Here is a 56559-nt window from a genome sequence, read left to right as displayed (position 1 = left end):
CCCATCGATCAGGAGCGTGCTGGTGGTGCGACGCAACGCCCCGGGCAAGGGCGGCGAGGTCGAGGCAGCAATGAAACAGGGGCGCGATCACTGGTGGCACGACCGCGTGGACTCCGCTGCCGCCGAATGCCCCGCCGAGGCGATGGACGCCGAGGACTTGCTCTTCATCCTCTATACGTCGGGCACCACCGGCAAGCCGAAGGGTATCGTACACACCACCGGAGGCTATCTCACGCAGGTCGCCGCCACCACCAAGTACGTTTTCGACCTGCATGACGACGACATCTTCTGGTGCACGGCCGACATCGGCTGGGTCACCGGACATTCGTACGTCGTCTACGGCCCGCTCGCGAATGGCGCCACAGTGCTGATGTACGAAGGCGCGCCCGATTGGCCCGAGCGCGACCGGTTCTGGGCCCTGGTCGAGCGCTACGGCGTCAGCGTGTTCTACACCGCACCGACGGCCATCCGCGCGTTCATGAAATGGGGCACCGACCACCCCGCGCGCCACGACCTGTCGACCCTCCGCCTTCTCGGCAGCGTCGGCGAGCCGATCAACCCCGAAGCCTGGATCTGGTACCACGAACAGATTGGCAAGGGGCGCTGCCCCATCGTGGACACCTGGTGGCAGACCGAGACCGGCGGCATCATGATCACGCCGCTGCCCGGCGTCACCACCACCAAGCCCGGGTCGGCGACGGTTCCCTTCCCCGGCGTTTGTGCCCAACTGGTCGACAACCGCGGCGTCGCGGTCGAGCGCGGTGGCGGATTCCTCACGCTCACCGAGCCGTGGCCCGGCATGCTCCGCACGATTTACGGCGACGACGAGCGCTACCGCCAGACGTACTGGAGTCGCTTCCCCGGCCGCTACTTTGCCGGTGACGGCGCCAAGGTCGACGACGAGGGCTACTGGTGGATCCTAGGCCGGGTGGACGACGTGCTCAACGTGGCCGGCCATCGCATCGGCACGATGGAAGTGGAGAGCGCGCTGGTGGATCACCCGGCCGTGGCTGAGGCCGCGGTGGTGGGCAAAGCGCACGACCTCAAGGGCCAGGCGCTCGCCGCGTTCGTGACCCTCAAGGAGGGCCACCCGGCGACCGCCAGTCTCAAGGACGACCTCAAGAACCACGTTGCGAACAAGATCGGCGCCATCGCGAGGCCGGACGACGTCATCTTCTCCGCCGACCTCCCAAAGACCCGGAGCGGCAAGATCATGCGCCGCCTGCTGCAGGACATCGCGGAAGGGCGGGCGCTGGGTGACACCACGACGCTGGCAGACCCGAACGTGGTGAACAGGCTGAAAGAGATGCATGAGGCGAAGGAATCGTGAGCGGGAGGGCGTAAGGCAGGCAGGACAAGCTTACAACTGTATCTGCGCTCCCAACTCTACAACCCTGTTCGGCGGCAGGCCGAAGAACGCGGTGGCCGGCTGCGCATTCCGCGTCATGATGATGAAGAGCTTCTTCCGCCACCGCGCCATGCGGTGGTTGCCGGTGGCGATGAGCGTCTCGCGTCCGAGATAGAACGTCGTCTGCATCAGGTTCACCGGCACCGCCGGGCCATCCTGCGCGGGGTCGGCCAGGGAACGCACGACTCTCGGCACGTCCGGCGTCTCCATGAAGCCGAAACGCGATATCACCTGGTAGAAGCCTTCGCCCAGCTCACGGCACCGCACCCGCTCGTCCTCCCGCACCTGGGGAAACTCCTCGGTCAGAATCGACAGCAGGATCACCCGCTCGTGCAGCACCTTGTTGTGCTTGAGGTGGTGGAGGAGAACGGGTGGCGCGCCGCGTGGATCGGAGGTGAGAAAGACGGCGACGCCGGGCACCCGCGGCGGCCGGCGCCGGCCGATGTCGGCGAGGAACACGTCCATCGGCAGCGCGTTCTCCCGCATGATCCCGGCGAGAATCGTGCGGCCCTGCTTCCACGTCATCATCAGCGTGAAGATCGCGACCGCCACCACCAGCGGAAACCAGCCGCCCTGCGTGACCTTCACCAGGTTTGCGCTGAAGAAGGCGAGGTCCACGGCGAGGAAGAGCCCCGCGAGACCGAACGCCTTCCACCGGGGCCAGTGCCAGAGACCGCGCGCCACGGCGCCGAAGAGGATGCTCGTAATGGCCATCGTGCCGGTCACCGCGATGCCGTACGCCGCGGCGAGGTTACTGGCCGAACGGAACCCGAGCACCAGGCCGACGCAGGCCACGGCAAGCGCCTGGTTCACCTGCGGGATGTAGATCTGTCCGGCTTCGGTGCTCGACGTATGCCAGATCGTGACCCGCGGGCTGTAGCCGAGCTGCATCGCCTGCCGCGTCAGGGAAAACGCCCCCGAGATGAGCGCCTGCGACGCGACGACCGCCGCGGCCGACGCGACGATCACCATGGGGATGAGCAGCGACGGCGGAACCAGGGAGTAGAACGGATTGGCCACCGCGGGTGCGTTCCGGAGGAGCAGCGCGCCCTGGCCGAAGTAGTTGAGCAGGAGCGCCGGCAGCACCAGCGTGAACCATGCCGCGCGGATCGGCCGCTTGCCGAAGTGGCCCATGTCTGCATAGAGCGCTTCGCCGCCGGTAAGCACGAGCACGACGGCGCCGAGAATGAAGAACGCCTGGGAGCCGTCGCGGATGAAGAAGTCCACCGCATACCACGGATTGAGCGCGCGCAGCACCGAGGGCTCGAGCAGGATGCCGCGCAGGCCGAGCGCCGCGATTGCGAGGAACCAGAGCAGCATGAGCGGCCCGAACACGGCGCCCACCCCTGCCGTGCCGCGCCGCTGGAACGCGAACAGCGCGATCAGGATCGCCACCGTGATCGGCACCACCAGGTGATCGAAGGCGGGGGTCGCCACGTTGAGCCCCTCCACCGCGCCCAGCACGGAGATCGCCGGCGTGATCACCCCGTCGCCGTAGAGCAGCGCCGCGCCGAAGATGCCGAGCGCGACCAGTGTCCGGCGTGCGTGGACCGACGCGCCTGAGCTCTTGGGCCGCACCAGCGCCATGAGGGCCAGAATGCCCCCTTCGCCGCGGTTGTCGGCCCGCATGACCTGCGAGATGTACTTGTAGGAGATGATGAAGTTGAGCGACCAGACGATCAGCGAGAGGATGCCGAGCACGTTGCTTACGGTGGGCGGAATGCCGTACTCGCCCCCGAAGCATTCCTTCACCGCGTACAGCGGGCTGGTGCCGATGTCCCCGTAGACGACGCCGAGCGCGGCCAGGGACAGCCCCGCGAGCGCCCGTCCTCGAGGCGGAGTGTGCGCCGCCTCCGACACGCTATGCCTTCACGCTACGCCGTGCACCGCGTCATCGCGCCGCCGTCCGGGGCGCGAGCGAATCGACCAGCCGCTCGATGGCGTCCGAATCCAGGCGCCCCTGATAGAGCCTGCCGCCAACGAGCAGCGTCGGGGTGCCGGTGACACCCACCCGCACCCCTTCATCATAGCTCGCCTGGATGCGGCCGGCGTACGTGCCGGAACGCATGCACGCGTCGTAGCGGTTGAGGTCGAGGCCGTTCTCTCTGGCATAATCCCGGAAGTATCTCCCCGCATCGCTCGACGCCGCCCACTGCGCCTGGCCTGCGTAGATGCGTTCGTGCTGCTCCCAGTACTTCCCTTGTTCGTCGGCGCACGCCGCCGAGTGCGCGGCGAGCCGGGAGAAGCTGTGCTGCGAGAGCGGGAAGTCCCGGTAGCGCCAGCGGAGCCGGCCGGTGTCGATGAGCTTCGTCTTGATCGTCGGAAACTGGAGTTGGTCGAACGTTTGGCAGAAGGGACACTGGTAGTCCGCGTACTCCGTGATCTCGACCGGCGCGCTCGGCGAGCCCATGAGATACCCGTGAAAGCCGGCCGTGTCCGATGGCTGGATCGCGACATTGGCCGGAATGCTCACCGTGGCCGGCCGGCTGACGAGCCAGCCAAGCACGCCGAGCCCGATCACCGCCACCAGGGCGAGCAGTGCGTAGAACCGCCTCACGCCGAGGGGCGCTTCCGCCATGGCTCGTCGTCCTCGGGCTCGTCCGGAAGCCCATTGCCGGCGCGCCGCGCCTCGTCCACGATCCGCCGGTGCTCGGCCACCTCAGGCGTGTCGTAGGTGCTGCGCACCTCGTAGTGGAACAGCTCGGCCCGAGCGTCGCCCATGCGGCGCAGCAGCTCGGGAACTCCGCTCCCGCTCAAGAGTTGGCCGCCGCGGTCGAGCTCCTGGATTCTGGCGGCAAGCTCCCGCAGTAGGGCCACGAGCCGGTCGGCCCGACCCTGATCGTATACCTCGTCGTGTTCTGCCATGACATCCTCGCGGGCCGGAGTCGGCCCCGCGCCGAGTTCCCCATTTCGCCCGGGATGAATCTAACGCGGCCCGCGCGAGGGCGAAGCCGCGGGTGAAGGCGTACGCCGGCGGCGAAGGCGTAGGCCGATCGCGGGCCTGCAACGCCACGCGCCGGCCGGTTATATTGCCCGCGGCGCAGAGGGCTGCGCCCGGTGAGATGAGACCATTACAAGGAAGGTAGATGAGCAAGACCAAACCCAGACGTGCCCCGGCAACCGCGTCCTCCTTCGACCAGGCCCGCGACGAACTGTTCAGCCACGTCCTGCGCTGCGGCGTCATCGAGGCCCTGCCCGAACATCAAGGCGAGTGGTTCGACGACACCATGCAATACCTCGCCGACCGGTATCCAGATCTGAGCGATGAGGCGCTGCGGGAGCTCCGTACTCTCGGCGAGCGCTACTGCCAGCCGGTGCACCGGCGGCCTGACGCGGCCGACCAGCCGAGCGCGGACTCGGTCGCAGTCTGAGCAAGTCTGACACGAAGCATCCGCCGCCCCGTGATCGATGTCACGGGGCGTTTTGTCATTTCCGCGGCCAACCAGCGGGAAACCGGCGCCATCGATAGCCCGCGGCGATCCTGATCCCGCCGCCCACGCCGAGTTCCAGTGCCCACCCGGCCGGCGCGCCTGGGCGCTGCTCCAGACCCGCCACCAGCACCAGAACAGCCCGATCTGCCGGGCCTACGACGCCGGCCAGGCCGCCGCCCACGTACACTCCCGCATGGCGCGCGACGGTGGGAGCAAGAAGAAAGTGCCCCAGCAACTCGGCCCGGCCCGCGACGTCGCCGCCAGTCCCCGCGCTGAGCGTCGGACCCGCCACGGCTGTGAGCGCGATGCGGGTGCGGAGCGAGGGACGAACGGCAGCATAGAGACCCGCCGCGGCAAGAACCGGATCGGCGGTGGTGACCACCGCCTGCGCGCCCAGCTCTCGCACGCCCTGCGCTGCCGCCACGCGAAGCGCCACCGAAACGGCCACCGTGGCGAGCAGCGCGGCCCGCGCCGCACCGGTCCGCCGCGCTGCGCCGCACCCGGCGGCCATCACGTCAACCGCAGCTCATATGCGATGGCGATGTCCGGCGCGAGCGAGTGCACCACCGAGCAATAACGGGTGAGCGAAAGGTCGATCGCCCGGCGCGCCTTTGCCTCGTCGAGGGCGGCGCCCTTGAGCTCGAACGTGAAGTGCACCGACGTGTAGCGGCGCGGCTCAATTTCGCGGCGCACGCCGGCCACCTCGATCCTGCATGCCTCGAGCTTTACCCGCATCTTGCCGAGTATCGAGACCACGTCCGCGCCGGAACACGCCGCGGCCGCGAGCAGCAGCGCGGCCATGGGCCCCGGCGCCTCGACGCCATCGGCATCGAGCAGCATCGTGGGCCCCCCGGATTCAGCGCCCTCGAAGCGAAGATCGCCCAACCACTCGAGGGCCACGCGCCTGGCTTCCGGCGCGCTGGGCGCCTCGGCCCCCCCGTTTGGCATCAGCTCGTGCCGCCGAGCGGGCGCCGCTCTCCGGCCGCGCGGCTGTAGTCCCCGATGGCATAGAGTGCGAGGGCCGCCGTCCCCCACGCGAGCGGGTGGAGCAGCGGAGAATCGAAGAGAAAGGCGAGGAGCGTGAGCAGTTGGGCCACCGTTACCGCCTTGCCGCTCGGGCGCGCCGGAATCGCGCGGGTTGCCCGCTTGGCCGCGGTCGCGAAGAACGCCACGCTCGCCACGATGTCCCGGAGCAGCACGCCCACGACCTCGTAGAGCGCGAGGCGCCCCGACGCGAGCACGACGCCGAATGCGGAGACCATGAACAGTTTGTCCGCGATCGGATCCAGCACCGCACCGAATGCCGAGCTGCCGTACCGCCGCGCGAGCCGCCCGTCGAGCAGGTCGCTCGCGGCAGCCAGCACGAGGATGAAGAACCGCGCACCAGTTCCGCTCGCGAGCGGAAATGCGACCGCGAGCGGGAGCCTGAGCGCCGTCAAGACATCGGCGGCGCTCCAGAGCGGTCGAGCTTGCTGGCCCATAGGGGCGGGACTACTTTCGGGCATCACCCTAACATACATCGCGCGCCCACGCCTGCCGCTCCTCCACCCGCCGCCACGCCGCCGATGGATGCAGCCTTCGATCACGCGCTGGCCGAGTTCACCGCCGCTCCCGGCGCGCGGCTCGACGCGGCGGCGCTCTCCGCGCTGGTCGTCGCGGCGGCGGGGGCGGTGGGCATGCCCTCGCATGGCCCGCCAGTCGCGCGGCCCGGCACGGGCACGCTTGGGGTGGCGCTCGTCTGCCGCGAGGGGCACATCGTGATTCACGTCGGGTTGGACGACGGGCTCTGCCTGGTGGACGTCGTGGCACGCCGCCCGGCGGAGGCTTCGCGCGGGATGGACGTGATTCGGCGTCGGCTCGGCGGCTGAACGCTTGACGCAGGTGCCGCGGGCGTGCGCCGCTCGGCGGCGTCCGCGCTCAGCGGCGTCCGCGCGTGCCTCGGACGACGCCCTCCGCCCGCCGCGCCGCATCGAGATAATGCGCCGCAACCGCGCGCACGGCGTCGGCGGTGACCGCGCGGTAGCGCGCCGCGGGATCGGCCAGCTCGCCCAGCCCATCCCCCACGAGCCACGCCTCGAGGATATCGCCGGCCACCGCCGCGCCGCTCTGCAAGCGCACCTGCACCTGGCCGGCGAGATAGCTCACCGCCTGGCGCAGCTCCTCCTCGCTTGCCGGCTCGCGCACGAACCGCTCCAGCTCAGCCAGCATCGCCGAGCGCGCTTCCTCCTCGCGATCGGGTGACGTCGCGATGTAGGTAACGAGCGCCCCGGCACGCCCCTTCTGCCAGGATGAGGCGACGACCGTGTACGCCAGCGAGCGGCGGTCGCGCAGCGCCTCGAAGAGCCGGCCGCCGAGCCCGCTTGCGATCGCCGCCCAGACATCGCCGGCCCAGCGATCGGGGGCGCGGCGGTCGGGTCCCTGGAACACCATCGCGAGCGCGCTCTGGGCCTTCTCGCGCTCCACCGCGCGCACAAGTGGCCGGGAGTCGAGCGCCCAGGCCACCGGCGCCGTGACCATCGCGCGCGCGCGCTGCGGGTACGCGCCGAACACGCCCGCAAGCTGCTCCGCCGCTCGCTCGGGCTCCACGTCGCCCACGGCCACCACGACCGGCCGCACGCCCAATAACGCGCGCTCGTGCCAGCGGCGCGCATCGCCCGCAGTGAGTCCAGCGAGCGTCTCCGCCAGGCCGCCGATCGGCCGGCCGTAGGTGAGATCGCCGAAGGCCGCGCCGAAGGCGAGTTGGAACGGGTAGCGGAACATATCGTCCGCCACCTGCGTGGCCTCGACGATCATGAGATCCCGCTCCGCCGCGATCTCCGCCTCGCCGAAGCGCGGCGCCGTGTACACGAGATCGAGCAACGCGCCGGCTTCCGGCAGCCGTTCGGCGAGAACGGCGGTGCCGACGCCGAGCCAATCCACCGTGCTGCTCGCCCCGAGCGTGCCCCCGAGCCGCTCGACCGCGAACGCGAGACCGGCGGCGTCGAGCGCGCCCGCGCCGCGGAGCGCGCCGCGCACGGTGAGCGCGCCGATCCCCGCCTCGCCGGGCGGATCGAACTCCAGCCGAGGCACGTAGATGCCGAGCGCCACCATGGGCACGCCGATCTTGCGGCGCACGAGCACGTCCACACCGGGCAATGCAAGCTGCCACACGCCGGCATCCCGCTCGCGCGCCTGCGCTGCTCTCGGACCCGCCGCGCGCGGCGCGGACCCGGCCGGGCTCGCGAGCGGCCGCAGCGCCGTGACCGCAAAGGCGCGCGCCAGCATCTCGACGGTGAGATCGGCGCCGCGCCCGCGCGGGAGATACGCCACGCCCGAGACATTGTCCGGCGCCAGGTATCGCGCGGCAACGGCGCGCACGTCGTCCGCCGTTGCCGTCTGGAGCGCGTCGTACTCGCGGTCCAGAATCTCGACGCCACCGAGCGCTTCCGCCGCCGCGAGCGCCGAGGCGCGGCCCTCCATCGACTCGAGGCGCCGCGCCCAGCGCGCAAGCACGAGCGTGCGGGCCCGCGTGAGATCGGGTTCGGACGGCCCGAGCATGCCAAGGCGCGCGGTCGCCTCGGCGATGCCCTCGACGGCCGCCGGAAGGCGCTCGGGCTCGAGGTCGGCGCTCACGGCAAACACGCCGAGCTCGGTCGGCGCGTAGTTCCAGGAGGCGATTCCCGAGACGATGCCGGGCTCGCGCAGCGCCCGGTAAAGCCAGCTCCCGCGGCCGGCGCTCAGCACCGCCGCCGCGAGGTCGAGCGCGGGCGAGTCGGGATGCAGCGGCGGCACCGTGGGCCAGCCGATCACGAGCTGGGCCTGCGCCACATCGCCGCGGAGCGTCCGCGCCCGCACGCCACGGTGCGGGGGCTCCTCGGGCGAGCGGTCGAGCGCACCCGGGCGCGGCGGCCACCCGCCGTAGGCCTCGCGGGCGAGCGCGAGCGCGGCCTCGGGGTCGACGTCGCCCACGATCGCCACGATCGTGCGTTCGGGGACGTAGCGTGACTCGTAGTATCCCCGCACGTCGTCCCGCGTGAAGCGCGCGAGATCCTCCTCGCGGCCGATGCGCCAGCGCCGGATCCGGTGCCGGTCGAACATGACTTCGTGCAGGGTCTCGGCGGCCACCGCCTCCGGGCTGTCCAGCTTGCGCTTGGCTTCCTGGATGATCACTTGGAGCTCGCGTGCGAGCTCGCCCCCATCGAGCGCCGCGTTCCGGAGCGCGTCGGCCTGAATCTCGAGCGCGGACGCCAGGCCCTCGCGTGGCAGCACGACGAAGTAGTTGGTCTGGTCGTACCCGGTGCTGGCGTTGAGGTAGCCGCCGGCCGCCTTGGTCTCGCGCGCCACCGCGCCCACGCCCCGGCGCGCCGTCCCCTTGAAGAACATGTGCTCCAGCACGTGCGAGATGCCGCCCCAGCGGTCCGGCTCATCGAAAAAGCCGGCCTTGACATGCGTCACCACCGCGACCACCGGGGCGGACGCGTCGCGCTGCACCAGAACCGTGAGCCCGTTCGGCAATACCTCGCGCCGCACACCGCCCGACCAGCGGCCCGGCCCCTGCTCGTCCGTCATCCGCGCGCGCCGGTAGAGAGAGGGCGCCAGCGCAGCACCGCCAGCGCCGCGGCGGCGAGCGCCACGCCGTAGAGCGCCACGTAGAGCAGCGCGCCCCCGGTGGGCAGCGGCCGCTGCACACCCACCAGGTGAAACGGCGGGAGCAGAGCGTACACCGTTTCCGTGAGCGGGTGCGAGGCGAAGCCCGTGGTCTCGGCGAAGCCGAGCGTGGCCTGCAGAAGCAGCAGCAGGACGGCGACCAGCCAATCACGACGGAGAAATGTCGACAGCAGAAACACCAGCCCACCCAGCAGGAAGTACATGAGCGACGCGCGAACGAGGAGCCCACCCGCCGCGGCGATCGAGCCATCGAGCCGAATCGCCACCGCGAGCGCCATCGGCGCGGCGCAGACGAGCACCGCAACGCCGCCGACGATCCACCGCTCAAGATAGTAAAGCGGCGGGCTCACCGGGTGGGCAAAAAGCGTGCGGTGGTATCCGCCGGCAAAGTCCGCGCTCACCATCCCCGCGGTCGCCAACAGGATCAGCACCTTGGTCGCGAGATCCAGCTCGTAGAGGAGGACTGTCGCTTGCCCGCCTGCAATGTCGGTAGTGATCGTGACGGAATTCATCAGCAGCAGCGCGAGCGCGGCCACCGCAAGCATCGGCAGCCCCGGCCCCGCGGCCACGTCGCGCGCCATCCAACCGGCATAGCGGAGCGGCATGCGCCGGGGCCCCGCGCGCGGCTCGCGTGCGTTCACGGCGCGTCCCCCACGGCCGCCCGAAACTCACTCTCGAGCCGGCTCTCCTCCGCGTCGAACGAGCGCACGGTGGCGCCGGCCGCGAGGAGCGCGGCGAGGCTACGGTTGAGCTCGCCGAGATCGCCCACTACGCGCCATTCGGCCGTGCGGCCGGCGATGGGGGCAGCGCCTGGAAAGGTCGCGGGGAGCGCAGGATGAGGGGCGGCGAGCGCCAGTCGATAGACGAGCGGCGGCGGGGCGGTCCCCGCGGCGACCTCCGGCGCGGCGCCAACGGCGACCACCCGCTCGAGGCGCCCCTGATTGAGGATCAGCACCCGGTCGGCCAGGCGCTCGAGCTCGTCGAGGTTGTGCGACGCGATCACGACCGTACGGCCCGGCCGCCGGAGCCCGCGCACGACGTCCCGGAAGCGCTGGGTCCACACGGGGTCGAGGCCGTGCGTCGGCTCGTCGAGCACGATCAGATCGGCGTCGGAGACGAGTGCCTGAGCGAGTCCGAGCCGCTGCAGGTTGCCCTTCGAAAGTTGCCGCGCCTGCTTCGCGCGCTGATCGGCGAGACCGAGCCGGTGCAGCAGATCGTCGATGCGCGAGGGCCGCGCCGCCTCGGGCACACCCGCCAGCGCCGCGCCTCGGCGGAGCGTCGCCTCGACCGTCCAGCGCGGCGGAATCGCGATGAGCTCGGCCAGATAGCCCACGCCGCGGCGCTCCACGTACGCTCGTGGGACGAGGCCGTCGATCCGGGCCGTGCCGCCGGTGGGTGAGAGGAAGCCGAGGAGGATTGAGATGAGCGTCGACTTGCCGGCGCCGTTGGGCCCCGCGATGCCGGCGACCTCGCCGGCCTCGATGGTCACGGCGACGCCGTCGAGCGCCGGCACGGTCCGGCTGCCGGCCCACGAGCGGTAGGTTTTCGAAAGGTCCTGCAGCTCGATCACTGGATGATGCGCAGTACGCCCGCCTCGGCGCTCCCCCGAATGAACGCCTCGGCGTCCGTCACCGGAATCACCACTCCGGTTTCGGCCCGCCCCCGCCGCGCGAGCCCGAGCATGTACTCCGCCATCGAGGCGTCGGCCCACTCCCGATCGGCGGCCTTCATCTGGAGGAGGATCTCATCCCAGGTGCCCCGGAACGTTTCGCCGGACAGCGTGCCGATGGCGTGCGCGTCGCCGGCGTGCCCCGAATGCGCCGGACGCCGCTGCATCGCGTGCAGCTCGGAGAGGAGCGTGCCGAACAGCTCGAGCTGGTGCGGGTCGCGCACGCTGCCGTCCGACTGCTGCGCCTCGACCTCGGCGAGGAGCAGCTCGATCGAGTCGGGCTCGCCGGCGACTTCCCCCAGGCGCGCGAGCCAGGGTTGCAGCTCGGGATCTTCGTCGCGCAGGCGGTACACCAATTTCTTGAGCTCGATCGTGCGCCAGATCCCCAGCTCATCGAAGTGCTCCTCCGGCCGGGTCCGCTCGAGATGGTGCAGCGCCGCCTCGGACTCGCCGCGGTCGTAGAGCATGTTCGCGAGATAGATCCGCGCCTCGGGAAAATCCCCGTCCAGCTCGAGCGCGCGCCGGAGCCAGAAGAGCGCGCCGCTGTCGTCGCCCCGCCGATGACAGGCGTAGCCCAGGCACGCCGTGGCGTCGGCCGAATCCGGGTGCGCGCTCGCCGCGAAATCGAAGAACCGCTGCGCGTGCCCCACGAGCCCCTCGCGAAACAGCGCACGGCCCACCTGCAGCATCAGGTCGTGGTCGTCGCGGAAACCGAGCTCGATCGTGCGCTCGAACGCGTTGAGCGCGGCGGCCCGGTCGCCGAACTTGAGCAGCGTCTCGCCCAGCCCCGTGAGGCTGTCCTCGTGGTCGGGATCGATGGCGAGCGCGCGCTCGAAGCTGCGCCGGGCCCAAGCGTACTCTTCGCGCGCGAGATGAGCGTACGCCGTCCCGACGTGGAGCTCGACTGCATTGGGGTAGAGGGAGAGTCCCTCGTTCAGGAGGGCAAGCGCGTCGTCGTATCGTCCGTCGTTGTAGAGCTGGTGGGCCTGTTCGTCGAAGTCGTCGGAGGTGCGAAATGCGTCCGACATCGGCACGACCTCCCGGCGGCGGTGGTGCGCACAAGTTTAGGTCGCTGCATGGCGCGTATCAAGGGAATCGCTCCCCGACGCGCGGACTTGGCGCTGTGATCTAATCAACGGCGCGGCTTCCGGTTAAGGAGTAAGACTGCGCGCCGGCCCCGTCGGCCGGCGGACTCGGTTGACGCCCGTCGCTGCGCGGTTATCTTACTGACCGGTCAGTAACTAATTTGGAGTTCTGGTGATTCCCCAATCCAACCCACCCGCACCGCGCTGGCAACGGCGCCCCGAGGCCCGCCCCGAAGAGATCCTCGATGCCGCACAGGAGATTTTCGGCGAGTACGGCTTCGCCCGCGCCAAGCTCGACGACGTGGCCCAGCGCGCCGGAGTCAGCAAGGGAACGGTCTATCTCTACTTCGATTCCAAGGAAGCGCTCTTCCGCGAGATGGTGCGGGCGAAAATCGTCCCCATGATCGAGCAGGGCGAAGCACTGGTCGAGCAGCACGAGGGCCCCTACCGCGATCTCCTCGTGACGCTCGTGCGCACGATGTTCGACCGGATGCAGCGGGGTGGTCTCGGACGGATCGCGAGATTGGTCACCTCCGAGCTGACGAGCTTCCCCGAGCTCGGCCGCTTCTACTTCGACGAAGTGATCCTCCGCGCCCGCCGCCTGCTCGAGCTGGTACTCGACCGCGGCATTGCGAGTGGCGAATTCAGGCCGGTGGCGCACCGTTTCGCCGCGCGCGGGCTGCCGCTGCTCCTGGTGCAGACCTCGCTCTCGCAATGCTTCTACCGCGAATTTGATCCCCAGGCACTCTCCGACGAGGCCGCGCTCGAAGGCATCATCGAACTCTGCCTCGAGGGCGTCCTCACGCGCTCTCCGATGGGCGACTGAGGCCGGGACGCCATGCGCGCACCGCTGCTGATGCTCGGCCTGGCCGCCGCTCCGCTCCCGCTCGCCGCGCAGGCGCGCGCGGGGCCGAAGCCTCCGACCGGGCCGCTCACGCTGCTCGAGGCAATCGCACTCGGCCGGAAGCAGGGCATTGACGCGGTGATCGCCGAGCTCGACGCGCGTGTTTCCGAGGCGCGCGTGGGCGAGCGCCGGGCCGCGCTGCTCCCCACCGTGGCCGGCGCGGCGAATGTGACGCGCCAGACCATCAACCTCGACGAGTTCGGATTTCCCGGCATCTCCGGTATCTCACCCGACTTTTCGGTCTGGCGCTTTCGCCTCGGCGCCTCGGAGACCCTGTTCGATGCCTCGGCAATCACGCGGCTCCGCGCCGCCCGCGACACCGCGGTGGCGGCGGGACTCGACGCGCAAGCGGTGGGCGAGCTGGCCGGCGCCACCGCCGGCCTGGCGTACCTCGGGGTGCTGAGCGCGCGGGAGACGGTGGCCGCCCGCGACGCCGACAGCGCCGTGGCCGCGGACCTGCTCGACCAGGCGCGGCAACTGGTCCAGGCCGGCGTGAGCCCCGCAATCGACCGGACCCGGAGCGAAGTCAGCTACGCGGCCGTGCGCACCCAGCTCGAGGTGTCCCGCAACGCGCTTGACCGCGCCCGGCTCGACCTCCTCAGGACGCTCGACCTGCCGCCCGGCACCGAGCTCGACCTTGCCGATTCGCTCGGGCTCGGCGCCGTCGACATCCCGCTCGATCCCGCCGCCGCCGCCCGCTACGCGCGAGACCATCGCGCCGAGCTGCGGGCGGCACGGCAGCGCACCGAGGCGGCGCGGCAGAATCTCAAGTCGATCCGATTCGAACGCATCCCGAGTCTCGGTGTGAGCGGCTATTACCAGCAGACCGGGCCCGGGCTCGGGAACCTCGCCGGCACCTACAACGTGCAATTGGGCATCACGGTCCCGATCCTCGACGGATTCAGCCGCCGGAGCCGGGTGAAGGAGCAGGAGTCCAGGCTTGCGGCGCAGGAGATCCGCGAGCGCGATCTGGGCAATCGGATCGAGACCGAAGCGCGCCAGTCGGTGCTCGACGTTGCCTCCGCGCGCCAGCAGGCCGCGATCGCGGAAGAGCGGCTCCGGCTGGCCGAGGAGGAGCTGTCCCAGGCCCAGCAGCGATTCCAGGCCGGTGTGGCGGGAAGTGTCGAGACCACCCAGGCGCAGAGCGCGGTGATCGCCGCGCGCGACGCGCTGATCCAGGCTCGGCTGAACTACGGCACCGCACGAGTGCGCGCCTACCGCGCGCTCGGCATCATCGACCAATTGCGTTAGCGGCCGGCGGCGGAAGCGCCGACCGCGCGGAACGAGACGACCATGGCAACCGACACCGCTCCCCGCCGCCCTTCGACCGAGACGTTCGAGCACGAGGTCGTCGACAGCGAACTGCCTGCCCCGCGCTCGCGGCGGCGCTGGCTCACGTTCCTCATCGCCGGCATCGTCGTACTCGCCGGGGCCGTGTGGGCAGGCCGCAAGTGGATCTACAGCCGGAGCCACGCCTCGACCGACAATGCCCAGGTGGACGGTCACATCGTCGTAGTCTCGCCCAAGGTGCAGGCGTTCGTGGATCGCGTCCTGGTCGACAACAACGAGCGGGTGAAGGCGGGCGACACGCTCGTCGTCCTCGATGACCGGGATCTCAAGGTGCGCGTCCAGGAAGCGGAAGCCGAGCTCGCGAGCACCCGCGCGGCGGCGGGAACCGCGCAGCAGACCGGCCAGGCTACGGCGCAGGTCGCCACGACCAGGGCCCAGGCCGCGAGCGCCCGGGCGAGCGTGGCCTCCGCCGAGGCGAACTTCAAGCGCGCCGCGTCCGACCTGGAGCGGATTCGGGGACTTGCCGCCAAGCAGATCGTGGCCGCCCAGCAACTCGACGCGGCGCAGGCCGCCTACGATGCCGCCGCCGCCGAGCTCGACGCCGCACGCAAGCAAGCCGCCGCGGCGGGCAGCCAGGTCTCGGCCTCCACCGCCGCGCTCTCCGGCGCCACGGCGCGGCTCGAGGCGGCGCAAGCTGCGCTCGACAACGCCCGCCTGCAGTTGAGCTACGCATACATCCTGTCGCCGACGGACGGTGTGGTGGCCAATCGCAGCGTAGAGCCGGGCGGACTGGTGCAGGTGGGTCAGGCGCTCATGTCGATCGTGCCGCTCCGCGACGTGTGGGTGACGGCAAACCTCAAGGAGACCCAGCTCCCTGGCGTGTCGGTGGGCGACAAGGCGACGTTCACGGTGGACGCCTACCCCGGCCGCACCTTTCTCGGCCACGTCGAGAGTCTGAGCCCCGCCACCGGGGCGCGCTTCGCGCTGCTGCCGCCCGATAACGCGACCGGCAACTTCACCAAGGTGGTGCAGCGGGTGCCGGTGCGCATCGCCGTGGACGGCAGCATCGATCCAGCGCGGCCGCTCCGCCCCGGCATGTCGGTCGAGGCGACGATCACGACCCGCTGATCCGTGGCCACGCTTTCGCTCCCCGCGCCCGCCGGTGGCCTGGCGCGCGCGGACGTCTATCGATACCGCTATCTCATCGCATTCGCGGTGGTGCTCGCCAGCGTGCTCGAGCTGCTCGACACGAGTATCGTGAACGTCGCGATCCCGCACATGATGGGAAATCTCGGCGCCACGCTCGATGAGATCGCCTGGGTGAGCACCGGGTACATCGTCGCCAACGTGATCGTGTTGCCGATCACCGGCTGGCTCTCCGCCCGCTTCGGGCGGCGCAACTATTACACGGGCTCGATCCTCCTCTTCACCGCCGCGTCGTTTCTCGCCGGCAACGCGCACACGCTCGAGCAGCTGATCGGCGCGCGGGTGCTCCAGGGCATCGGCGGCGCCGCCCTCATTTCGACCGCGCAGGCCATCCTCTTCGACGTGTTCCCGCTGGAGGAGCGCGGCGTCGCTATGGCGATCTTCGGCATGGGCGTGATGGTGGGTCCCACGCTCGGACCCACGCTCGGCGGCTGGATCACGGACAACTACTCCTGGCCCTGGATCTTCTACATCAACCTGCCGCTCGGCGCGGTCGCGGCAGTCATGACGTGGCGCTTCGTTCCCGAGCCGGTGCACACGTCCGAGCGCACCGACCGGATGGACTGGCTCGGGCTCGCGTTGCTCATCATCGGCATCGGCACGCTCCAGATCCTGCTCGAGCGCGGCGAGTCGAAGGACTGGTTCGGCTCGCGCGAGATCTTCATCGAAGCGATCGTCGCCGGCATTGGCCTCGTCGCCTTCATCTGGCACGAGCTGGTGGCGGAGCAGCCGATCGTGGACCTCCGGATCCTGCGCAATCGCCAGCTCTTTGCCGGGGTGGCGTTCGGCGTTACCCTCGGCTTCGGCCTTTACGCGAGCGTCTTCGCCCTGCCGGTGTTTCTCCAGACGCTGCTCGGCTACTCCGCCTGGGACAGCGGCCTCGTGATCCTGCCGGGCGCCATCGCGAGTGCGGTGACGATGGCGGTCGTCGGCCGCTACAGCAATCGGCTCGATGCGCGGCTCATGATCGCGGCCGGCACCCTCCTCTTCATGTGGGCGATGTGGCTCCATTCCCGCTTCACCCTCGCCATCGGGATGCACGATCTCTTCTGGCCGATGGTGCTCCGCGGCACCGGTCTCGGACTCATCTTCGTGCCCCTGAGCCAGCTCACGGTCGCCGATCTCCGGCCCAGCCAGTACGCGCAGGGCACCGGGCTGTTCAACCTCTCGCGGCAACTCGGCGGCAGCTTCGGCATCGCTGCCGCGACGACGGTCCTGAGCCGCTTCACCGAGCAGGCGCGCACCGCGCTGGTGCCGCATCTCGACGCCGGCCAGCCGGCGGTGCGCGCATGGCTCGAAATGGCGACCCGGCACATGCACACGCTGGGCGGCGGGCTCGAGCAGGCGCGGATGAAGGCGTACGCGCTTCTCGAGTTCGTTCTCGAGCGTCAGGCGAGCGTCATCGCGTTCGAGAAGGTGTTCCTCATCATGGGCGTGAGCCTGGTGGTGAGCCTGCCGCTTCTGCTGCTCTTCCGGACGGGCCGCACGACCGGGGACCGCGGGATGGCGCACTGACGGCGGGACCGCCATACTTCTCGCGACGAAGCGTCGTACACCCCATGCCCCACATGCGTCGCGATCCTGTGCCAACCGGCCCCTCCGCGCTCGCCCCGCTCACCGCGGGCATCGTCGCCGCGTGGCTCGATGCGAGCGACGACGGCGCGGTGGCCGTGGACGCGGCCGGCCGAGTCGTCCTCCACAACCCCGCGGCGAGCCGCGTCACCGGACTCGCGCCTGACGCGGCCATGCATCGGCCGTGGCGCGACGTCGTGCGCCTTGAACCCGCAATGGCAGCCCTTCTCTGGGGCGCCCGCGAGAGTGGGACCCGCACCCACGCGGTCGGCGACGTCCTCTGCGCCCAGGGCAACCTCCGCACGGCCGAGATGAGCGCCACCCCCTGGCGCGACGGCGCCGGCGGCATCGGGGTCCTGCTGCTCATCCGCGACCTCGCCATTTTGTGCCGCCAGCAGGTGGCCGCGGGCGGGCGCCCCGGGTACGGCGCCCTGGTCGGTGAGCACCCATCGATGCGCGCCCTCTACCAGCTCGTCGAAGCGGTCGCACCGAGCGACGCGCCGGTCTTGATCGAGGGCGAGCGCGGCACCGGCAAGGAGCTCTTCGCCCAACTGCTTCACGCCCGGAGCCGGCGCGCGGAGCGGCCGCTCATCACGATCGCCTGCCCCGCGCTCGGAGCGCCGGCGCTCGAACGCGAGCTGTTCGGCCAGGTGCGGGGCGGCCCCGCCGGTGCGGTCGGGACCACGATCGGCCGGATCGAGCTGGCCCACACCGGCACGCTCTTCCTCGACGAAGTGGGCGGACTGCCGCCCGCGCTCCAGGCGCGGATTTGCCGCGTGCTCGAGACCGGTGAGATGCAGCGCGCCGGCGATCCGACGCCGCGCCGCGTGGATCTGCGCATCATCGCCGCGTCCAGCCGCCCGCTCGAGCGCGAGGTCGAAGCCGGACGGTTCCGTGAGGATCTGTACACCCGCTTGCGGGTCGTGCGGCTCGCGGTGCCGCCGCTGCGCGAGCGGCGGTCAGACATCGGACTGCTGGCCGAGCACCTGCTCGCGCGCTATGGCGCGCCGGGTCAGACCATCCCGCCCGAAACGCTCGCCCTGCTGCAGGCGCGACCATGGCCCGGCAACGTTCGCGAGCTGGACCGCGTGATTCGTCAGGCCATCGCGTCGCTCGAAGGCCGGCCCGGCGCCGTGCTGAGCCCGGACCGACTTCCGCCCGCATCGCGAAGCGTGGCACCCGCCGCGCCCGCCGCCGAGGCCGCCGGGCCGCGCGACCGGGACGACCGGCGTGCACTCCTGCTCCGCGCGCTCTCGTCGCACGGCGGCAATCGGACCGCCGCGGCCCGCGCCCTCGGCATCGGCCGGGCGACCTTCTACCGCTGGTGGCGGGACGCGGGCCTCGCGAGCGCGGCGCCGGCGTCTCCACCGGCGCTATGACCTTTCAGCGCAAGCTCCTGCTGGGTTCCGCGCTGATGGTACTCCCGGTGCTGCTGGTCGGCGCCGAGGCGATCCGCAGCAACGCACTGGAACAGCGCGCGCTGGAAACCCTCGGCCACAGCCTCACGCGCACGCGGACCTACGCCGAAGTCGAGACGGCCATGTTCAACCAGAACGCGGTCGTCTGGCGGTATCTCAGCGGTCTCGATCCGACCGCGCGGGACGAGTTCCGCCTCAATGGGCAGGTGGTGGACTACTGGTTCACCCGATGGACCGCCGAGCTCCGGCCCGACGAGCACGAGCTCGCGGACCGGGTGCGGACGCTTCAAACGAGCATCCAGACGGCGGCCGACAGCGTCTTCACGCTCTATGATACCGGGCACCGCGATTCGGCATACACGCTCGCGCGGCGGGAGCTTCAGCAGCGGCTCTTTCCCGCGCTCACCGAGATGAATCACGACATCTACCGGCGCGCGCGCGAGTTCAGCGTGCAACGCGCCTTTGCCGGGGTGCAGCAGATCGTCGCGAATGAGCGCCGCATTCTGCTTGCCATCATCGTCGTGGCCGTCGGGGCCGGATTGCTCACATCGCTCGTCATCTCGCGCAGCCTCGCGCGGCCCATCAACCAGCTTCGCGAGGGCATGGCGGTGGTCGGCGGCGGCGACCTCGAGCACCCGATCGACGTGCGCTCGCGCGACGAGGTGGGCGACCTGGCGCGCGCCTTTGCCAGCATGACCGACAGCCTGAGGCAGTCGCGCGCGGCCATGGTGCGGCTCAACGCCGAGCTTGCCGCCAAGATCGGCCAGCTCGAGCGCACCCAATCCCAGCTCGTGCAGTCGGAGAAGCTTGCCTCGATCGGCGAGATGGCCGCCGCCGTCGCCCACGGGCTGCGCAACCCGCTCGCGAGTCTCCGCGCCTCCGCGCAGCTGGTACAGCGCCACCCCGACTCGCCGGCCGCCCGCGAGCATCTCACGTCCATTATCGAAGAAGTCGACCGGCTCGACCGGCGTGTGAGCCACCTGCTCAGCTTCTCGCGGCCCGCGCCGTTCCACCGGCTTCGCGAGAACGTCGCACAGCTAATCGATGGCCTGCTGCCGGCCTTCGCGCCGGCGCTCCGCGAGCAGAAGGTCGAGCTTACGCTCGCGGTTCCCCCGGATCTGCCGCCGGTGCGCGTGGACCCAATGCAACTCGAGCAGGCGCTCGTGGAGGTGGTCTCCAATGCGCTCGACGCGATGCCTGCCGGCGGTCGGCTCACCATCGCAGCGCGGGGCGCACCGCAGCCGGCGCCCGCGGACGCGGCCGATACCTGCGGCGTTGCGGTTGAGATCGCCGACACCGGCAAGGGCATCCCCGAACAGGTCCTGCCCTCGGTTTGCGAGCCGTTCTTCACCACGCGGGCGGAGGGCACGGGACTCGGACTCGCCATCGCCAAACGCTACGTGGAGCAGAACGGCGGCCGGCTCGAGATCGCGAGCCGCGCCGGTGCCGGCACCACTGTGCGCATCTGGCTCCCGGCCGATGCCCCGGCCGAAGAGACCCTTGCCCGGGCGGGGTCGGCGTGAGCGGCTCCACGGTCCTCATCGTGGATGACGAGCGCACCCTCGCGCGTGCGGTGAAGGCGTACCTCGCTGAGCAGGGCTATGAGGCGGAGGTGGCCGGCGACGCGGAGACCGCACTCGGCCTGCTGGAGAGCCTTCGGCCCGACGTGGTGTTCTCCGACGTGCGCTTGCCCGGCATGAGCGGCATCGACCTGCTCAAGCGGATCCGCGAGTTCGATCCGGCAATTGCGGTCGTGATCATGACGGCCTACGGCTCGATCGAGGGCGCGGTGGAAGCCGTGAAGCTCGGCGCCTTCGACTACGTCAAGAAGCCGGTGGACCTCGAGGAGCTGAAGCTCCTGGCCGACCGCGCCCGCGAAACGGCGCTGCTCAAGCAGGAGCTGTCGTACTACCGCGGACGCGCGGCCCGTGATGTACCGTTCGCCGGCATCGTGGGCGAGTCGCCGGCCGTGCGCGCTGTCCTCGAGCGCGCCAGCCAGATCGCGGCGCTGGACGAGACGCCGCCGGTGCTCATCACCGGTGAAACCGGCACCGGGAAAGGACTCGTGGCGCGGACCATTCATGCGTCGGGCCCGCGGTCGATCAAGCCGTTCATCGAGGTGAACTGCACCGCGCTGCCCGCCTCGCTCATGGAGGCGGAGCTCTTCGGATACGAGCGCGGCGCCTTCACCGATGCCAAGGAATCCAAGCTCGGGCTCTTCGAGGCGGCCGGCGGCGGCTTCCTCTTTCTCGATGAAATCGGCGACGTGGAGCTGTCACTTCAGGGCAAGCTGCTCCGCGCCATCGAGGAGCGGGTGGTGCGGCGCGTGGGCGGGATACGGGACCGCAAGGTGGACGTGAGGATTCTCGCCGCCACCAACCGCGACCTGGAGCGCGGCGTCCAGCTCGACCGCTTCCGTCGTGATCTCTACTTCCGCCTCGCGGTCATCCTGCTCCGCCTGCCGCCGCTGCGCGAGCGGGGTAACGACATCCTGCTGCTCGCCGAGCGCTTCCTGCAGCAGTTCAGCGCGAAGTACGGAAAGGCGGTGCGGCGAATCGACCCGCGTGCGCGCGACCAGCTGCTGGCCTACCCTTGGCCGGGCAATGTGCGTGAGCTGAGCCACGTGATCGAGCGGGCCACGCTCTGGAGCCAGGGATCCACGCTCGAGCTGGAGCACCTCTCGCTCGCCAGCCCGGCGGAAGCGCCGGCGGAGATCTGGGAGCCGACCGCCGGCCCCGTCGCAACTTCGGCTCCGCCTGCATCCACGGTTGGCGAGAGCGCGGGCGCCGCACGCCCCTCGGGCCCTTCACCTTCGCCCGGTGCATTGCCCCCCGATGGCGGCGATCTCAACACTTGGGAACGGAATCTGATCGAGCAGGCGCTCCGCGAAGCGGGTGGCAATCAGACCCGGGCGGCCCAGCGGCTCGGCATCAGCCGCGACACGCTGCGTTACCGCCTCAAGAAGTTCGGCATTCAGGGCTGACGGCGGGTGGGTGGAATCACCCACTTGGAGTGAGTTGACCCAATGCTCGGCGCTGCGCTTCAGCGCTGGGCCGGATGATCCGCTGTTACGTAATGCTATGGTAGCGGTTGCCTTATGTATGTGATACACGTTTGACTCAAAAGCGGCACGCAGCCTGCGTATCTGCGGGCGTCGTCGGGCCGAGCGTACGCCCGGCTGGGGCAAAAACCCCACCGAATGTCTCAGGGCCGCACGAGGCCCACCACCATCACTAGCGGAGGCACCACATGCGCTGGACCAAGCCCGAGGCCGAAGTCGTGGCCGTCACGATGGAAGTGACCGCCTACGTCGCGACCCTCTAAGCAACGCAATGCAGACGGGGGGCTCGCGCAAGCGAGCCCCTCGGCGTTTTCAGGTGCAGATCATCCTGCTTGGCACCGCGGCCGGGGGCGGATTTCCTCAGTGGAATTGCTGGTGTCCCCCCTGCCGCACCGCGCGTAGTAACCCGGCGCGCGCCCGGCCGCGGACCCAGTCGTCCGCAGCGGTGAGCGTCGACGGTTCGCGCTGGTTCCTGCTCAACGCCTCGCCGGACATCCGCGAACAGTTGACCCGGCTTCCGAGCCCCGTCCCCACGGGCGCCCGTCACGTACCCGTTGCCGGAGTCGTCGCCACCGACGCAGAGCTGGACCACACGCTCGGCATCGTCCTGCTTCGCGAGGGCCGCTGGCTCCGCCTCTACACCACATGTGCGGTGGCCGAGGTGCTCGAGCGGGATTCCCGGCTGTTGCCAGTGACTCGCGCCTTCGCCGATGTGGATCTGGTCGAGCTGCATCTTGGAAGGCAGGTAGCGCTGCGATATGCCCATGGCACGGAGACGGGCGTCACCGTCGAGGCGTTCGCCGTGCCGGCCGGCCCGCCGCGATTCGCGAGCACCGAAGCCGAGGGACACACCGTTGGCCTCCTGCTCCGGGACAGCGCAACCGGCGGAGTCTGCGCTTTCGTGCCCGGGTGCGGCGGCCTGGACAAACGGCTCATGTCGCGGCTCCACGCTGCAGACCTGGTACTTTTCGACGGGACATTCTGGACTGACGACGAGCTGATCGCCCTCGGCATCGGCGACCGGACGGCCCGCCAGATGGATCACCTGCCGATGTCGGGGCCGGAAGGGAGCCTGGAATTGCTGGCCACGCTGCCCGGACGCCACCGGGTGTACACCCACATCAACAACACCAACCCGGTGCTGGTGGAGGGCTCACCCGAGCGGGCGCTGGTCGAGCGGGCCGGCCTCACTGTTGGAATGGACGGAATGCACTTCGAGATATGACTGCGCATGCGATGGAGAACGAATTGAAATGACGACCGCGACACTGTCCGCCGACCGGCTCGCCACGCCGCCAGCGCCGCCGTTTCCGGTGCTCGTCCGGCCGCTTACGCCCGACGAGCTGGAGCAGGCGCTGCGCAACTTCAGCGGCTCGTACTACGTGGAGCATCCGTTCCACCAGCTCATGTACGCCGGCCGGCTCACCCAGCGGCAGTTTCAGGGCTGGGTGGCCAACAGGCTGGTGTATCAGCGCGTCGTGCCGCGGAAGGACGCCGCCATCCTGTCCAACTGCCCCGACCCCGACCTCCGGCGCGAGTGGATCCAGCGCATCATTGACCACGACGGCACCGCGCCGGGCACCGGCGGTATCGAGCTCTGGATCCGACTTGGGGTGGCCCTCGGCGTGCCGCGGGAGGCAATGGAAGACGAGCGCCACGTGCTGCCGGCCGTGCGCTTCATCTGCGAATCCTACGTGAGCTTCTGCAAAGCCAAGCCCTGGGTCCAGGCCGTAGCATCTTCGCTCACCGAGCTGTTCGCGCCAAAGATTCACCAGCAGCGGATCGAGGCCTTCCCGAAGCACTATCCGTGGATTCCGCCCGAGGGGCTCGATTACTTCCGCAGCCGTCTCGTGCAGGCGCCCCGCGACGTGCATCACGGCCTCGCCGTCGTGAAGCGGCACTGCACCACTGTCGACACCCAGCGCCAGGCATTCGAGGCCCTCAAATTCAAGCTCGATCTGCTCTGGGCCATGATCGACACCATCCACAACGCCTACCGCGAGGACGGCCAGCCCGCCTGAGTCGCGATGCCGCTTTCGACCGATTTCGTCCCCCGCCTCTGGCGCCTCGCACGGCTCGACTTCGACCCCGTGCGCCAGCGGCGCGTTCTGCTCTACCCCGAGGGCGCGGTGTTGCTTAACGAGACCGGCGCGGCCGTGCTCGAGCTCGTGGACGGCCAGCGCACGGTGGCGGACATCGCGGCAATCCTGCGTGAGCGCTACCAGGCGGACGTGACGGCGGACGTGACCGAATACCTGTCGTACCTGGCCGAGAGAGAGTTGATCCGATGACTTCCGAACGTCCGACCACGCTGCTGGCGGAGCTGACACATCGCTGTCCGCTGCACTGTCCCTACTGCTCCAACCCGCTCGAGCTGGTTCGCGCCGAAGGCGAGCTTGCGACCGAAGACTGGAAGCGGGTTTTCACCCAGGCGCGCGAGCTCGGAGTTCTGCAGCTCGGCCTTTCCGGCGGCGAGCCGCTCGTCCGCCGTGATCTCGAGGAGCTTGCGGCCCACGCCCGCGGGCTCGGACTTTACAGCACGCTCGTCACCTCCGGCCTTGGGCTCACCCGCAAGCGGGCCCACGCGCTGCGCGAGGCGGGGCTCGAGCACGTGCAGATCTCGATCCAGGACTCCGACGTCGAGTCCGCCGAGCGGATCGCCGGGGTGAGCTCGGTCAAGCAGAAGCGCGCGGCCATCGCGCTCGTGACCGAGCTCGGCTTCGCGTTCTCGATCAACGTCGTGCTGCACCGAGCGAATCTCGACCGGATCGGTGAGATCATCGACATGGCCGCGAGCCTGGGCGCCGATCGGCTGGAGCTTGCCAACACGCAGTATTACGGCTGGGGGCTCAGGAACCGGGCGACGCTCATGCCCACCCGCGAGCAGGTGCGCCGTGCCAAAGCGATCGCGGAAGAGCGGATGCAGCGCTATAAGGGCAAGATGCAGATGCTCTTCGTGCTGCCCGACTACTTCGAGGATCGGCCCAAGGCCTGCTACGGCGGATGGGGCCGGTTCTACATCGTGGTGGGGCCGAACGGACTGGCGCTGCCGTGCCACGGTGCGTATGCGATCCCGACGCTCTCGTTTCCGAACGTGCGCGATCGACCGCTCGACTGGATCTGGCACGAGTCGCCCGGGTTCCAGGCGTTCCGCGGCGACGCATGGATGAAGGAGCCGTGCCGCACCTGTCCCATGAAGTCCGTGGACTTCGGTGGGTGCCGCTGCCAGGCCTTCGCTCTCACCGGCGACGCGGCAAACCCGGATCCGGTGTGCGGGCTCACGCCGTTCCGCCATATCATCGACGAGGCGCTCGGCGAGCAGGAGCCGGCCGAATACGAGTATCGGGATTTCGCCGCCGAGCCGCAGGGGGCGTGAGGTCCGGGGCCGCGCCAGCGACGTGAGCGGACCGCCGCTCGCGATTGAGACCGAGGGCCTCGGCCGGGATTACGGCAAGACGCGCGCGCTCGCTGCGCTCGATCTCAGCCTTCCGGCCGGGGCCCTCGTCGGCATTCTCGGCCCGAACGGCGCCGGCAAGACGACCGCCATGCTGCTGCTGGCGACGCTGCTGGCCCCGAGCCGTGGCGCCGCGCGGGTGTTCGGGCACGACGTCGTGCGCGACCGGGCGGCCGTGCGGCGCCGGCTCGGTCTCGTCTTCCAGGAACCGAGCATCGATGGCCTCCTCACAGTGGAGGAAAATCTCCGCTTCGCCGCGCGGCTCGTGGGCCTGGGTGGTCAGCTGCAGCGCGACGCAGTGAAGCAGGCCATCGAGCGGACCGGCCTCGCCGCGCGAGCCGGCCAGCCCGCACGCCAGCTCTCCGGCGGCTGGCGGCGTCTTGCCGACATCGCCCGCGCCACGCTGCACCGCCCGCCGCTGCTCATCCTCGACGAGCCGACGGTCGGACTCGACCCCGAGCATCGCGATCGGATGTGGCGCCTGCTCGACGCGGAGCGGAGCGAGCGCGGCGCCACGATCCTCTTCTCCACCCACTACCTCTCCGAAGCCGAGCCGAGCGATCGCGTGGTGATGCTCGCCCGCGGACGGGTCGTGGCTGACGAAGCACCGGCCGCGCTCAGGAGCGCGCTCGGCGAACAGGTGGCCGAGCTCGAAGGTGAGGGCGCGGCGGGCGTGCTCGAGGCGCTCCGGTCACGTGGGCTCGTACGCTCCGCCCGTCCCACCGATCGAGGCTGGCGGATCGCCCTCGGCGGCGGGGGTGATGTGGCAGGCAAGTTGGCAGCGGCGGCGGGCGCGGCGCGCATTACCCGCCTGGCGCTCCGGCCCGCCACCCTCGAGGACGTCTACTTCGACCGCACGCAGGCGCGAGAGAGCGAGTTCGGCTCGTGAGCGGTGTCAGCACCGCCTGGGGGATCGTCGTGCGCGATCTCGTCCGGAGCGTACGGCAGCGCAGCCGGCTGCTGGCGGGCCTCGTCCGCCCGTTCATCTGGGTCTTTCTCGTGGGCGCCGGCTTCAACTCGATCACGCGAATCGAGGGCGGCCTCAGCTATCAGGCCTTCGCCTATCCCGGCGGCATCGTGATGGCGGGGCTCTTCGGCGGCATGCTCACCGCGATCTCGACGGTGTACGACCGGGAATTCGGCATGCTGCGGCTCATGCTGGCGAGTCCCTCGGGGGCCGGCGCGGTGCTCGCCGGCCGCGCAGTGGCCGCGGCCGTGATCGGCGGGGTGCAGGGCGCCATCGTGCTCGCGTGCGCGCCGCTCGCGCTCTCCATGACTGCCGGCGACTTCGCCCGTGGGGCCGCCGCGCTCGCCCTTACCGCGCTCGCGAGTGCCACGCTCGGGTTGCTGGTGGCAGCGCGGCTCACCTCGGTAGAGAACTTCGGCGGCGTCATCAACGTGGTGCTTTTTCCGCTGCTCTTCGTGAGCGGGGCGCTCTACCCCACGCAGGGTATGCCGCCCGTGCTGCGCGCGTTCGCGCGGATCAATCCGGTCACCTACATGGCCGACCTGATGCGCCATGCGCTCCGCCAGCCGGCTGAATTCTCCGTCTCGACCGATATCGCGGTGCTCGCGGCAACGACCGTGCTCGCCTTCGGGCTCACGGCGGCGCTATTCGATCCTGAGCAGCGCTTCGTGCGGGGCAGGGCGCCGCGGCGCTGAGCCGCTCCACCACGACATGCTGCTCGACGCGCGAGCGCACCGCGCGACGCACGCGGCCGCTCGTGGGGATGTCGGTCTCGACCACGATTTGGCCTTTCCGCCGCACAAAGCCGTGATCCGGATCCCAGACGAACTCGCCATCCTCGTGTGTAGTCTGATGGACGGGAATGGGCTGCGAATCGCCGGAGACCGGGGCCTCCGTCGCCTCGCGGCGTACTGCGAGCTTGTAGCGGCCGAGCTTGGCGCCCGACGCCGCGGCGCTGTCGGTGAGCCGGCGAATCTCGACGCCCCTCAGTGTATCGCGCCATACACCGCCGACGGCGAGCGGCGCGCCCGGGACCGGGGGAAGCAGCTCGCCGAGCGCGTCGGAGAGATCGACGACCTGCGCCAGGTCGTCGGGCACGAACGGGTGTGTCTCGGCGACGTAGTGGCCATCCGCCGAAAGCTCGCCGCCGTAGCGACCGCCGATCAGGCCGTCGGTATCCGGCGCGAGCGTCCCTTCCGGCCCGCGCCGCCAGACGGCCAGGGTGTCGAACCAGGCCTCCAGTCGGGCCGAATCCCGTGTGGCAGGTTCCGCGCGCACGATCCAGCGCCCTTCGACCTCGACCGTCTCCCGCCGCCGCCTTCCGGCGAGACTGGTCTCGATGTCGCTTCGCGTGAGCACGTGAAAGCGGGCGCAGTCGAGTTGCGCTGATGTGTAACGGATGGGGGGGACCGGTGGAGCGAGAAGTAGGGCCAGCACGCCGAGGATTGCGGGCAGTTCAGCGCGAGGCATTCCCGAGCCAGATGAAGCAAAGGCCCGCAATCAGGCCGGCGGCCCCGATCACGAGCGCCATGGGCAAGGGCACTTCGGGCGCCGGGCCCACGATGAGCCACGCGACCGCGCTCACGCTCATGACGAAGCCGCCGGCGCGTTCCTTGAGGAGCGCAAGGAGGAAACCCAGGGCCATGATCGTGAGCGGCAGGTATGTGGGACCCACCGCAGCGGCGACCTCGATCGGTGGCGCGGCGCCGACGCGCGGAATCGGCGCGGCGCGCCACAGGAGCACGGCCGCCGCGCCCGTCGCGCAGCCACCGAGGGCGCGGGCGAACGTGCGAACCCTGCGCTGCCGCCGGGCCCGGTCGCGGTCGAGCGGCACGAGCACAGTGGGTCCGCCACGGCCCTGAACGATACGCATGCTCCAAGCTAGCCGGTCGCCGCTGCGGCGCTAAGCCCTCGGGCCGCATGGACAACCCTGGAAATCGGGGGTACGTTGGCCTTCCCCCGCCACACCCACGAGGATCCGATGCTCATGCTGCTCCTGGCGCTGCTTCAAGCGCCGCAGCAGGATCCCGTCTGCACGCCCTCCTCGCAGCCAGCGGCGGCCCGGGAACGTGCGGCAATCCCTCACCGGGTGGCCCGGCGGCGTGACACGCCGGCTCCCTTGCGTCATGCGACCGGCCCCGCAAAGCGGCAAACGGCGGGGCCGGTGCCGCATCGCCACCGGCGCGCTCGCGCCCTGCCGTTCGCCGCGCGGGCGGCGCCGCTCAACCAGCCGGCCGGGACGTGCCAACAATTTGATGTGGGCGTGGCTCCAGGGCCGAGGCCGCAGGTCGTCGCCGTGCCGCCGCTTCAGCTCGATCCGGCGCTGGATGCGCGACTGCGCCCGGTGGCGGCAGCCCCTCTCGTGCTCCCGCCTCCGGCCGGGACGCCCGGAGGCCCCGCGGCCTCCGAGGTGTCGACCGCGGACTCTTCGGCGTGGGTCGCGAGTGCGGGACCTTGGCCGTGGATCGGGCTCGGTGCGGGACTGGGCACAGGGCTCTTCATCGAGCTGCTCCACGGGAGCAGCGGCGATGCACTGCCACCGCTCTCGAACGGACCCACCGGGGGCCCACCAGGAGCGGGGCCGCCGCCGGAGTCGCCGCCGCCGGGTTCTCCGCCACCGGGCGGACCGCCGACCACATTTCCTCCGGTGACGACGACGCCCGAGCCCGGCACGCTGCTACTCATGGCGAGCGGCTTGGCGGGACTCGGGCTCGTGCGCTCGCGCCGCCGCCGCTCACAGCGGTCGACGCGTCGCAGCAGCCTCAGGGCTCCGCCATGAACGGGTAGCGCCAGTCGGTCGGCGGCGCGAACGTTTCCTTGATGCTGCGCGGAGCGACCCAGCGCAGCAGGTTGAGGATGGAGCCCGCCTTGTCGTCGGTGCCGCTCGCGCGGGCGCCGCCGAACGGTTGCTGGCCCACCACGGCGCCGGTCGGCTTGTCGTTCACGTAGTAATTCCCCGCGGCGTTCCGGAGCGCGCGGTCCGCTTGGGCGAGCGCGCGCTGGTCGCGCGCGAACACCGCGCCGGTGAGCGCGTACGGACTCGTCCGATCGACCAGCGCCAGCGTATCGGCCCACCGCGCGGCAGGATACACGTGCGCGGTGAGCACGGGGCCGAAGATCTCCTCGCACATGAGCGTCGAGCCCGGGTCTTGGGACTCGAGCAGCGTCGGCTGGACGAAGTAGCCGACGCGGTCGTCGGCGCCGCCGCCGGCCAGCATGCGCACGCCGGATGCGTGCCCGGCGGATTCGAGGTGCCCGCGGATCCGGTCGAACGCGCGCCGGTCGATCACGGCGCCCATGAAATTGCGGAAATCGGCGACGTCGCCCACGCGGATTTGCTCGATGGCGGCGACGAGCGCGTCGCGGACCCGGGGCCAGAGCGTGTCGGGGACGTAGAGCCGCGAGGCCGCGCTGCACTTCTGCCCCTGATACTCGAACGCGCCGCGCACCGTCGCCGCCACCAACGCCGCCGGATCCGCGCTCTCGTGCGCGAGGATGAAATCCTTACCGCCGGTCTCACCCACCAGCCGCGGATAGCTCACGTAGCCGCTCAGATTCTCGCCCACGCGCCGCCAGAGCTCCCGGAAGACGGTGGTCGAGCCGGTAAAGTGGATGCCGCCCAGCATGCGGTGCGCGAGCAGCACGTCACTCACCAGCACCGGATCTCCCGGGACGAAATTGATGACGCCGGGTGGCAAGCCCGACTCCATGAGCAGGCGGTAGAAGTGCCAGTTGCTGAGCGCCGCCGTGGCGGAAGGCTTCCACACAACCGTATTGCCCATGAGCGCGGGCGCGGTGGGGAGATTGCCGCCGATCGCGGTGAAGTTGAACGGCGTCACGGAGTAGACGAACCCTTCGAGCGGACGGTGATCGAGCCGGTTCCACACGCCCGGCGCGGAGGCGGGCTGTTCGCGGTAGATCCGCTCGGCGAAGTGCACGTTGAACCGTAGGAAGTCGATCAACTCGCAGGCGCTGTCGATTTCCGCTTGGAACGCCGTCTTACTCTGCCCCAGCATGGTGGCCGCGTTGAGCAGTTGGCGATGGGTGGTGGCGAGGCGCTCGGCGGCCCGGAGAAAGACGGCGGCGCGATCCTCGAAGCGCCAGTGGCTCCAGTCCCGGTGCGCCTCGAGCGCGGCGTCGACGGCGCGCGTCACGATCGCGGCGTCCGCCTGGTGAACCCGCGCGAGCACGCGCCCGTGGCAGTGGGGCGAGACCACCGGGTGCGTGCTCGCGCCGCGGAGCTCGCGCCCGCCCACGACGATCGGGATTTCGACGGCCTCCGCGCCCACCGTCCCGAGCGCCTGCTTGAGCGCCGCGCGCTCGGCGGTGCCGGGGGCGTATGAGAGGACCGGCTCGTTGGCCGGGACCGGAAGATTCGGAACGCCGCTCATGGCCCGGAAGATAATCGTCGCATCGCGCGCCGGTGCCGCGCTACCGCAGGACGCGCCCGGTCAGAAGAGCCCGGCGGGCGGAGTGCCGGGGCCGCCGAGCTCCGGCTTCGGCAGGACGACGAAGCCGGCGTCGCGGAGGATCGCCTGCCCGTCGGGGGAGAAGATGAAGTGCACGAACGCGGCTGCGACCTCTGGATGGGGGGCCGCGGTGGGAATCGTGAGCGCATATACGATCGGCTGGCCCACGAACTCGACCGAATCGCGGGCGGCGCGGCCCGGGGCCGGCACCCACACGCGCGCCTCTGCGTACCAGTCTGCCTTCGACGGGTCGCTCAGATTGATCGCGGCGGGCAGGTCGACGTGGCGGAGACCGGTCGTCTTCGCGACCGAGTAGTAGGTCCAGGCGTAGTCGAGCTCGCCGGCCTGCACCAGCGCGGTCAGATCGACTTCCTTCGGGCGAACGTTCCGCGCCGGGACCGCGCGGCGGAGCCGCTCGGCGAGCCCCGGCTGGTGATAGAACCTCTCGGCCAGTTGATAGACCATGAGCGTCCGGTAGCCGTTGGGATCGAGCGCCGGGTTGGAATGGCCCGAGCGCACACCCGGCCGGAGCAGGATGCGCCACCAGTTGTCGTCGTTGATTTCCGCGGCCGCCGTCGAGCGATCGGTGTACGCCAGCACCATCGCGTTGGTCGCGAAGCTGGCGTACCAGGTGGCGAATTCCGGAATGAGCAGTTTGGGGATGACGCCGTAGTCGGCGACGCCGATCACGTCGGGAATCTTGCCCAGTTCGGTGAGCTTGCGCGCCGCTTCGAGGCTGCCGGAGTTCTCCTCGGCGGGCGCGACGCGCGGATGCCGGGAGTGAAACGCCTTCAGCAGATCGCCGAACGGCTTGGCCAGGCTGCCGGCGTTGTACACCACAAGGCGCCCCGCGAGGTCCTGCCCACCATGCGCTGCATCATGCGGGGTGGCGCTGGCACCCCCGCGCGGGCCGCACGCCCATAGCGCCGCAACGAGGGCGAGCAGCGCACACCGCCGCTGGGACGAGAGGATCAGCATGATCGCTCCAACCGGTTCGAGAATGGTCCGGACTCGGCGGCCCGCGCCGGGTCGTGCCCCGTTATGTTAGCTGCGCTTCGACCGGTGATTGACCGATGCCAGACGCTGCTTCCGCTCTCCCGCCGGGCCTCGCCGGCCAGATCAAGGGCTGGCTCGTGCTTGACGGCGAGTTCCTCATGGGCCCGCGCTATGTGCAACTGCTCGAAGGCATCGATCGCACGGGGACCATTCGCGCGGGGTGCCGTACCACTCGGATGAGCTATCGCACCTGCTTGACCCGCATCCGGCGAATGGAGCGGGCGCTCGGCACGCCGCTCGTCGTGACTCGGCGAGGCGGCGCCGTGCGCGGCCGGGCGGAGCTCACGCCCGAAGCGCGCCGCCTCATTCGACTCTACCGCGCGTGGCGCGACCGTGTCGAGCGCGCGAGCGCCCGCGCGTTTGCCCGGGCGCTCGCGCGGCCTCAAGCGTAGCCGCGCGCGGTCCGATAGGCAACGTGTTGCCTATCGGACCGGTGCGCGATACCTTGGCGAGTCTCCCTCCCAAGGTGGCCATGCTCCGCTTCATCTGCCGGGCGCTCCTGCTGCTCGCGGCCGCAGCGCCGCTCGCCGCCCAGTCGGCGCCAGCTCCCGACAAGTCGGCCGAGGCGCCGATCGTGCGTCTCAGCGGTTACGCGCAGGTCCGCGAAACCTACCAGACAGACATCGGGCTCACTGCGAGCATCAACCGCGCGCGGCTCGCGGCCGGCGGAGCCGTCGCGCCCGGGCTCACCTGGCGCATCCAGGGCGAGTTCCGCACCGGCTCGGCCGGCGCTGGCAGCGCCACCGTCTCGCTCCAGGACGCGTACGTCCGCTACGCACCGCGAGGGCCGTGGGCGCTCGAGGCGGGCCAGTTCAAGACACCGTTCACCCGGGAGTTCACGACGTCGCTCACGGTGGTCGAGACCGCCGACCGCTCCACCGTCGTGGACTCACTCGCGCCCAAGCGCGACATCGGTCTCATGGGCGAGTACACGATGCATCGGATCGCCACGCTCTACACCGGCGTATTCAACGGCGAGGGCCAGAACGTCACCGCTAACCGCGATTCGACGGTGCTGGGTGTTGCGCGACTCGTCGTCCGCCCCATCGCCGGAGTCTCCCTGGGCGCCAACCTGGCGCGCTACTTCGGCGACAGCACCCGCTACGGCGCCGACGCCAACTACGAGGCGCACGGCTTCGTCGCGCGGGGCGAATACGTCGCCGGATCGCGCGATGGCATCGATGCGCCGGTGGACGAGGGCTGGTATGCGCTCGCGGGCTACTTCTTGATCCCGAGCGTGCAGCTCGTGGGCAAGTACGAGTGGTTCACTCGTGACGCGGTGAGCCCGCAGCGGAAGAACCGGGCGTGGACCGCGGCGGTGAACGCCTATCCATGGAGCCGGCGCACGCGATGCGTGCTGGAGTACATCTCCCGCAAGATCGGCGCGCCCGGCATCCGCCGAGGCGAGGTGCTGGCGCAGTTCCAAGTCACGTTCTGAGTTGTATATTATCGGGCCGAACCCCTCGCCGAGGACCTCGTCCATGCACCGTGCGCTCGCGTCCGCCATCCTGCTCGTGGCACTCGCCGGCTGCCGAGCGTACGACGTGTATCCGCGCATCAGCTCGCAGAAGGGCCTGACTCCGGCCGACCAGTGGGCGCGCTATGGCCACGAGGAGGCCGAGGTGATCGCCATCGGGCGTGCATTCGCTCAGGCGCACACCGGCAACTCGCTCGAGGAGCTGGCGCACGCCGCGGGCGTCGCGACGGCATACGCGCGCACCATGCCCGACGTCGTCAACATCACGGTCGACACGCTGGGCAGCCGGCTCACCGTCAAGTTCAAGAGTGGCTGGCGAACCGCAGTGGTACCGGTCGCTGATGGCGAGCGACCCGCCGACACCCCCGACCTCCCGCCGGGAGCCGGTGCGGCGGGCGGCAAGGCCAACGCAGGCACCTAGCGCGGCGCCGCGCCGGCAGGAATCCACGGCGCGCAGAGCCGTCCCATGATCGAGTGCTGCCAGGTCACCACCACGCTCGACTCGCGCGAAGCAGCCGAGCGCCTGGGCATGGCCCTGGTGGATGAGCGACTCGCGGCCTGCGCTCAGATCGCGGGCCCGATCGCGAGCATCTACCGCTGGCAAGGCGCGGTGGAGCGGGCGGAGGAGTGGTACTGTCACCTCAAGACCACCCGCGCCCGCTTTCCGGCGCTCGCGGCCCGGCTCGCGGCGCTCCATCCCTACGACGTTCCTGAAGTGATCGCGCTTCCGATCGTGGCGGCGAACCCGGCCTATCTCGCCTGGATCGAGGAGTGCGTGCGTTCCGCGCCCACGCCGAGCCCGTCCGAGCCATGACCGCGAAGTCCGCCCCCCCCTCCCCCGAACTGCTCTACCTCCTCTCCGGCGACGAGGAGGACTTCCAGGCTGCGTGCGCCGATTTTCTCCCGGCCGACATCGCCGAGGCGCTGAACGACCTGCCGCTCGAGCCGGCGGTGCGCGTGGTGGCGGCGCTGCCGTTCCACCGCGCCGTGCAGGTGTTCGACGAGCCCGAGTTGAGCCGCCGCGGCGAGATCGTGGCCCGGCTCGATGCGTCGCGCGCGGTGCCGCTGGTCGAGGCGATGTCGGCCGACCAGCAGGTAGAGCTGTTCCGCGAGCTCGACCCCGAGGCACGCGGACGGCTGAGCCATGTCCTGGCCGCGCCCACGCGGCAGGCGCTCGACCTGCTCATGCGCTATCCGCCGACCAGCGCCGGCGGCATCATGACGACCGAGTATCTCGGCGTCCCGGGCGATTGGACGGTCGAGCGGGTCCAGGCCTACATCCGCGAGGTCGGCCAGGCGAAGGAGACGGTGTACGCGATCTACGTGCTGGACCCGCGCGATCAGCGGCTCCGCCACGTCGTGTCGCTCCGCGAGCTCATGGTGGCCGACCCGCACCAGCACGTCGCCGAGGTGAGCGATGCGCCCAAGCTGGTGAGCGTCCGGCCCTTTACTGATCGCGAGGAGGTCGCGCGGCTCATTTCCAAGTACAACCTCCTGGCAATCCCCGTGCTCGACGACGCCCAGCGGGTGCTCGGCATCGTGACGGTGGACGACATCATCGATGCGCTGGTGCGCGAAAACACCGAGGACGTGCAGAAGTTCGGCGGTATGGAGGCGCTCGAGGAGCCCTACATGCAGATCGGGCTCATCAACATGGTGAAAAAGCGGGCGGGGTGGCTCTGCGCCCTCTTCCTCGGCGAAATGCTCACGGCCACGGCAATGGGGCACTTCGAGGCGGAGATCAGCCGCGCCGTAGTGCTGGCGCTCTTCATTCCGCTCATCATCAGCTCGGGCGGCAACTCAGGGTCGCAGGCCACCTCGCTCATCATCCGCGCGATGGCGCTCCGTGAGGTGACGCTGCGCGACTGGTGGCGCGTGGCGATGCGCGAGCTGCCGTCGGGCCTCGCCCTCGGCGTGATCCTCGGGCTTATCGGCATCCTGCGCATCTTCACGTGGCAGGCCGTGGGATGGTACGACTACGGGGCGAACTACCGGCTGGTGGCGCTCACCGTGGGGATGGCGCTCGTGGGCGTGGTACTCTTCGGCTCGCTCGCCGGCTCGATGCTGCCGTTCGTGCTCCGCCGCCTCGGCTTCGATCCGGCGAGCGCGTCCGCCCCATTCGTGGCGACGCTGGTGGACGTGACCGGCCTCGTGATCTACTTCAGCGTGGCGCTCGTGATCCTCCGGGGCACCTTACTCTAGCGGCGTCACCCGAAGCGGCGCAGGGTGGCGGATCTCACCGCCGCGCCCGCGGGCGGCGACATCGATCGAGTCCACGTCCCAGACGACCAGCGTCACCGGGAATGACGACTCGCCGAAGGTCATGAGATCCTGCTTCGAGAGCGAGCGCTCCTTGACCGGCTTGTTGTCGACGTCGGCGTGGTAGGGATGGGTGTGCCAGGTGCCCACGAGCCGCGGCACGCTGTCGCAGTCGCCGGTGACGGCGAGCTGAAGTTGCTTCATGTTGCTGGCGGGCACCCAACCATCAATCACGACGGTCGAGCCATCGACGTGGCCCTGCAGACAGCCCAGGAATTCGCGCTGGGTCGGACGTACAGTGCCAAGCATCCGCTCCAGTGTGTTGAGGTCGGCCAGCTCGTTCCAGTGGCGATTGCCGTCGATGAACACCGCGTTCATCGAGTCACGCGCGGCCCGGTAGAGCACCACCCTGGGTCCGGTATCGCGCTGGACGCTGGTGGTGGCGAACGCCGCCGCGCCGGCGAGCACGGCGGCGAGCGCCAGCGCAAGCGCGGCGCGCGGAATGGCCGCCACCTAGGCGGCCCGCCGAGCGCGGCCGGAGGCGCGCCGATCCAGCGGCACCGGCTCACCGCCGCCGGGGCCGCGGGGCCGGGGCCGCACCTCTCCCGGCCACGACGCGGCCAGAAGCAACAGCGCGCTGAGCGCCGCCGCGAACAGGGCGAGTGCGCCGAGAAATCGCGCCGCGTCCGCCGGGATCGCCCCGGGGCCGGGGAGACCGGACCAATCGAGCAAGAGCACGACCGCGAGCATGCCCGTCAGCGTGCCGCTCGCGCCGGCCAGCAGCCGCAGTGCGCCGCGCCAAGTCCAACCAGTCTTCCCCGACTCACGCATCGAGCCTTCCCATGCTGACGCCTGAATACTATTCGCGCGGCGGCGCGGCCCGGCAGTGGCTGGCGTCACCCGTGCCGGCGGGAAATATTCCGGCATCCATCCGGAGATCGACATGCCGCGCCGAAGCACGGTTCTCACCCTGGTCGCGCTCGCCGCGTTCGCCGCGCTGCTGCTCTACACGACGCTCGCGTCCCAGCGGTTCGAGTGCACCGTCGCCGTTGCCTACAACGGAAAATCGGGGCATGCCGCCGCGTCGGCGGCATCGACCGATGACGCGGAGCGGCAGGCCCGGACCGCCGCGTGCGGCCCCATTGCGAAGGGCATGAACGAATCCATCGCCTGCACCAACACGCCGCCGGTGAGCCGCGAGTGCCGGACCCTCTAGGGGTTCGGCTTCAGTCGAGGCTCCGCCTCCCCCATCCCATCGTCCTCCTGCTCGGCTGCCTGGTCGTGGCCGTACTGCTGAGTTACGTACTGCCGGCGGGGCGGTACGAGCGGCGTGAGAATCCCGCGACGGGGCGCAGCGTCGTCGTGCCTGGAACGTACGCCCGCGTGGAGGCGCGGCCCGTCGGGCCGTTCGAGGCGGTTGTCGCCGTACCCAAGGGGTTGGTAGACGCGGCCTCGGTGGTGTTCCTCGTCTTTCTCGTGGGCGGCGCCTTCGCGGTGGTGGAGCAGACCGGCGCCCTCGGCGAAGCGGTGGGATGGATGGTGCGCAAGCTCAGCACGCGGGAGGCGCTCGTGATCCCGGTGGCCTCGCTCGCGTTTGCGGCCGGCGGCGCGGTGGAGAACATGCAGGAGGAGATCATCGCGTTCGTACCTCTCCTCCTCGTTCTCACGCGCCGCCTCGGCTTCGACGCGGTGACGGCGGCAGCCATCAGCGTGGGCGCGGCAGCTATCGGCTCGGCGTTCAGCCCCATCAATCCGTTCCAGGTCGGCATCGCACAGAAGTTGGCCGAGCTGCCGCCGCTCTCGGGCAGCGCGTACCGGGCGCTCTTCCTCGCTCTCGCCCTCACGATCTGGATCGCTTGGACCATGCGCTATGCGGCGCGCACCAGGCGGAAGCCCGATCCGATGCGCGAGGCGCTCCCCGACCAGACCGCCGCGGCCACTCCCCGCGGCCGGGAGGCCGTGGTGCTACTGCTCGTCCTCGCTGCGTTCGTGCTGCTCGTCGTGGGCGTCCTGCGGCTCGGCTGGGGCTTCGACGAGCTGTCGGCGGTGTTCTTCCTCATGGGACTCGCGGCCGGGCTTGTGGCCGGCATGGGCTGGTCGGGGACCGCGGAGGCGTTCGTGACCGGTTTCCGCGCGATGGCGGGGGCGGCGATGATCGTGGGCTTTGCACGAGCCATCTACATCGCGTTGGACGAGGGCCGCATTCTCGACACCATCGTCCACGGGCTCTTTACCCCGCTCGCGCACCTGCCGGTGGCGCTCTCCGCTTCCGCCATGGTGGCGGCGCACACATTGATCCACATACCCGTGCCGAGCGTAAGCGGACAGGCGGTGCTCACGATCCCCATCCTGGTGCCGGTGTCGGATCTGCTCGGTCTCTCCCGGCAGGTGACCGTGCTGGCGTACCAGTACGGCGCCGGCCTCTGCGACGTGGTGACGCCGACCAACGGTGCGCTCATGGCGATCCTCGCGGCGCTCGGCGTGCCCTTCGGCCGCTGGTTCCGGTTCGTGCTGCCGCTTTGGGGAATACTGCTGGGGGTGGGACTGGTCGCAGTGGTGGGAGGAATCGCGGCGCACCTTTGAAGGCGATGCGCCACCGGGGCCGGCGGCCGCGTTGCGGCCTAGGGGGCGCCCCCCACGCCGGCGAGCGCTTCGAGCGTAGATCGATCGGCGAGCCCTACGTGCCGGCGCTGCTCCTGGCCGCCACGGTACGCGATGAGCGTAGGAATGCCGCGGATGCCAAGCCGGGGCGTGGTCGCCGGATTGCGATCGGTGTCGAGCTTGAGGACCAGTACCTGGCCCTGGAACTCCAGGGCGAACTCGTCGAGGGTCGGGGCCATCATGCGGCAGGGTCCGCACCAGTCGGCGTAGCAGTCGAGCACGATGGGGAGGCTCGACCCTCCGATGACGCAGTCGAAGTCCCCGTCGGTCACTTTGAGGGGACGGTCGAGGCGGATGGGCCGGCCGCATTGGGCACATTTGGGACCGGCGGCGAGGCGATCGATGTCCACGCGGTTGAGTCGCCCGCAGAACGCGCAGGGCACGGTGACGGGCCGTCCGGCGGGTGCAGCGGTGGCCATGATCGGAGTATAGCGCGGGCGCACGCGAGGCGGAACGCCGCGGCGGTGACGCGCGTTTCATTGGAGCGGCGCCGCAACGGTCGAGTGACAGAGCCCACGGCCAGACCAAGTTGCGATTGGCATTAGTGTTGCTCAGGGCTGGTGGCAGACCACCAGGAGGATGGGTCGGTCAATGGACGAGCGCCAGATCAGAGAAATGGAACAGGACAGCGACTTCGCACAGTGGTTCGCCGAGCTCGTGAGCGAATCGAGCGAGTCGGGCGACGCCGCGGGCTGGGGGAGCCCGGTCAACGATCACTATCTCGTGCTGAGCAACGAGATCGGCGACTGGATCGGGGGCCTCCGCTTCTCGGTACGGGGTGGTGTGTCGCAACTGCTCGACGTGGCGGTGCTGCCGTCGGAGCGCCACCAGGGCTACGCGCACCAGCTCTTGGCGGCCTTCGAGGAGCGGTCGCGCGAGGCGGGTGCGCAGCTGGCCGAGTTCTGGACTGACGACCTCGAGTCGGAGCCGCTGCTTGGGGCGCTGGGGTGGCGGCGGGTGCTGCGCCGGGAGGGGTACATCGGCGGCCGGGTGTGGATTCTCCTCGAGAAATCGCTCGGCGCCGACCGGGATTAAGCCCGGTCGGATTGGCATCATAGCGACCAGCCACAGTATCTTCCATGGCTGGTCTTTGCGTGTGTACCTGCGGCGTTCCTTCGGGCGCCGGTATCCTCCAACGACGCGAGCCATGGGCATCACGGAAGCTGCGCGGGAGCTGTTCTCGAAAATCGAGGTGCTTCAGGACCTTGAGGCCAAGGTCCGGGAGCTGATGCAGATCCACGAGGAGAAGCGGGAGTTGTGGTTTCCGGCGGACCTCATCAATCCGGCTCCCGACGAATGCCCCGACACCCATTTTGCCAAGCTCCGCGAGCGCGCCGCCGGGATTCCCGACCCGGTGCGCGCGGCGCTCGCGCTCAACCTCCTCACCGAGGAAGGGCTGCCCCACTTCCACAGGCTGCTCGCCGTGTACCTGGGCGACGACAGCCACTGGCGGACGTGGAACAACCTCTGGACGGCCGAGGAAGACCGGCACGGCCAAATCATCCACGACTACGCCCGGGAGTCGCGGGTCCTGCAGCAGCGCCGGCTCGAGGAGATGCAGTTCGAGTATCTCAAGGCGGGGTTCCACCCGGCGTGGGACCGCGACCCTTACCGGGTGTTCGCCTACACCACGGTTCAGGAGCGCGCGACCCAGCACTCGCACGCGGAAACCGGCAAGCTCGCGGCCGAGTACGAACCCAGTCTCGGCATCATCCTCGGCAACGTGGCGCGGGAAGAGGCCCGGCACTACACGTTCTACCGTACCGTCTTCGAGGAAATCCTCAAGCGCGATCCTGACCAGGCGCTCCACTCCGCATCGTTCATCCTGCCGAGCATCGATATGCCGGGCCACTCGATGCCGGGCTTCCGCGAGCTGGCGGACGTGATCCGCCGCGCGGGCATCTACGGTCCCCGCGACTATCTGCGCATCGTCCAGGAGCAGATCCGGTACTGGCGGATCGAGAAGCTCACCGGACTTGGCGAGCTGGGCCGCATCGCCCAGGAAAAGATCCTGGCGATTCCGGATCGGCTGAGGCGGGTGGCGGAAATCATGGAAACCCGAAGCCGCGCGAAGACCTTCCGCTTCGACGTCGTGTTCAACCGCGAATTCGCAATGGAATGACCCGCGGGCTCGCTGGTACGGTCCTGCTCGCCGCCATTGTATCCGGCTGCGGCCGATCGTCGCCAGCGGCCGCGGCGGCTTCGAATCGCGCAGTGGACACCCTTCCTCCCGCCGTGCGGGACGCCGCCCTGCTGGGCCGCGAGGCCTTCGTGCTGGTGGACCGCGCGGCTGACTATCAGGGCTCGCACCGCGGCCGTCCCCCCAGCTCGCTTCGCCAGATGGGCATCGACAGCCTCGCCCCGCTGTTCGTGCGCCGCATCGCCGTCGTGAGCGATTCGTCGCTCGTCACCGTCGCCTTTCGCCAGCCGCGCGGGCGGCGGGTGGCCGCGTGCGAGGCGAACCCGCGGGTACTGGAGGAGGCGTCGCTCAACGGGGGCCGGTTCAGGCTCGTCTGTACCACGGCATCGGGAGCCGTCGCGCAGTACGAGGTCCCCGCGCCGTGATCCCGGCACTCCTGCAGCTCGTGGCGCGCTGGCTTGCGGTCGCGGCGCTCGCGTACGCGGCGGTCATCGCGCTCACCACAGGGGCGGTGCGGTCGAAGCGGTTGAGCCCGTTCGGCGGCTGGGCGAGGTTCGTCCGCCGGATGAGCGAGCCGGTGCTGCTACCGCTCGAGCGGCGGATCCTTCGCTCGGGCGGGAACCCGAAGGATGCGCCGCTCTGGCTGCTCGTGATCGTCGTCGTGGGCGGTTTGCTGCTCATCGCGGGCATCGACTGGCTGATCGGGTTCGCCTACGAGATGGCCGGGCTGGCGCACGCGACCCCGCAGATCTGGCTCATCGAGGCGGTGTCGTGGGTCTTCCGGATCCTGATGATCGCGCTCATCGTGCGGGTGATTGCGGCGTGGATCGGCATCTCGCCGCACCGGCCGTGGATGCGGCCGGTGATGGCGCTCACCGAGTGGCTGCTTGAACCGCTCCGGCGGGTGCTGCCGCCATTTGGGCCGCTCGACTTGAGCCCGCTCGTCGCGTACTTTCTGCTCTGGATCGCGCAGCAGGCGGTGATTCGCGCGCTGGTGTGACGGTCGCCGCCGCATTTTCCACCCCACACTTCGAGGGAGACCACCATGGCCCGGCGGCCGGCGGACGCCTGCGACTACCTCGTGATCGGCGCTGGCTCCGCGGGGTGTGTGGTGAGCACCCGGCTCTCGGAGAACCCCGACGTCCGGGTGCTGCTGCTCGAGGCGGGTGGTTCGGACGCGCACGCCGCGGTGGAGGACCCGACCAGGTGGCCGACGCTCTTCTACGGTGCCCTGGATTGGGGCTACAGCACCACGGCCCAGCACCATGCAGCAGGTCGCGTGGTCCACTGCCCCCGCGGCAAGATGATCGGCGGCTGTCACAGCCATAACGCGAACGCCTGGGTGCGCGGCCACCCGACCGATTTCGACAACTGGGCCTATCAGGGCAACCCCGGCTGGGACTTCGCGAGCGTACTGCCGCTCTTCAAGAAAATCGAGGACTACGCCGGGGGGCCAAGCGAGTACCGCGCAGTCGGCGGGCCGCTGCACGTGCAACTGCCGGACGACCCCAATCCGATCGCGAGCGCCTTCATTGCCGGCGCTGGGGAGATGGGGCTGCCGATCGTGGAGGACAACAACGGCCCGTCCATGCTCGGCGCGAGCTTCTTCAACGTCACCATCAAGAACGGCAAGCGGAACAGCGTGGCGCGCGCCTATCTGGAGGCGGCCAGGCAGCGATCGAACCTCACGGTGCACACCAACGCCGAAGTACACTGCCTGCGGTTCGAGGGCACCCGGTGCGTTGGCGTCGAATACCGGCGGGATGGCGCGCCGGCGTCGGCGCGGGCGGCACGTGAGGTGATCGTCTGCGCTGGCGCGATCGGCTCGCCGCGGCTCCTGCAGCTTTCCGGGATCGGCCCCGCGGACGAGTTGCGGGCGCTCGACGTGCACGTCACGGTGAACCTGCCCGGCGTGGGAAAGAACCTGCACGACCATCCGCTGGTGGGCGCCATCAACTACGAAACGAAAGGCACCCTGCCGCCGCCGAGGAACAACGGCGCCGAGAGCACGCTCTGGTGGAAGTCGGATCAGCGGATGATCTGTCCCGACATCCAGCCGGTGATCATAGAGTTTCCGTTCGCCACGCCGGAGCTCGCGGGAAGGCTCCCGTCGCCCAACTGCTATGCGATCGCGCCGTCGCTCGTGCGTCCGGCCGCGCGCGGCAGTGTCACGATCACCTCGCCCGACCCCACGATCCCGCCGGCGATCGACATGAACTACCTGGGCCGGGATGCGGACGTTCAGGCGCTGCTCTTCGCGATCGATCTCTGCCGGGAAATCGGCGCCACCGGCGCCTTTGCCGAATTTCGCAAGCGGGAAGTAATGCCCGGGCCGCTCGGCCGCGCCGAGATGGCCGACTTTCTCCGCCAGAGCGTCACGACGTACTTCCACCCCGCCGGGAGTTGCAAGATGGGGATCGACGAGACCTGCGTCGTGGACCCCGAGCTCAGGGTGTACGGAACCCAGGGGCTCCGGGTGGCGGACGCCTCGATCATGCCCACGGTCACGACCGGCAACACGAACGCCCCCTCGGTCATGATCGGCGAGAAGGCGGCCGCGATGATCTCAGGGAACGGCGCCGCCTGAACTTGCCACCGCGGCCGCGGCCGGTTGGGCGGGCGCGGCCGCGCACGGGTTATTGCCGTTGGCCTGGCAGAAGGCCGCGCCCTGCTCGAGGGAGACCGGAAAGCTGAAGTCCGCCGGAGTGCCGTTGGCGTAGTAAAGCGAACCTTCGTGCTGCACCATGGCACACACGGCGCCGGCCTGCGCGGGATCATTCCAGTAGCTGGTGCAGGCGCTGAGCACCGCCTGCGGGTTCTGGCTTGGATCGTTTGCCATCGCCGCGAGCCAGCGCGCGGCAATGAGATCCTGCACCATGAGCTGCTGCGCGGTCGGGCAGTCCGCCGCGATCATCTTGCCGTCGCCGACCGTATCGAAGCCCTGCGCCTGGGCAAAGAAGTAGTAGGGGTGGTTGGCGCCGAGCACCGGCGTGCCCACGCCGGGCAGGATCTCGACCATGACGGCCTGATTCACACCCAGGGTGACACCGAAGAGCTCCTGGAAAACGGTCTTGGCCGGACCGCCGTACACGACGAGCGGGACAGTGAACGCCGGGTTGGATGCGGCGAGATTGAGCAGGAGCGCGATCTGTCCCTTCTGGTAATCCGCGAAATAGTCCGTCGGCGTCACGGTGGGTGAGATGTACGTGCCCTGGTCGTCCCCCGCGGCGATCGGCACGCAATCGATCACGCGCGAGAGCAGATCGAGGTCTTCGCGGGCGGTGACGCCGTTGGCCTGAAGCAGCTCGTCGCAGCGGACCGGCACCGCGTCGTCCAGATAATCGCGCGAGGGATCGAGCAGGTTCATCGGCGGAAAGTGGAAGAGCTGGAGGGCCCGGTGCCGGACCATCGCCATGCCCCAGGGCAGCATGAAGCGCCAGCCGTTGTTCTGGGGATCCCAGAGGTTCGCGGCCTTGATGGCCGGGATGTCGGTGGACAGCGCACCCCAGCCGTTCTTCAGGAACTGCGGCAGGCGCTTGGTGTACACCAGCAGATCGCCCGAGACGGACGGCGGGCCGATGAGGTTCAGCGTGTAGGCGCCGTCGTTCACCCGCAGGTTGAAGGTCGCGTCGCGGGCGGCGAGACCATCGCGGCGGAGGGTCTGATCGAACCAGCGGTGAATGGTCTCCGCGAGAGTCGCGGCGCTGCCCGGAATATTGGGATAGGAGAAAAGCTGCGCGAGGCGGTCGGCCGGGCCCAGGGGAATCGAGAAGACCAGCATCGGAACTCCTCCGTCGTTGGGGAGAACCATCAGCGCGCGAGTCCGAGCCGCGTGAGGAGCGAGGCGAAGCGGGCGTCGGTCCGCATCGAGTCGGGCCAGTGGAGAAGATCCAGGCGCGAGAGGTCGCTCGCACGGTCGTCGTAGGCGCGCTCCAAGTCCGCGAAGGCCGCGTCGTCCTCACCGATCCCGGAGTGCGCGATGGCGCTGCACAGCGGCGAGGTGTATGTCGTCCGCGACATCTCCTCGAGTCGTGCGAGAACACCGCGGGCCTCGCCGCGCTGCCCCGCGAGACCGTATGCCTGTCCCAGATCGCCGAGCGCGACGAGCCCTCTCGTGCCCTCGACACAGCGCCGGTACGCGACGATCGCCTCCTCGTAGCGCCCGAGCTCGGCGTAGATCCAGCCGAGACGCCAGAAGACAAGGGGGAAGACCGGGCTCAGCTCCGTGGTCTTGCGGCACTGCTCGATCGCATCATCCCACCGTCCGGCGAGCCCGAGCCCATAGGCGTAATGGTCGTTGATGATGAGCGAGAGCGGGTCGCGCTCGAGGGCGCGCTCGAACGAGGCGACCGACTCCTCGAAACGCCGCATGATGAGGAGGTACCAGCCGTACCACTGGTGCGCGGTCGCATAGCCGGGATCGAGCTCCATGGCCCGCTCGAGCTCGCGGCCTGCGCCGGCATAGTCGCGCTCGTAGAACAACTGCACGAACGCCATCGACGCGTGCGCCTCCGCCAGCTGCGGATCGATTTCAAGGGCCCGGAGCGCGGCCGCGCGTGCCCGAGGCGATGCATCGCGAGGGCGCTCGGCGCCATAGTAGCCAAGCACGCTGTAGGTGTCGGAGAGGCCGGCGTACGCGATGGCGTACGCGGGGTCAGCCGCGATCGCCTCGTGGAAGTAGCGGTTGGCAAGGCGGAGCGGCTCGATGGTGCGCTGGTTCCAGTAGTAGCGGCCCTTGAGGTAGGCCTGATAGGCCGCGGCGTTTTGGGTTTCCCGCTTGCCGAGCTGCCGCTTGTCCTCACTGGTAAGCTGGAGCTGGAGCGCGCGGGAGATTTCGGCGGCCATCTCTTCCTGCACGGCGAAGATGTCGGCGAACGGGCGGTTGTACTGGTCGCCCCAGAGCTGAGACCCGGATTGGGTGTCCACCAGCTCCACCTTGACCACGAGCGCGTCGCCCCGGTGGATGACGCGGCCGCTCACGAACGCGCGCACCCGCATGTCCTTTGCCGCGGCCATCGGATCCACGTCGCGGTCCTTGTAGCGGAAGACCACCGAGCGGGCGGCGACCCTGAGGCCCGGAATCCGCGAGAGCTTGTTGATGATGGTTTCGGCGATGCCGTCGCTCAGGAACTCGTCATCCGGGTTAGCGCTCGCGTTGAGGAACGGCAGGATGGCAAGCGAGTCGATCGGCCGCTCCTTGCGCGCACCGCTGCGGCGGCGGCTGCCGCCGGATGTCATCCGCCCGGTTGGGCGCGATACGGTGGTACGCGGCAACGTGGGGGGCGCGGGCGAGGGGGAGGAAACGGCCGGCGGGGTTTCCAGTCCGACCGCGGGACCGACGGCGGAGCGCACGCCCGGCGGCCGGATCGAGCGCGCGCTCCGCCCCGCGGCGTCAACCCGGTCGAGCGCCGCCATGATGCCTGCGGCGGATTGCGGGCGGTCGGCGGGCTCCTTGGCAAGACACCGGCCGATGAGCTCAGCCAGCTCGCTCGGCGTTTCCGGGCAGACGGAGCCGAGTGGCGGGGGCACCTCCATGACCTGCGCGGCGAGCAGCGAGCGCGGCGGGCGCCCGCCAAACGGGTGCTGCCCGGCGATCATCTCGTAGCCCATCATCCCGAAGGCGTAGAGATCGACCCGATGGTCGCAGTTGGTGTCGGCGACCACCTGCTCGGGCGCCATGTAGGCCGGCGTGCCGATCGCGAGCCCGGTGGACGTGAGCCCGGCTGCGCCGCTGCCGGCGGCGGCGGTCACCGCCTTCGCCACGCCGAAATCAGTGATGAGGGCGAACCCGCCGGAGAGCAGGACGTTGTCGGGTTTGATGTCGCGATGGACGACGCCGTGCTCGTGCGCGTACGTGAGCGCCGAGCCGATGTCGCGGAGGATCCGCACCGCGTCGGGGATCTCGATCGCCCCGTTCCGGCTGAGCCGCGCGCGCAGCGACTCGCCGACGACGAGGGGCATGGTGAGATAGGGGAGCCCGTCCATCTCGCCCGCGGCGAGGAGCGGGACGATGCAGGGGTGCTGCAAGCCCGCGGCGAGGAGGATTTCCCGGCGGAACCGCTCGAGGTTGACCGACGCGGCGAGCTCGGGAGGGAGCAGCTTGACGACGACCTTGCGGCCAAGCGCCTTCTCGTGCGCAATGAACACACGCGACATGCCGCCACCACCAAGCTCGCTCTCGATGGTGTAGGCTGCTCCGAGGGCAGCCTCGAGCTGCTCGCGCAAATCCACGGTTCGGTAGGCTCCCGGTTGACGCCCGAATGTACCCGCGGAGGCCGACCCGAGCCAGTCGCGGCCTCCCGGCGCCGGCCCCTTGAACGCACGCGGCCGGAGGTGCTAGTTTGCAGATGGAAGACAATCCGATTTTCGTGGCGATTTGCAGGCAGCTTGCGGCCACGTTAAACAACCGCTAAAACGCCGCCGTTGCCCGGGGCCGTTTTGGCTCCGGGCATTTCGCTTTGGGGACCGGATGGTTCCGGGCGCAGAGTTGGGGGAAGGCGTGACACAGACATCTTCGGCCGCCGACGATTTCGCACCGGACCTCCGCGCCCGCGCGGCGCGGTTGGCACGCCTCGATGCGCTGCTCGAAGAGCGGATCCTGGTCCTCGACGGAGCGATGGGGACGATGATCCAGAGCCATCGGCTGGGGGAGCGGGACTACCGGGGAACCCGTTTTACCGAGTGGCCGCGCGATCTCAAGGGCAACAACGACCTGCTCTCGCTCACCCAGCCCGAGATCATCCGCGGGATCCACCGGGCGTACCTCGAGGCGGACGCCGACATCATCGAAACCAACACCTTCAACTCTACCGCCGTCTCCATGGCGGACTACGGGATGGAGGCGCTGGTGCCGGAGCTCAACCGCGCCGGTGCGCGGCTCGCGCGTGAGGCCTGTGACGCGGCGGAGCGCGCGGAGCCCACGCGGCCACGATACGTGGCGGGTGTGCTCGGGCCCACGAGCCGCACCGCGTCGCTCTCGCCGGACGTGAACGACCCCGGATTCCGGAACGTCGCCTTCGACCAGCTCGCGGACACCTACGCCGAGGCGGCGCACGCCCTGCTCGACGGCGGGGCGGATCTGCTGCTGGTCGAGACGATCTTCGATACTCTCAACGCGAAGGCGGCCATCTTTGCGATCGAGCGGGTGTTCGAGGAGCGGGGCGAGCGGGTGCCGGTGATGATCTCGGGCACGATCACCGACCAGAGCGGGCGCACGCTCTCGGGCCAGACGCCGGAGGCGTTCTGGTATTCCGTGGCGCACGCGCGCCCCATCACCGTCGGCTTCAACTGCGCGCTCGGCGCGCGCGCGCTCCGGCCGCACGTGCAGGAGCTGGCCCGGGTGGCACCGGTGCGGGTGAGCGCGCACCCGAACGCCGGGCTCCCGAACGAGATGGGCGAGTACGACGAGACGCCCGAGTCAATGGCGGCGACGCTGCGCGAGTTCGCGGAGCACGGCCTCGTGAACGTCGTGGGCGGGTGCTGCGGGACGACGCCGGCGCACATCCGCGCAATCGCGGACGCGGTGCACGGGCTCACGCCGCGCCGCGCTCCCGCGGTGGCTCCGCTCTGTCGCTTGAGCGGGCTCGAGCCGCTCGTGATCGGGCCGGAAACCAACTTCGTCAACGTGGGCGAGCGGACCAACGTGACCGGCTCGCGGCGGTTTGCCAAGCTGGTGCTGGACGGCAAGTACGAGGACGCACTCGAGGTGGCGCGCCAGCAGGTGGAGAGCGGCGCGCAAATGATCGACGTGAACATGGACGAGGCGATGCTCGACTCGGAGCACGCCATGAGCACGTTCCTCAAGCTGGTCGCCTCGGAGCCCGCGATCAGCCGGGTGCCGGTGGTGCTCGACTCCTCCAAGTGGTCGGTGATCGAGGCGGGGCTCAAGTGCGTCCAGGGCAAGGGCATCGTCAACTCGATCAGCCTGAAGGAGGGCGAGGAGGCGTTCGTGCGCCAGGCGACGCTGGTGCGCCGCTACGGTGCCGCGGTGATCGTCATGGCGTTCGACGAGCGGGGCCAGGCCGACTCCGCCGACCGCAAAGTGGAGATCTGCGCCCGCTCGTACCGCATCCTCACCGAGCGGGTCGGGTTCGCCCCGAGCGACGTGATTCTCGACCCCAATATTTTCGCGATCGCCACCGGCATCGAGGAGCACGCGAACTACGCCATGGACTACATCGAGGCGACGCGGCGGATCAAGGCGACGCTGCCGCACGCGCTCGTGAGCGGCGGGGTGAGCAACGTCTCGTTCTCCTTCCGCGGGAACGATCCGGTGCGGGAGGCGATCCACTCGGTGTTTCTGTACCACGCGATCGCGGCCGGGATGGACATGGGGATCGTGAATGCTGGGCAGCTCGCGATCTACGCCGACATTCCGCCGGAGTTGCTGGAGCGAGTGGAAGACGTGGTGCTCAACCGCCGGCCGGATGCGACCGAGCGCCTGCTCGCCGTGGCCGATTCGGTGACGGGCAAGGCAGCGCCGGAGCAGGACCTCGCGTGGCGCGCCAAGCCGGTGTCCGAGCGGCTGGCGCACGCACTGGTGGAGGGGATCGCCGACTGGGTCATCGAGGATACCGAGGAGGCGCGGCGGCAATTCGCCCACCCGATCGAGGTGATCGAGGGGCCACTGATGGACGGTATGAACGTCGTGGGCGACCTGTTCGGCTCGGGCAAGATGTTTCTGCCGCAGGTGGTGAAGAGCGCGCGGGTCATGAAGAAGGCGGTGGCCCACCTGGTGCCGTTCATCGAGGCGGAAAAGGACGCGGGGGCCAAGCCCAAGGGAAAGGTGCTGCTCGCCACCGTGAAGGGCGACGTGCACGACATCGGCAAGAACATCGTGGGCGTCGTGCTCCAGTGCAACAACTTCGACGTGGTCGACCTCGGTGTGATGGTGCCGTGCGCCAGAATCCTGGAGACGGCGCGGCGCGAAGCGGCCGATCTCATCGGGTTGAGCGGGCTCATCACGCCATCGCTGGAGGAGATGGCGTTCGTGGCGGGTGAGCTCGAGCGCGAGGGATTCACGACGCCGCTCCTCATCGGCGGCGCCACCACGTCGCGGGTGCACACGGCGGTGAAGATCGAGCCACACTACTCGGCACCCACGGTGCACGTGCTCGACGCCTCGCGCGCGGTGGGTGTGGCCGCAAGCCTCTTGAGCGACGGCCTCCGCGACGAGTTCGTCCGCGGCGTCCGCGCGGAATACGGCCGGGTGCGCGCGGCCCGGGCGGAGCGGCGGAGCGACGAGCACCGGGCGACACTCGCCCAAGCGCGGGCCAACCGCCTGGTGCCCGACCTCAGCGTGGCCGTTCCCCGCCCCTGCGTCACCGGGATCCAGGTGCTCGACGGCTATCCGCTCGAGGAGCTGGTCGGCCGGATCGACTGGACGCCATTCTTCCAGACGTGGGAGCTGGCCGGTCACTACCCGGCGATCCTCGACGACCCGACGAGGGGTCCCGCGGCGCGGAGCCTCTTTGCGGACGCCGAGCGGATGCTGGCCACGATCGTGGCGGAGCGGCAGCTCCGTGCGCGCGCAGCGTTCGGCTTCTGGCCGGCAAACAGCGTTGGCGACGACATCGAGCTCTATGCCGACGAGCGGGGCACGCACCCGACGGCCGTGATCCACACGCTCCGGCAGCAGATGGCGAAAGGCGCGGGGCGGGCGAACCTGGCGCTCGCGGATTACGTGGCGCCGCGGGGGGACGGCAGCGCGAGCGAAAACCGTGGCGGGCGCGCGGAGCGCGACTGGGTAGGCGCGTTTGCCGTGACGGCCGGCCACGGGCTCGATGCGCTGGTGGCGCAGCACCAGGCGGCGCACGACGACTACAACGCGATCCTCGCCAAGGCGCTGGCCGACCGGCTGGCGGAAGCCTTTGCCGAACGGCTGCACGAGCGGGTGCGGACGGAGTTCTGGGGCTTCGCGCGCGGGGAGGCGCTCGACAACGCCGCGCTCATCCGGGAGCAGTACCAGGGCATTCGCCCCGCGCCCGGATATCCCGCATGTCCCGATCACACGGAAAAGCGCACGATCTTCGACCTGCTCCACGCGGAAGCCAACGCGGGCATTCAGCTCACCGAGAGCTATGCGATGCTGCCCGCGGCGAGCGTCAGCGGGTACTACTTCTGGCGCCCCGAGGCGCGCTACTTCGGCGTGGGGCGCATCGATCGTGACCAGGTCGAGGACTACGCCCGCCGCAAGGGGATGGACGTGGCCGCGGTGGAGCGGTGGCTCGCGGCGAATCTCAATTACGAGAGGGCCTGACGGGCGCAACCATGCCAACCATCCGCGATCTCCTCACCGACAACCGGGTCCACGTGGTGGACGGCGCCATGGGCACGATGCTCTATGGGCGCGGCGTCTTCCTCAACGTCTGCTACGACGAGCTGAGCCTCCGGCAGCCGGATCTCGTGCGCGAGATCCACCGCGACTACGTGCGCGCGGGAGCCGAGTTGCTGGAGACCAACACATTCGGCGCGAACCCGCTCAAGCTGGCGCACTACGGGCTCGCGGCGGACACCGAGCGGATCAACGCGGCGGCCGCGGCGCTCGCGCGCGAAGCGGCGGGCGAGCGCGCCGCCGTGGCCGGGGCGATCGGGCCGCTCGGTGTGCGGATCGAGCCCTACGGCGAAACGTCGGTGGCCGAGGCGAAAGCAGCGTTCCGCCGCCAGGCGGCGGGGCTCGTCGAGGGCGGCGTGCACGGCTTCATCCTCGAGACGTTCAGCGACGTGAAGGAGCTTGGCGCCGCGGTGCTCGCGGTGCGCGAGGTGTCGGACCTCCCGATCATCGCGCAGATGACGATCGGCACCGATGGAAAGACGCACTACGGCACGGACCCCACGGTGTTCGGACCGCGGATTGCCGCGATGGGCGTGGACGCCGTCGGCGTCAACTGTTCGGTGGGGCCGGCGGGCGTGCTCGAGGCGGTGGAGAAGCTCGCCAAGAGCATCACGCTCCCGATCAGCGCGCAGCCCAACGCGGGCTTGCCGCGCGAGATCGAGGACCGAAAGATCTACATGGCGAGCCCCGAATACATGGGGACGTACGCCAAGTGGATCGTGGAGGCGGGCGCGCGCTTCGTGGGCGGGTGTTGCGGGACGACGCCCGAGCACATCCGCGAGGTAGCCAAGTTCGTGCGGAGCGTCTCGCCCCGGCACCTCGGCGTGACCGCCACCGGCACCCTGACAGCAATGGACGCCACGAGTGCGGCGCCGGTGCCGGCCAGCGCCACCCCACCGGTCCCGATGGCGGAGCGCTCCCGGCTCGCGGCCAAGCTCGCCAACGGCGGGTTCATCACGACGGTCGAGATCGTGCCGCCCAAAGGCGTGCGGCCGCAGCCCATGTTCGAGCAGTGCCGCCAGCTCAAGGCGGCGGGCGTGGACGCGGTGAACGTGCCCGACGGCCCGCGGGCGCAGAGCAGGATGGGGGCGCTCCTCTCGGGCCTCATGATCCAGCGCGAGGTCGGGATCGAGGCGGTGGTGCACTACGCCTGCCGCGACCGCAACCTTCTCGGCATGCTCTCGGACCTCCTCGGCGCCGCGGCGGCGGGGCTCAACAACCTGCTCATCGTGACGGGCGACCCACCCAAGATGGGCCCCTATCCCGATGCCACCGCGGTGTTCGACATCGATTCGATCGGACTCACGAACCTGGTCTCGCGGCTCAATCACGGGCTCGACCCGGGCGGCAATGCGCTGGGCGACAGGACGCGGTTTCTGATCGCCGTCGGCGCCAACCCCACCGCGGCCGACCGCGAGCGCGAGCTCCGGCGCTTTGCCTGGAAGGTCGAGGCCGGAGCCGAAGTGGCGATCACCCAGCCGGTGTTCGACCTGGAGCAGCTCGACCGGTTTCTGCGCGACGTCGAGCAGTACCGGATCCCGGTGCTGGCGGGCATCTGGCCGCTGGTGTCGCTCCGGAACGCGGAGTTTCTCGCCAACGAGGTGCCGGGGGTGAGTGTGCCGCAGGCGGTGCTGGACCGGATGCGGCGAGCGAGCGCCAACGGGAAGGAGGCCGCGCTCGCCGAGGGCGTGTGCATCGCGCGGGACATGATCGCGGCGGTGCGGAGCCGCGTGCACGGCGTGCAGGTGGCGGCGCCGCTGGGGCGGGTGCCGGTGGCGCTCGAGGTGCTCGCGGACAGCCTCGCCGGGTCGGCGGCGAGCGCCCCGGCGGGCGCCGATGCTCGCTGAAGTCTCGTGGCGAATCGGGACCGCCGGGCTGCTTTGCTCGGCGGCGCTCACGCCGCTCCGCGCGCAGGCAGCGCCGGCGGCTATCGCCCCGGCGGTCGCCACGCCGGCGGCCATCGCCCCGGCGGTCGCCACGCCAGCGGATATTGCCCCGGCGCCGGTCCACGCCATCCGCTGGTACGAGGCCGCCGGCGCCGTCGCGGCCACGTCCACGCTCATGCTGATCGACGAGCCGGTCGAGCGCTCCGCGCAGGAGCACCGCTCGGAAACGTCGAACCACATCGCGTCGGCATTCCGGCACGTGGGACAGGTCGAGGTGTTCGCACCGGTGAGCGCGGCGCTTATCGTGACGGGCCTCGTGGCGCATCGCCCGGCGCTCGTCCATACCGGTGCACGCGCGGTGGCGTCGGTGGGCCTGGCAGGCGGCTCGACGCTCGCGATCAAGGAAATCCTCGGCCGAGAGCGTCCGGCGGGCGGCGTCGGCGCGTTCGACTTCGATCCGCTGTCGCACGACCCCGCGCTGCCCTCGGGCCACGTAGCGGTGGCGTTCGCGCTCGCCACCTCGCTCGCCGACGACATCCACCGCACCTGGGCGACCGTGGGCCTCTACACGGTGGCCACCGGTGTGGTCTATTCGCGGATCAACGACGACAAGCACTGGCTCAGCGACACCGGCTTCGGCGCGCTGGTGGGGTTCACGTCGGCCAAGCTGGTGCGTGGGCGATGGCGCGTATTCGGCATCCGCCCGCCGACGTTTCTCCGGGCCCCCGGCGGCGGTGCCGCGATCGGCTGGCAGTTTACGCAGTGACGCGCAGATGGGGCACGAAGACCAGCAGCCCCACCACTGCGGCCCCCACCGCCGCGATGAGCACGGCGCCGGCCGCGATGTCCTTGGCGCGCTCGACCAGCGGATGGAGCCCGGGCGAGGCGACGTCGCAGAGCGCCTCGAACGCGGTGTTGAGGGCCTCCGCGGTCCACACGGCCACGATCGCGAGCACCACCAGGCACCATTCGGCGCGCGAGAGCCCGACCGCGATACCCAGCGCCACGGCGGCGGCGGACGCGGCGGCGTGGATCCAGGCGTTGTGTTGGGTGCGGAGGACGGCGGCGATGCCGCGCAGCGCGTAGCGAAAGCTGCGCGCGCGGGCCGCGACGCTGAAGGCGGGGGCGGGGCGGGGGCGCTCGCTCACTTGGGATCCCTCGCGAGAGGCGTAACGAGAAGCGATTCGGGATCCTAAGGTGCGTCGGCGCAGCCGGGAGCGCAAAGCGGCCGCACGCCGCGCCGCGGGGCGCGCCCTCGAGCGCTCAGCCCGGATTCACCATGACCCGCTCGTTCACGATCGAGCGCGGGTTTTTCTCGCGCAGCCGCTTGGCGACCGCCTCCGCCGAGGGCTCGTTCACGACGCCGACGATGGCGGACGTGCCCGGCGTGAGCGCGGCACGCAGGCTGTCGACCGCGGCCGGCTGCGCCGCATTCTCTCCCGCCTTCTGCGCCTTCGGCTGGTTTCCAGGGCCGAGCAGTGCAACGACCCCGCTCAGGAGCGCTGTCTGGCCCAGCGTGCCCGCTTGCCGCTCCGTCACCGTGATGCGGCCGGTGTCGAGGCTCCGGACCACGGCGTACGAGCCGCGCAGCCCTCCGGCGGCGCGCTGCGCCGCCTTGATGGAGCCGAACACCGAGGTTGCCGTAGCGGCCCCATCGTAGACGGCATACACCAGACGCTGCGGGGGCAGTTGTTCCACCTGCACGCCCGATTGCACCCCGTTCACCGTGGCCTGGGCGGCAAGGCGCGGCGCCGGGGCCGCGGCGAGCGCCACGGCCAGCAGCGTCGAGAGCACGAGTGTCGACCATCCTCCCAGCTTCGCCTTCATGACTCCTCCTCGCGCGCGCCGCTCAGCGTGCGTTGGGCTCAGTCGTCGCTCGGAATCCACCGCAGCACCCACGCGCCGCTCCGGACATCGAGCACGTACATCCCGTGGTAGACCCCGCCCATCGTGAGGGGCACACGATACTCGCGGCCTGGCTTCCGGGGGCAGGCGATGCCGTCCCCGTCGAACGGACCACCGATGCATTCATGAACGTTGGATCGTCGCGTTGTCGGTTGCACCGTCGGAACCCTCCTCCCCCATCGCGCGGCCATGCGGACCGAGGCGCTCCACCGTGCGGCCACGGCACCGCTCTCCTTCGCAACGTAGGCCCCGGCCGTGCAGGGGCGCCGTGACGCGCCGGGCACATGGGATGGTGCGCGGGTCACCGGCCGCAGCAGAAGCGCTCCGCGCTCTCGACTTGCGGGCTGCCGTCCCGCGATATTGGATGAGCCGTCACATGTTTCTCCCCCGCGAGCCGCCCATGCCCGATGCGTCCATCGCCGTGATTCCTGCCCTCACCTCGCTCGCCGAGGAGGAGGAACTGTTCCGCTCGACCGTCCGTGAATTCGCCGAGCGTGAGGTTCGGCCGCACGTGGCCGAAATGGAAGCGGCCGGCGCGTTCCGCCCCGAGCTGCTGCGGCAATTCTTCGAGCTCGGGCTCATGGGCATCGGGGTACCGGAGCGGTTCGGCGGCGCGGGCGGCACGATCCTGATGGCGACGCTCGCAATCGAGGAGCTGGCGCGGGTGGACGCGTCGGCGGCGATCTATGTGGACGTGCACAACACGCTGGTGAACAACGCGCTCGGCCGCTGGGGCAGCGACGCGCAGTGCGCGCGGTACTTCCCGCGGCTCACGAGCGAGCTGCTTGGCGCGTTCGCGCTCTCCGAGCCTGCGAGCGGGAGCGATGCGTTCGCTCTCGAGACGCGGGCGGACCGCACGGACGGCGGCTGGGCGCTCACGGGGCGGAAGTTCTGGATCACGAACGGGGCCGAGGCGGCCCTCTTCATCGTGTTCGCCAACACCGATTTTGCCAGGGGCTACAAGGGTATCACCGCGTTTCTCGTCGAGCGCGATTTTCCCGGCTTCGCCATCGGCAAGAAGGAGAGCAAGCTCGGCATCCGCGCGTCGAGCACGGTGGAGCTCATCCTGGAAGAGGCCCGGGTGCCGGCCGAGAACGTGCTGGGCCCCGTGGGTCAGGGCTACAAGATCGCTATCGAGACGCTGAATGAAGGCCGCATCGGCATCGGGGCGCAGATGCTCGGCATCGCGACCGGCGCGCTCGAGGCGGCCACGGCGTACGTGAAGGAGCGGAAGCAGTTCGGGCGCGCGATCGCGGAATTCCAGGGCGTGCAGTTCCAGCTCGCCCAGATGGCCACCGAGCTGGAGGCCGCGCGGCTCATGGTCTACAACGCGGCGCGCCTCAAGGATGCCGGCCAGCCGTTCGCGCGGGAGGCGGCGATGGCGAAGCTGTTCAGCTCGCAGGTGGCCGACCGCACCACGTCGCGCTGCCTGGAGCTGTTCGGCGGCTACGGTTATTCGACTGAGTATCCGGCCGAGAAGTATTACCGGGACGCGAAGATCGGGACGATCTACGAAGGAACCAGCAACATGCAGCTTCAGACCATCGCCAAGATGCTCCTGCGCTAAGTCCGGCCGCGACTTCCCCGAGGGCATGCAACTTGCTCGAAGGCTGTTGACTTGCTCCTGCAAGCGCCCAATTGTTCGCATGCTCGAGGCGCCCTCGCACCGACGCGCGGCATCGACTCAGCGGGGCCGCGGCGCAACGCCCGACCAGGGCGAAGCGGCGCAGCGTCGGCGCCGGCGGTTGCGGGGGCGGCAACACCGGCGCCGGGCCGGGGAGTCCAACTGACGATGTCACAACGGGCTGACGACCGCATCGGTGCATTCGCGGTAACCCGGGGCCGCACCACGCCCCCGGCGGGATGGCGAGCATCCGATGGCCCGCGGCGCCGCGTGCTGGTGGTGGCCCCGGAGCCGTTCTACGATGACCGCGGCACCCCGATCGCCGTGCTCAACGTGCTGAGGGCGCTCAGGCAACTCGACTATCGGGTGGACGTGGTAACCTATCCGCTGGGCCGGCCGATCAAGCTGCCGGGCGTCAAGATCATCCGCAGCGCCAACCCGTTTGGAATACGCCACGTTCCCATCGGGTTCTCGTTCCGCAAGCTCGCACTCGACGCCACGCTGGTTCCGGCCATATGGCGGCGCCTGAGGCGCCGCCGCTATGACTGCATCCACGCGGTCGAGGAGGCGGCATTCCCGGCGGTGCTCTTGGGACATCTCTACGGCGTCCCGGTGATCTACGACATGCAGTCGAGCC

54 protein-coding genes and 1 riboswitch (1 of these 55 only partly in view) are annotated in these 56559 nt (G+C 70.0%); of the genes, 33 read left to right on the top strand and 21 right to left on the bottom strand.

Annotation, left to right across the window (positions count from 1 at the left end):
• A protein-coding gene (acs, locus tag VFW66_09340) for an acetate--CoA ligase (protein HEX5386890.1) crosses the window boundary here: on the top strand, positions 1-1330 show its 3' portion. It extends 626 nt beyond the left edge of the window; 1330 of the gene's 1956 nt are visible here — the last part of the coding sequence; its start codon lies beyond the left edge, outside the window; it ends in the stop codon at positions 1328-1330.
• A gap of 30 nt (positions 1331-1360) precedes the next feature.
• On the opposite strand, the gene VFW66_09335 is transcribed toward acs, so the two are convergent.
• Genes VFW66_09335 through VFW66_09325 form a run of 3 tightly spaced genes read right to left on the bottom strand, consistent with a single transcriptional unit; the run spans position 1361 to position 4273 of the window.
• Entirely contained in the window at positions 1361-3268 is a 1908-nt protein-coding gene (locus tag VFW66_09335; GenBank protein HEX5386889.1) for a potassium transporter Kup, read from the bottom strand.
• Between the two features lie 31 nt (positions 3269-3299).
• Positions 3300-3986 carry a thioredoxin domain-containing protein gene (locus tag VFW66_09330; GenBank protein HEX5386888.1) on the bottom strand — a complete coding sequence of 229 codons (687 nt, stop codon included), beginning with the start codon at positions 3984-3986 and terminating at the stop codon, positions 3300-3302.
• Positions 3962-4273: a hypothetical protein gene (locus tag VFW66_09325; protein HEX5386887.1), complete on the bottom strand. Its 312-nt coding sequence runs from the start codon at positions 4271-4273 to the stop codon at positions 3962-3964. The genes VFW66_09330 and VFW66_09325 overlap by 25 nt, the downstream gene beginning before the upstream one ends.
• Before the next feature lie 221 nt (positions 4274-4494).
• Between VFW66_09325 and VFW66_09320 the strand changes: the two genes are divergently transcribed.
• On the top strand, positions 4495-4779 hold the full coding sequence (locus VFW66_09320; protein ID HEX5386886.1) for a hypothetical protein: 285 nt from the start codon (positions 4495-4497) through the stop codon (positions 4777-4779).
• A 55-nt stretch (positions 4780-4834) separates the two neighbouring features.
• Here VFW66_09320 and VFW66_09315 read toward each other — a convergent pair whose 3' ends face one another.
• Genes VFW66_09315 through VFW66_09305 form a run of 3 tightly spaced genes read right to left on the bottom strand, consistent with a single transcriptional unit; the run spans position 4835 to position 6320 of the window.
• Entirely contained in the window at positions 4835-5350 is a 516-nt protein-coding gene (locus tag VFW66_09315; GenBank protein ID HEX5386885.1) for a hypothetical protein, read from the bottom strand.
• Positions 5350-5739 (bottom strand): OsmC family protein, encoded by a 390-nt coding sequence (locus VFW66_09310; protein ID HEX5386884.1) that lies wholly within the window; start codon positions 5737-5739, stop codon positions 5350-5352. Before VFW66_09310 ends, VFW66_09315 begins: the two co-directional genes overlap by 1 nt.
• 47 nt (positions 5740-5786) lie before the next feature.
• The gene (locus VFW66_09305; protein ID HEX5386883.1) at positions 5787-6320 is read right to left on the bottom strand and encodes a CDP-alcohol phosphatidyltransferase family protein; all 534 of its coding nucleotides are present in this window, start codon (positions 6318-6320) and stop codon (positions 5787-5789) included.
• Between the two features lie 84 nt (positions 6321-6404).
• Here VFW66_09305 and VFW66_09300 point away from each other — a divergent pair, with 84 nt between their 5' ends.
• Entirely contained in the window at positions 6405-6707 is a 303-nt protein-coding gene (locus tag VFW66_09300; GenBank protein ID HEX5386882.1) for a hypothetical protein, read from the top strand.
• A 49-nt stretch (positions 6708-6756) separates the two neighbouring features.
• On the opposite strand, the gene VFW66_09295 is transcribed toward VFW66_09300, so the two are convergent.
• The 4 genes from VFW66_09295 to VFW66_09280 are packed head-to-tail and all read right to left on the bottom strand — an operon-like array spanning position 6757 to position 12183.
• A complete protein-coding gene (locus VFW66_09295) occupies positions 6757-9387 on the bottom strand; it encodes a pitrilysin family protein (GenBank protein HEX5386881.1) in 2631 nt (876 codons plus the stop codon).
• The gene (locus VFW66_09290; GenBank protein HEX5386880.1) at positions 9384-10127 is read right to left on the bottom strand and encodes a hypothetical protein; all 744 of its coding nucleotides are present in this window, start codon (positions 10125-10127) and stop codon (positions 9384-9386) included. Before VFW66_09290 ends, VFW66_09295 begins: the two co-directional genes overlap by 4 nt.
• Positions 10124-11056: an ABC transporter ATP-binding protein gene (locus VFW66_09285; protein ID HEX5386879.1), complete on the bottom strand. Its 933-nt coding sequence runs from the start codon at positions 11054-11056 to the stop codon at positions 10124-10126. Before VFW66_09285 ends, VFW66_09290 begins: the two co-directional genes overlap by 4 nt.
• Positions 11053-12183: a tetratricopeptide repeat protein gene (locus VFW66_09280; GenBank protein HEX5386878.1), complete on the bottom strand. Its 1131-nt coding sequence runs from the start codon at positions 12181-12183 to the stop codon at positions 11053-11055. The genes VFW66_09285 and VFW66_09280 overlap by 4 nt, the downstream gene beginning before the upstream one ends.
• Before the next feature lie 229 nt (positions 12184-12412).
• Here VFW66_09280 and VFW66_09275 point away from each other — a divergent pair, with 229 nt between their 5' ends.
• The 13 genes from VFW66_09275 (at position 12413) to VFW66_09215 (ending at position 26807) form a co-directional block, all read left to right on the top strand.
• The gene (locus VFW66_09275) at positions 12413-13066 is read left to right on the top strand and encodes a TetR/AcrR family transcriptional regulator (protein HEX5386877.1); all 654 of its coding nucleotides are present in this window, start codon (positions 12413-12415) and stop codon (positions 13064-13066) included.
• Positions 13067-13078: 12 nt separating this feature from the next.
• Positions 13079-14395: a TolC family protein gene (locus VFW66_09270; protein ID HEX5386876.1), complete on the top strand. Its 1317-nt coding sequence runs from the start codon at positions 13079-13081 to the stop codon at positions 14393-14395.
• Between the two features lie 42 nt (positions 14396-14437).
• Complete coding sequence (locus VFW66_09265) at positions 14438-15562, top strand: HlyD family secretion protein (GenBank protein ID HEX5386875.1); 1125 nt, start codon at positions 14438-14440, stop codon at positions 15560-15562.
• Positions 15563-15565: 3 nt separating this feature from the next.
• Positions 15566-17155: a DHA2 family efflux MFS transporter permease subunit gene (locus VFW66_09260; protein ID HEX5386874.1), complete on the top strand. Its 1590-nt coding sequence runs from the start codon at positions 15566-15568 to the stop codon at positions 17153-17155.
• A gap of 53 nt (positions 17156-17208) precedes the next feature.
• Positions 17209-18591, top strand: a complete 1383-nt coding sequence (locus VFW66_09255) for a sigma 54-interacting transcriptional regulator (GenBank protein HEX5386873.1) — start codon at positions 17209-17211, stop codon at positions 18589-18591.
• Entirely contained in the window at positions 18588-20153 is a 1566-nt protein-coding gene (locus VFW66_09250; protein HEX5386872.1) for an ATP-binding protein, read from the top strand. Before VFW66_09255 ends, VFW66_09250 begins: the two co-directional genes overlap by 4 nt.
• On the top strand, positions 20150-21613 hold the full coding sequence (locus tag VFW66_09245; GenBank protein HEX5386871.1) for a sigma-54 dependent transcriptional regulator: 1464 nt from the start codon (positions 20150-20152) through the stop codon (positions 21611-21613). The genes VFW66_09250 and VFW66_09245 overlap by 4 nt, the downstream gene beginning before the upstream one ends.
• 349 nt (positions 21614-21962) lie before the next feature.
• Complete coding sequence (pqqB, locus tag VFW66_09240; GenBank protein ID HEX5386870.1) at positions 21963-22916, top strand: pyrroloquinoline quinone biosynthesis protein PqqB; 954 nt, start codon at positions 21963-21965, stop codon at positions 22914-22916.
• 28 nt (positions 22917-22944) lie between these two features.
• The gene (gene pqqC / locus VFW66_09235) at positions 22945-23712 is read left to right on the top strand and encodes a pyrroloquinoline-quinone synthase PqqC (protein ID HEX5386869.1); all 768 of its coding nucleotides are present in this window, start codon (positions 22945-22947) and stop codon (positions 23710-23712) included.
• A gap of 6 nt (positions 23713-23718) precedes the next feature.
• Positions 23719-23982, top strand: coding sequence for a pyrroloquinoline quinone biosynthesis peptide chaperone PqqD (pqqD, locus tag VFW66_09230; GenBank protein HEX5386868.1), 264 nt, complete (start codon positions 23719-23721; stop codon positions 23980-23982).
• The gene (gene pqqE, locus VFW66_09225; protein ID HEX5386867.1) at positions 23979-25067 is read left to right on the top strand and encodes a pyrroloquinoline quinone biosynthesis protein PqqE; all 1089 of its coding nucleotides are present in this window, start codon (positions 23979-23981) and stop codon (positions 25065-25067) included. The genes pqqD and pqqE overlap by 4 nt, the downstream gene beginning before the upstream one ends.
• A gap of 22 nt (positions 25068-25089) precedes the next feature.
• Positions 25090-26034 carry an ABC transporter ATP-binding protein gene (locus tag VFW66_09220; GenBank protein HEX5386866.1) on the top strand — a complete coding sequence of 315 codons (945 nt, stop codon included), beginning with the start codon at positions 25090-25092 and terminating at the stop codon, positions 26032-26034.
• Positions 26031-26807, top strand: coding sequence for an ABC transporter permease (locus VFW66_09215; GenBank protein HEX5386865.1), 777 nt, complete (start codon positions 26031-26033; stop codon positions 26805-26807). The genes VFW66_09220 and VFW66_09215 overlap by 4 nt, the downstream gene beginning before the upstream one ends.
• Here the strand turns inward: VFW66_09215 and VFW66_09210 are convergent.
• The 4 genes from VFW66_09210 to VFW66_09195 all read right to left on the bottom strand — a co-directional run bounded on the left by VFW66_09210 (position 26746) and on the right by VFW66_09195 (position 31559).
• A complete protein-coding gene (locus tag VFW66_09210; GenBank protein ID HEX5386864.1) occupies positions 26746-27582 on the bottom strand; it encodes a hypothetical protein in 837 nt (278 codons plus the stop codon). The two genes, VFW66_09215 and VFW66_09210, sit on opposite strands and share 62 nt — an antisense overlap.
• Positions 27569-27985 (bottom strand): hypothetical protein, encoded by a 417-nt coding sequence (locus tag VFW66_09205; protein HEX5386863.1) that lies wholly within the window; start codon positions 27983-27985, stop codon positions 27569-27571. The genes VFW66_09210 and VFW66_09205 overlap by 14 nt, the downstream gene beginning before the upstream one ends.
• An 889-nt stretch (positions 27986-28874) precedes the next feature.
• Positions 28875-30503: an L-glutamate gamma-semialdehyde dehydrogenase gene (pruA, locus tag VFW66_09200; GenBank protein HEX5386862.1), complete on the bottom strand. Its 1629-nt coding sequence runs from the start codon at positions 30501-30503 to the stop codon at positions 28875-28877.
• A gap of 60 nt (positions 30504-30563) precedes the next feature.
• Positions 30564-31559: an extracellular solute-binding protein gene (locus VFW66_09195; protein ID HEX5386861.1), complete on the bottom strand. Its 996-nt coding sequence runs from the start codon at positions 31557-31559 to the stop codon at positions 30564-30566.
• 95 nt (positions 31560-31654) lie between these two features.
• On the opposite strand from VFW66_09195, the gene VFW66_09190 reads away from it, so the two are divergent.
• The 5 genes from VFW66_09190 to mgtE all read left to right on the top strand — a co-directional run bounded on the left by VFW66_09190 (position 31655) and on the right by mgtE (position 35316).
• On the top strand, positions 31655-32029 hold the full coding sequence (locus VFW66_09190) for a LysR family transcriptional regulator (protein ID HEX5386860.1): 375 nt from the start codon (positions 31655-31657) through the stop codon (positions 32027-32029).
• Positions 32030-32109: 80 nt separating this feature from the next.
• A complete protein-coding gene (locus VFW66_09185) occupies positions 32110-33075 on the top strand; it encodes a porin (GenBank protein ID HEX5386859.1) in 966 nt (321 codons plus the stop codon).
• Positions 33076-33118: 43 nt separating this feature from the next.
• Entirely contained in the window at positions 33119-33535 is a 417-nt protein-coding gene (locus VFW66_09180) for a hypothetical protein (GenBank protein HEX5386858.1), read from the top strand.
• A 45-nt stretch (positions 33536-33580) separates the two neighbouring features.
• A complete protein-coding gene (gene cutA / locus VFW66_09175; GenBank protein HEX5386857.1) occupies positions 33581-33928 on the top strand; it encodes a divalent-cation tolerance protein CutA in 348 nt (115 codons plus the stop codon).
• Complete coding sequence (gene mgtE / locus VFW66_09170; protein ID HEX5386856.1) at positions 33925-35316, top strand: magnesium transporter; 1392 nt, start codon at positions 33925-33927, stop codon at positions 35314-35316. The genes cutA and mgtE overlap by 4 nt, the downstream gene beginning before the upstream one ends.
• Here mgtE and VFW66_09165 read toward each other — a convergent pair.
• Both VFW66_09165 and VFW66_09160 read right to left on the bottom strand, forming a co-directional pair.
• The gene (locus tag VFW66_09165; protein ID HEX5386855.1) at positions 35308-35886 is read right to left on the bottom strand and encodes a hypothetical protein; all 579 of its coding nucleotides are present in this window, start codon (positions 35884-35886) and stop codon (positions 35308-35310) included. The genes mgtE and VFW66_09165 overlap by 9 nt on opposite strands.
• Positions 35887-36204, bottom strand: coding sequence for a hypothetical protein (locus VFW66_09160; GenBank protein ID HEX5386854.1), 318 nt, complete (start codon positions 36202-36204; stop codon positions 35887-35889).
• A 112-nt stretch (positions 36205-36316) separates the two neighbouring features.
• On the opposite strand from VFW66_09160, the gene VFW66_09155 reads away from it, so the two are divergent.
• Both VFW66_09155 and VFW66_09150 read left to right on the top strand, forming a co-directional pair.
• Entirely contained in the window at positions 36317-36589 is a 273-nt protein-coding gene (locus tag VFW66_09155) for a hypothetical protein (protein ID HEX5386853.1), read from the top strand.
• Entirely contained in the window at positions 36574-37956 is a 1383-nt protein-coding gene (locus tag VFW66_09150; protein ID HEX5386852.1) for a hypothetical protein, read from the top strand. The genes VFW66_09155 and VFW66_09150 overlap by 16 nt, the downstream gene beginning before the upstream one ends.
• A gap of 38 nt (positions 37957-37994) precedes the next feature.
• On the opposite strand, the gene VFW66_09145 is transcribed toward VFW66_09150, so the two are convergent.
• Entirely contained in the window at positions 37995-38453 is a 459-nt protein-coding gene (locus VFW66_09145; protein HEX5386851.1) for a thioredoxin domain-containing protein, read from the bottom strand.
• A 172-nt stretch (positions 38454-38625) separates the two neighbouring features.
• Here VFW66_09145 and VFW66_09140 point away from each other — a divergent pair, with 172 nt between their 5' ends.
• The 5 genes from VFW66_09140 to VFW66_09120 all read left to right on the top strand — a co-directional run bounded on the left by VFW66_09140 (position 38626) and on the right by VFW66_09120 (position 42761).
• Positions 38626-39069, top strand: a complete 444-nt coding sequence (locus tag VFW66_09140; GenBank protein HEX5386850.1) for a GNAT family N-acetyltransferase — start codon at positions 38626-38628, stop codon at positions 39067-39069.
• 112 nt (positions 39070-39181) lie between these two features.
• Positions 39182-40156: an acyl-ACP desaturase gene (locus tag VFW66_09135; protein ID HEX5386849.1), complete on the top strand. Its 975-nt coding sequence runs from the start codon at positions 39182-39184 to the stop codon at positions 40154-40156.
• Positions 40157-40248: 92 nt separating this feature from the next.
• A complete protein-coding gene (locus VFW66_09130; GenBank protein ID HEX5386848.1) occupies positions 40249-40599 on the top strand; it encodes a hypothetical protein in 351 nt (116 codons plus the stop codon).
• A complete protein-coding gene (locus tag VFW66_09125; GenBank protein ID HEX5386847.1) occupies positions 40596-41174 on the top strand; it encodes a YggT family protein in 579 nt (192 codons plus the stop codon). The genes VFW66_09130 and VFW66_09125 overlap by 4 nt, the downstream gene beginning before the upstream one ends.
• Before the next feature lie 45 nt (positions 41175-41219).
• Positions 41220-42761, top strand: a complete 1542-nt coding sequence (locus VFW66_09120; GenBank protein HEX5386846.1) for a GMC family oxidoreductase N-terminal domain-containing protein — start codon at positions 41220-41222, stop codon at positions 42759-42761.
• On the opposite strand, the gene VFW66_09115 is transcribed toward VFW66_09120, so the two are convergent.
• Together VFW66_09115 and VFW66_09110 are read right to left on the bottom strand one after the other, a co-directional pair.
• Complete coding sequence (locus VFW66_09115; GenBank protein HEX5386845.1) at positions 42741-43955, bottom strand: hypothetical protein; 1215 nt, start codon at positions 43953-43955, stop codon at positions 42741-42743. The two genes, VFW66_09120 and VFW66_09115, sit on opposite strands and share 21 nt — an antisense overlap.
• Before the next feature lie 29 nt (positions 43956-43984).
• Positions 43985-46405, bottom strand: coding sequence for a protein kinase (locus VFW66_09110; GenBank protein ID HEX5386844.1), 2421 nt, complete (start codon positions 46403-46405; stop codon positions 43985-43987).
• Between the two features lie 127 nt (positions 46406-46532).
• Positions 46533-46607, top strand: a riboswitch (SAM riboswitch).
• 66 nt (positions 46608-46673) lie between these two features.
• Here VFW66_09110 and metH point away from each other — a divergent pair.
• The 3 genes from metH to VFW66_09095 are packed head-to-tail and all read left to right on the top strand — an operon-like array spanning position 46674 to position 53159.
• Entirely contained in the window at positions 46674-50432 is a 3759-nt protein-coding gene (gene metH / locus VFW66_09105) for a methionine synthase (GenBank protein ID HEX5386843.1), read from the top strand.
• An 11-nt stretch (positions 50433-50443) separates the two neighbouring features.
• On the top strand, positions 50444-52354 hold the full coding sequence (locus VFW66_09100) for a bifunctional homocysteine S-methyltransferase/methylenetetrahydrofolate reductase (protein HEX5386842.1): 1911 nt from the start codon (positions 50444-50446) through the stop codon (positions 52352-52354).
• Positions 52344-53159, top strand: coding sequence for a phosphatase PAP2 family protein (locus VFW66_09095; protein HEX5386841.1), 816 nt, complete (start codon positions 52344-52346; stop codon positions 53157-53159). The genes VFW66_09100 and VFW66_09095 overlap by 11 nt, the downstream gene beginning before the upstream one ends.
• On the opposite strand, the gene VFW66_09090 is transcribed toward VFW66_09095, so the two are convergent.
• Positions 53149-53541: a diacylglycerol kinase family protein gene (locus VFW66_09090; protein ID HEX5386840.1), complete on the bottom strand. Its 393-nt coding sequence runs from the start codon at positions 53539-53541 to the stop codon at positions 53149-53151. The two genes, VFW66_09095 and VFW66_09090, sit on opposite strands and share 11 nt — an antisense overlap.
• Positions 53542-53656: 115 nt before the next feature.
• Positions 53657-54220, bottom strand: coding sequence for a hypothetical protein (locus VFW66_09085; GenBank protein HEX5386839.1), 564 nt, complete (start codon positions 54218-54220; stop codon positions 53657-53659).
• 442 nt (positions 54221-54662) lie between these two features.
• Between VFW66_09085 and VFW66_09080 the strand changes: the two genes are divergently transcribed.
• Both VFW66_09080 and VFW66_09075 read left to right on the top strand, forming a co-directional pair.
• On the top strand, positions 54663-55865 hold the full coding sequence (locus VFW66_09080; GenBank protein HEX5386838.1) for an acyl-CoA dehydrogenase: 1203 nt from the start codon (positions 54663-54665) through the stop codon (positions 55863-55865).
• Positions 55866-56090: 225 nt separating this feature from the next.
• On the top strand, positions 56091-56559 hold a 469-nt coding region (locus VFW66_09075; GenBank protein HEX5386837.1), incomplete at its 3' end, for a glycosyltransferase.

It is taken from the genome of Gemmatimonadales bacterium, from assembly GCA_036279355.1.
Lineage (GTDB): Bacteria > Gemmatimonadota > Gemmatimonadetes > Gemmatimonadales > GWC2-71-9 > DASQPE01.
Note: the sequence above shows the minus strand (reverse complement) of the source record. Positions and strands in the feature narration are given on the sequence as shown.

What these genes read in the sequence shown, in the direction of transcription:
- VFW66_09145 (HEX5386851.1), bottom strand. Translation starts at nt 38,453, where the DNA reads ATGGCCACCGCTGCACCCGCCGGACGGCCCGTCACCGTGCCCTGCGCG.
- VFW66_09305 (HEX5386883.1), bottom strand. Translation starts at nt 6,320, where the DNA reads ATGGGCCAGCAAGCTCGACCGCTCTGGAGCGCCGCCGATGTCTTGACG.
- VFW66_09190 (HEX5386860.1), top strand. Translation starts at nt 31,655, where the DNA reads ATGCCAGACGCTGCTTCCGCTCTCCCGCCGGGCCTCGCCGGCCAGATC.
- pqqE (HEX5386867.1), top strand. Translation starts at nt 23,979, where the DNA reads ATGACTTCCGAACGTCCGACCACGCTGCTGGCGGAGCTGACACATCGC.
- mgtE (HEX5386856.1), top strand. Translation starts at nt 33,925, where the DNA reads ATGACCGCGAAGTCCGCCCCCCCCTCCCCCGAACTGCTCTACCTCCTC.
- pqqC (HEX5386869.1), top strand. Translation starts at nt 22,945, where the DNA reads ATGACGACCGCGACACTGTCCGCCGACCGGCTCGCCACGCCGCCAGCG.
- VFW66_09270 (HEX5386876.1), top strand. Translation starts at nt 13,079, where the DNA reads ATGCGCGCACCGCTGCTGATGCTCGGCCTGGCCGCCGCTCCGCTCCCG.
- VFW66_09085 (HEX5386839.1), bottom strand. Translation starts at nt 54,220, where the DNA reads ATGAAGGCGAAGCTGGGAGGATGGTCGACACTCGTGCTCTCGACGCTG.
- VFW66_09095 (HEX5386841.1), top strand. Translation starts at nt 52,344, where the DNA reads ATGCTCGCTGAAGTCTCGTGGCGAATCGGGACCGCCGGGCTGCTTTGC.
- VFW66_09265 (HEX5386875.1), top strand. Translation starts at nt 14,438, where the DNA reads ATGGCAACCGACACCGCTCCCCGCCGCCCTTCGACCGAGACGTTCGAG.
- VFW66_09180 (HEX5386858.1), top strand. Translation starts at nt 33,119, where the DNA reads ATGCACCGTGCGCTCGCGTCCGCCATCCTGCTCGTGGCACTCGCCGGC.
- VFW66_09250 (HEX5386872.1), top strand. Translation starts at nt 18,588, where the DNA reads ATGACCTTTCAGCGCAAGCTCCTGCTGGGTTCCGCGCTGATGGTACTC.
- pruA (HEX5386862.1), bottom strand. Translation starts at nt 30,503, where the DNA reads ATGAGCGGCGTTCCGAATCTTCCGGTCCCGGCCAACGAGCCGGTCCTC.
- VFW66_09205 (HEX5386863.1), bottom strand. Translation starts at nt 27,985, where the DNA reads ATGCGTATCGTTCAGGGCCGTGGCGGACCCACTGTGCTCGTGCCGCTC.
- VFW66_09315 (HEX5386885.1), bottom strand. Translation starts at nt 5,350, where the DNA reads ATGGCCGCCGGGTGCGGCGCAGCGCGGCGGACCGGTGCGGCGCGGGCC.
- VFW66_09330 (HEX5386888.1), bottom strand. Translation starts at nt 3,986, where the DNA reads ATGGCGGAAGCGCCCCTCGGCGTGAGGCGGTTCTACGCACTGCTCGCC.
- VFW66_09325 (HEX5386887.1), bottom strand. Translation starts at nt 4,273, where the DNA reads ATGGCAGAACACGACGAGGTATACGATCAGGGTCGGGCCGACCGGCTC.
- VFW66_09320 (HEX5386886.1), top strand. Translation starts at nt 4,495, where the DNA reads ATGAGCAAGACCAAACCCAGACGTGCCCCGGCAACCGCGTCCTCCTTC.
- VFW66_09135 (HEX5386849.1), top strand. Translation starts at nt 39,182, where the DNA reads ATGGGCATCACGGAAGCTGCGCGGGAGCTGTTCTCGAAAATCGAGGTG.
- VFW66_09195 (HEX5386861.1), bottom strand. Translation starts at nt 31,559, where the DNA reads ATGCTGATCCTCTCGTCCCAGCGGCGGTGTGCGCTGCTCGCCCTCGTT.
- VFW66_09140 (HEX5386850.1), top strand. Translation starts at nt 38,626, where the DNA reads ATGGACGAGCGCCAGATCAGAGAAATGGAACAGGACAGCGACTTCGCA.
- cutA (HEX5386857.1), top strand. Translation starts at nt 33,581, where the DNA reads ATGATCGAGTGCTGCCAGGTCACCACCACGCTCGACTCGCGCGAAGCA.
- VFW66_09280 (HEX5386878.1), bottom strand. Translation starts at nt 12,183, where the DNA reads ATGTCGGACGCATTTCGCACCTCCGACGACTTCGACGAACAGGCCCAC.
- VFW66_09255 (HEX5386873.1), top strand. Translation starts at nt 17,209, where the DNA reads ATGCGTCGCGATCCTGTGCCAACCGGCCCCTCCGCGCTCGCCCCGCTC.
- VFW66_09115 (HEX5386845.1), bottom strand. Translation starts at nt 43,955, where the DNA reads ATGCTGGTCTTCTCGATTCCCCTGGGCCCGGCCGACCGCCTCGCGCAG.
- VFW66_09120 (HEX5386846.1), top strand. Translation starts at nt 41,220, where the DNA reads ATGGCCCGGCGGCCGGCGGACGCCTGCGACTACCTCGTGATCGGCGCT.
- VFW66_09185 (HEX5386859.1), top strand. Translation starts at nt 32,110, where the DNA reads ATGCTCCGCTTCATCTGCCGGGCGCTCCTGCTGCTCGCGGCCGCAGCG.
- VFW66_09295 (HEX5386881.1), bottom strand. Translation starts at nt 9,387, where the DNA reads ATGACGGACGAGCAGGGGCCGGGCCGCTGGTCGGGCGGTGTGCGGCGC.
- VFW66_09155 (HEX5386853.1), top strand. Translation starts at nt 36,317, where the DNA reads ATGCCGCGCCGAAGCACGGTTCTCACCCTGGTCGCGCTCGCCGCGTTC.
- pqqD (HEX5386868.1), top strand. Translation starts at nt 23,719, where the DNA reads ATGCCGCTTTCGACCGATTTCGTCCCCCGCCTCTGGCGCCTCGCACGG.
- VFW66_09210 (HEX5386864.1), bottom strand. Translation starts at nt 27,582, where the DNA reads ATGCCTCGCGCTGAACTGCCCGCAATCCTCGGCGTGCTGGCCCTACTT.
- VFW66_09160 (HEX5386854.1), bottom strand. Translation starts at nt 36,204, where the DNA reads ATGCGTGAGTCGGGGAAGACTGGTTGGACTTGGCGCGGCGCACTGCGG.
- VFW66_09300 (HEX5386882.1), top strand. Translation starts at nt 6,405, where the DNA reads ATGGATGCAGCCTTCGATCACGCGCTGGCCGAGTTCACCGCCGCTCCC.
- pqqB (HEX5386870.1), top strand. Translation starts at nt 21,963, where the DNA reads ATGCAGACGGGGGGCTCGCGCAAGCGAGCCCCTCGGCGTTTTCAGGTG.
- VFW66_09080 (HEX5386838.1), top strand. Translation starts at nt 54,663, where the DNA reads ATGAGCCGTCACATGTTTCTCCCCCGCGAGCCGCCCATGCCCGATGCG.
- VFW66_09100 (HEX5386842.1), top strand. Translation starts at nt 50,444, where the DNA reads ATGCCAACCATCCGCGATCTCCTCACCGACAACCGGGTCCACGTGGTG.